The following is a 41,886-nucleotide window of genomic DNA, read 5'->3' on the forward strand; positions in this document are numbered from 1 at the left end:
CAAGCCGATTAAAGCGACGAGGTTCGACGCGATCGCCAAGGACGAGATTTGGGGCAAAGCGCTAAAAGCTTATTATGAGCAAAGCAAAGACCTGAATACGGTGCTTCGCGAAGCGGAGGAAGCGGTTAACAAAAAAATTGCGGAGCAGTTGCAAATGTAAGCCGGTCTCCCTATGATCCGCAAACGGGGCGTGAAGAAACGAGTGTTCGGAGTGCGGAATAAAAAGAGCAAACGGATGATAACTAAAGGTTGGGGGATCGCGCTTGCGGTTTTTCTGGCTGCAACGGCAGGAGTGGGTTGGATGGTAACCGAGTTTTTGTCCGGAAAGGACAGCGGTCTGTTTTATTTGGTGAAGGAAGGGCAGGCCCGGGCGGTCGTCGTTCAGCCTGTCGACGGTTATGTGCAGGAGGCGCTTAAGGAATTTCAATCCGCTGTGCTTCGGGCGACAGGGATATCCTTGCCGATTGTCGGCGAGGAGGAGCTCCGGAATGTGCCCGAAGAGGTTGTACGCGTACAGATCGGTCCCGGGCCGCTAACGGATAAAACCGGCAGGGAAGCGGAGATAACGGACCTGGAGACGTATCGGGTTATGGCGGAAGGGAATCGTTTATTGTTTACGGGCGGTTCCAATCATGCGATTTTGTGGGCGGTCACTTATTATCTCGACCGGTACATGGGCGTCCGTTGGCTGTGGCCGGGCGAAACGGGTACATATGTGCCCCGCGCAGCCACCATTGCAATCCCGGAGCTCGATATAACTGCCCGTCCGAGTCTGGAAATGCGCGAGCTGCGCGTCCGCAAGTCGGCCCCCGCGGAAGGCCGGCTTTGGCTCCGCATTCACGGGATGGGGAGCCGGACGACGTACAAGTTCGGCCATTCGTTTACGGAATGGTGGGACAAATACGGGAAGACGCATCCCGACTATTTCGCCGTTCCGCCCGAAGGGCAGCAGCAGGTCCGGCCTGACCGGATCAAGCTCGATATTTCCAACGAAGCGGTCGACGAAGCGATTATCCGGGAATGGATCGAAGCCGGCAAGCCAGCCAACTGGAATGTAGGGCCGAACGACGGAAGCGGCTTCTGCGTCAGCAAAGGCTGTCTGGCTATGGACGAACCGGCCGGCCAGCCGATCATGTCCATATGGAGAGCGGAAGGCAAACTGACGGCGCGTTACGTCAAGTTTTGGAACCGGCTGCTTGACAAAATGCGGAAGATCCGTCCCGACGTCACGTTGTCGACATACGCTTACAGCTCCTACAAAGAGCCCCCTCCTCCCGGCATCGCGCTTAAGGACGGCGTCATTTTGCAAATCGTCGGCTTCTACAACGACTTCGCACAATGGCAAGGCTGGTACGACGCGGGGGCGAAGCTGTTTTTGCGGCCCAATTGGTGGCATTCCGGGGCGATCGCTCCGAACTTGCCGCTGCGCGCGCAGGGCGAGTTTTTCAAATTTGCACAGCAAAACGGCATGATGGGATTCGATTTCGATACGTTGTTCGGCTATTGGGCTACGCAGGGTCCGAACTATTACTTGATCGCGCGTCTTTCGGCGCGTCCGGATTTGTCTGTGGAGGACGTGCTTGCAGAATATACGTCTGCCTTCGGCAAAGCGGCGCCGGCCATTCGCGACTACCTCGATTATTGGGAAAGGTTCGCCGAAGAAACGGGCTACAACATTCAGCTGTATCCGAACGGCCGTTACGAAGAACTTGCTTCCCGCTACGATCTGCCTCGCTCGACGCTGAACGGAGGCTGGTATATTTTGCCCTACCTGATGACGGACGAGGTGATCGGAGAAGCGGAATCGATCCTGGATCGGGCCGAACGGCTCTTGGGCAGCGACGAGGAGGAGGTTCGTGTACGTATCGAATTTTTGCGCGACGGGCTCCGTCATATCGTACTGACCCGGGAAGTGGTGAGGCTCGGCTATGAGAAAAGCAGGCCGCCCGGTACGACAAAGGAAGCGTATATAAGTCTGCGTGAACAGCTGGATGCGTTCCGGAAAGAGCTGTCCGCCCGTCATGTCATCTGGATCGGCACTTTAAACGAGATGGAGGAACTGCGAGGGATTCCGACCCATGAAAGCCGCACGACTGGCTGGGAAGCGGGCGGGGAGAAGGAATTGGGCGGCAAAGCGATGGACGAACAAGTGCTTGGCATGTAACGCACACACTCTGATTGCTAGTCGGCTCCAGATAAAAAAGAGATTGCAAGCCGGATTGCCCGGATGCAGTCTCTTTTTTGTTGCGCCAGGCAACATATGCAGCTTTTTCCCGGTCGATAACGTGACCTGTCGTCACTTACGGAGCATGGGACGCTAAGCTTTCAACGGCTTTACCGTATCCCCTTCGAAAAACGTCCCCTGCAGCATGATGTGTTCATACGGCAAATTTGGATTGGCCAAACGCCACAGCATTCGTTCCGCCCCGCGTACGCCGGTTTCCCGGATGGCCAGAGAGGGCCGCGAAAGCTGGGGCAAAAATTCGTCGCGCTCGTGCTGCAAGCTGATCAGGGAGTAATCCTCAGGAATCCGTTTGCCGAGCGTGCTGCACGCATGGTAAATCCAGGCGAGGTTGTTATGTACCCCGTTCAGGATCGCTGTGGCGCGAAGCGAGACCAGACAGTCCTGCACGCTGGCGACCCAAGCCTCTTTCTCGGAGATAGCCTTTGTAATATGAAGCTCCGGATTCGCGTCCAGTCCTGCCTCCTGCATCGAGTCCACGAAAGACTGCCAGCGCAGCCGGAACCCCCGTTGATTGTGGATATTGCCTATATACAAAATGCTGCGGTGCCCGTTCGCGATCAGATGACGCACCGATAGGCGGACGGCGGTGCCGACATCCCAGATGACGCTGTCCACTTCGGCCGCAGGCGGCGGGAAGTTAAACAGAATGCGTGGAAGGGGCAGCTTCAGGAGCAGCTCCTCCTTGATCGGATCGGTCATCGGAGGAATGAAGATGCCGTCGGAGTACATCAGACTGTTCTGGTCCGCCCAATTGTCGAACGATTCACCCTTGTCGAAGGAGGAGGGGATCATCAACATGTCGATCGTGTGGCCGTATTCGGCCAGCTTGTCCTGCAGCCCTTCCAGCAAGATTTGATTCAATCGCGAATAAACCGAGTTTCCCGTAAACATCAGCTTGAATCGGCGCTTGCGGTTTGGAAACAGCGGGATATGCTCGACGGCGAGACTGTGCTCCTGGTCTTTCGTCCGGTACCCGAGCCTTCTTGCGGCCGATAGCACTTCGTGGCGGGTTTCCTCGGACATGCCCGGCATTCCCCGCAGCGCCTTGGACACCGTATGGATGGACAGGCCGAGCTCTGAGGCGAGGGTTTGCAGCGTCACACTTTTTCTTCTGGGCATTGGCGCCTCCGGTTATTAAGGTGAAAGTTACAATTATCTTATTTTAGATGAAACAAAAATGCAACTAAATTTAAATTGAAAGTGGAAGTATACTGGAGTTGGTTGGAGCTGAAAGTTCACATCCAAATAAAGGAGATACGCATTTATGACCAAGTTTCATACTATAAGCTATTACAAACCGGCAGCGGTATCCGGCAACCCGCAAAACGTCCGGGCGGACGTATGCATCTACGGAGCGTCCTCCGCCGGAGTGGCGGCGGCGGTTCAAGCGTCCCGCATGGGCCTGAAGGCCGTTATCGTAGAATTCGGCTCGCACATCGGCGGCTTGACGACCGGCGGATTGGGAGCTACGGATATCGGCAACAAAGCGGCGATCGGCGGCATTTCACGCGAGTTTTACCGGGCAGTAGGCGATTATTACGGGTCGGACGAAAACGGCGGCACCCACTGGTTGTTCGAACCGGGCTTAGCGTCCCGCATCTATAAGGAGTGGCTGGAAAACGAGCAAATCGACGTTTATACCGAGCGGCATCTGCAGCGTGTCGAGAAAACCGGCGGGCGCATCACCCGGATCGTGATGGAGAATGGAGATACGTTCGAGGCCGGGATGTTCATCGACGCTACCTACGAAGGCGATCTGATGGCGATGGCGGGCGTATCGTATCATGTAGGCAGGGAGTCGAACTCCGTGTACAAGGAGACGCTGAACGGAATTCATTTCGGCCATCCGAACCATAACTTCAAAACCTGGGTCGATCCGTATGTCGTGCCGGGCAAACCGGACAGCGGACTGCTGAACGGAGTAACCGACACCGCCCCTGGGGCACAGGGCCAAGGCGACAGTTCCGTTCAGGCGTACAATTTCAGAATATGCCTGACGGACGATCCGGCGAACCGGCTGCCGTTCCCTAAGCCGCCGGCTTATAATCCGGACGACTATACGCTGCTGGCGCGGTACATCGAGTCCGGGATCTGGGATGCGCTGAAGCTGCACAAACGGATGAGTCCAACACGCAAAACCGATTTGAACAATTTCGGCGCCGTTTCCACCGATTTCATCGGCCGCAACTATGAATGGCCGGACGGCGATTACGCGACCCGCGAGCGGCTGTTCCAGGAGCATTACAACTATAACTTGGGATTGCTTTACTTCTTGTGCAACGACGAGAGGGTGCCGCTTTCCGTCCGTCAGGAAGCGGGGACTTGGGGGCTTCCGGCCGACGAATACGTCCATAGCGGACACTGGACTCCGCAGCTGTATATACGGGAAGCCCGGCGGATGGTAGCGGGTGTCGTCATGACAGAGAAACATTGCCGCGGTTACGAGGTTGTCCCGGACTCCGTCGGACTTGCCGCTTATACGATGGATTCCCATAACTGCCGCAGACTGGTCATAGACGGGCGATGCATTAACGAAGGCAATGTGGAAACGGCCCTGTCGACGCCGTATCCGATCTCTTACCGGTCCATCGTTCCTTTGGGCGAACAATGCACCAATCTGCTCGTGCCGGTCTGCTTGTCCTCCTCGCATATTGCGTTCGGGTCGATCCGGATGGAACCGGTGTTTATGATTTTGGGACAGTCCGCCGCCACGGCCGCCGCCTTGGCGCTTGAAGCGCAGTGTGCGGTACAGGATGTCGATTACGGGAAGCTGAGCAGCCGGCTGCAGCAGGACGGACAAATCTTAAGCTGGAATTGACACCGAAAACCGTGCCGGCGGCCGAAACCGAGGAGAGGAGAAAGCGAATGGAATCGTCGATGATGAAGGTGGACCGTATTATTGAAATCGGTACCATTGTTGCCTTCCATTACCGGGAGCTTCCGAAGCAGTTTTCCTGCAAGCGGCAGACGTATCCGTATTGGGAGATGGTGTATGTCGATAAGGGCGAGTATGCGGCCGTTTCGGATCGGGGTACGGTGCGGCTTACGCAGGGGGACCTTTTCTTTTATCCTCCCGGCGAACGGCAGGAAGGGACGGCGAACGTGCAAACCCCGCCCAATTTATTAATCGTCGGTTTCGATTGCGCCTCGGATGCGATGTGCGATTTGCAGCAGGGACCGTTTCGTCTCGGAGACTCCGAACGGCGATTGCTGACCGATATCGTTCGGGAAGGCGCTCTCTCCCTTGATCCGGTCGTACCGTTTCGGCGGGAGGAGCGGGCCGCCCGGAACAGCCTCTCGTCGATCGGACGGGAGCAGGTCGTCAAAAATCAGCTGGAGATTTTGTGCATTCAGCTGCTGCGCCAAATAACGTCGCTGAAAGAATGCGGCAAGCTTTCTTCTTTGCGGAAGGAGCATCAGGAAACCGGCATCGCTCAAAACATTATCGATTTCATCGAACGATCGGACATTTCCGAGCTGTGTCTGGACCGGATCTGCCGCAAGTTTGCGCTAAGCCGGACCCATCTGGGCGACATATTCAAACGTTCGACCGGCTGCAGCGTCATGGAGTACGTCCGCAAACTGAAAATCGCCAAGGCGAAAGCGCTTATTCGTGAAGAAGCGTACAATTATACGGAAATCGCCGAGCTGCTTGGCTACGGCAGCATCCATTACTTTTCGAAGGACTTCAAAAAATGGACCGGAACGGCGCCGTCGGAATACGCCAAATCGGTAAAGGCGCGTATTTGAGACCGCGTTCGTACAGCCGGATGCCGCAAACTTGACACGAGGGACGCCGTTTTCGTATGATGGGGGTAACTTGATCGACTTCCATTGAACGGATGAGTACGAAGTGGCGTCTATCGCAGAGAGCCGGGGCAGGTGGGAGCCGGCATAGACAGCTTCCGAACATGGTCCGGGAGGAATCGCAGTCGAGCCGGACGTACGCTCTGCCGGTAAGATTGTGACGCATGCCAGCGTTACGGGCAAGGTCCGGAAGAGGACCTGACTTAAGCCCCGCGTAAGAAGGCCAGCGGGGGAATTTGGGTGGTACCGCGTGAGCATCGGCTCTCGTCCCATGTGGACGGGAGTCTTTTTGTTGTAAATCCATAATTCCACGGAGGATGTTAACCCATGAGCAGAAAAACGTATTATTTAACGACGCCGATTTATTACCCGAGCGACAAGCTGCATATCGGACACGCCTATACGACGGTGGCCGGGGACGCGATGGCCCGCTACAAAAGGCTGCGGGGCTACGATGTGGTGTACTTGACGGGAACGGACGAGCACGGGCAAAAGATCGAACGCAAAGCCGAGGAGAAAGGGGTGTCCCCGCTAACGTTCGTCGACGGGATCGTCACGGGCATCAAGACGCTGTGGAACAAGCTGGACATCTCCTACGACGATTTCATCCGCACGACGGAGGACCGCCATAAGACGGTCGTCCAGAAGATTTTCCAGCAGCTGCTCGACCAGGGGGACATTTACCTCGGCGAATACGAAGGCTGGTATTGTACGCCGTGCGAGTCGTACGTGCTGGAGCGCCAACTGGTCGACGGCAACTGCCCGGACTGCGGACGCCCGGTCGAGAAGGTGAAGGAGCAAAACTACTTCTTGCGGTTAAGCAAATACGCGGACCGGCTCCTGGCCTATTATGAAGAGCATCCGGAATTTATCCAGCCGGAGACGCGCCGCAACGAAATGATCAATTTCGTGAAGATGGGGCTTGAAGATTTGGCCGTCTCGCGGAATACGTTCAAGTGGGGCATTCAAGTTCCGGGAACGCCGGAGCATGTCATCTACGTATGGATCGATGCGCTTTCCAACTATATTACCGCTCTTGGCTATAAATCGGATAACGGGAAATTCGAACGTTTCTGGCCGGCCGACGTGCATCTCGTAGGCAAAGATATCGTCCGTTTCCATACGATTTATTGGCCGATTATGCTGATGGCGCTTGATCTGCCGCTTCCGAAGCAAGTGTTTGCTCACGGCTGGTTTTTGACGAAAGAAGGCAAGATGTCCAAATCCAAAGGGAATGTCATCGATCCGGTCGTACTGATCGAGCGATACGGCCTCGATTCGCTGCGTTACTTCCTGCTTCGCGACGTGCCGTTCGGCCAGGACGGCGTATTCACTCCGGAAGGCTTTGTAGAACGGATCAATTTCGATCTCGCGAACGATCTGGGCAATCTGCTGAATCGTACGGTCGTGATGATCGATAAATACTTCGATGGAGAGATTCAGCCGCTGCTTGCGGATGCGACCGAGTTCGACGCGTCCCTGCAGGAGACAGTACGCCAGTCGGTGACGAAGACCGAGGAAGCGATGGAGAAGCTCGAGTTCTCGATCGCGCTCACAGCGATCTGGCAGCTGATCGGACGCACGAACAAATATATCGACGAGACGCAGCCGTGGGCGCTGGTCAAAGATGAAGCGGCCCGGCCGAAGCTGGGCTCGGTGCTTTACCATCTGGCGGAATCGCTGCGGATCGTCTCGGTGCTGCTGCAGCCGTTCATGACCCGCACTCCGCTCAAAATATGGGAGCAGCTCGGCATTGCCGGTGACGGCCAGTTGACCGGGTGGGACAGCGTCCATACGTTCGGGCTGTTGCCTGCCGGCACGAAGGTAAATAAAGGCGATACGTTGTTCCCGAGACTGGAAGTCGCACCGGAAATCGCTTATTTGATCGAATCGATGGGCGGAACGGTTCCGACCGCGGACGAGGCAAAAGCCGGTTCCGCCGAGAGCGCGAAGTCGAAACCGGAAGCAGCGGCAGCTCCAACGTCAGCGCCTGCGCCGTCCGAAGCGGAAGAGATCGGCATCGACGACTTCCTTAAAGTGGAGCTGCGCGTAGCGCAAGTGCTCAGCGCTGAGCCGGTCAAGGGCGCCGACAAGCTGCTCAAGCTGCAGCTGGACCTCGGCTACGAGAAACGCCAGGTCGTATCAGGGATTGCCAAACATTACACGCCCGACGCCCTGATCGGACGTAAGGTCATCGTCGTAGCGAACCTGAAGCCGGTTAAGCTGCGGGGCGAGCTGTCCCAAGGGATGATCCTCGCCGCCTCCGAAGGCGACAAGCTGACACTTGCCACCGTAGCGGAAGATATTCCGGTCGGAGCTTTGGTGAAATAACTCCATACGATGGAAAGCGAACGCCTCCGCGCCCTTTGACAAGGGAACGGAGGCGTTTTGTATGGATACGAAGCACAAGTGATGCTTAATCGGTAAAATTACGGTTGACACAGTCCGGGTCGGGAGCCTATAATCCTATTTGTAAATAGAAACATTTACGATTTACACCCAATCCATTTTTCCTGCAAGCGGAAGGAGCATGTATCGTATGAAAGTCCCTAAACGTATCCTCACAGCTCTAATAAGTATGCTTTTTGTGGCAGCCGTCATGACAGGCTGCGGCACATCGAATGTAACTTTATCCGAGGATAAAGTCAATGTAGTGACAACTTTTTATACGCTGTATGATTTTGCCGGCCGGATCGGCGGCGATAAGGTGAACGTGATTAACCTCGTGCCGGCTGGGGTCGAACCTCACGACTGGTCGCCGAAGAGCCGCGATTTGAACCATATGAGCAAGTCGCAGCTGTTTATTTATAACGGCGCCGGTTTTGAAGGATGGGTCGGCGATTTTCTCGGCAGTCTGAAGAAAGATTCCGGCCTGACCGTCATCGAGGCGAGCAAAGGAATCGAGCTGCTGCACGCCGGGCATGAAGACGATCATGGTCACGATGAAGGCAAGTCTAACGAAAAGGACGATCACGGTCATGAACACGATTCGGACGTCGATCCTCACGTATGGGTCAGCCCGAAGTCGGCGCTGAAGATGGCCGAGAACATTAAGGACGGCATCGTGCAGGCCGATCCGGCCAACAAAGCTTATTACGAATCCAACTACGAGACGCTGAAAAAGCAATTGACCGAACTGGATGACAAATTCTCACGCACGCTCTCCAAGACGGCGAAAAAGGAGATTGTCGTCTCTCACCAGGCTTTCGGGTATTTGGCCCGCGATTACGGGCTGACGCTGAAGCCGATCATGGGCCTCTCGCCCGGCGCGGAGCCTACGGCGCAAGATTTGAAGGAAATTAACAAGTTCGTCCGGGATCATCAGGTGAAGTACATTTTCTTCGAGGAGCTCGTATCCGATAAGCTGGCGAAGACGCTGGCCAAGGACGCGGGAATCGAGACGCTGGTGCTGAATCCGCTGGAGGGGCTTACCCAAGAGCAGGTTAATGCCGGTGAACATTATGTGTCGGTGATGGAGAACAATTTGCAAAATTTATTGAAAGCATTACAATGAGAGTAAACGGCCAGTTCGCGAATGGGGAGCCATACATGCAGCAATCGACCCGACCGGCGGGAGAACGTTGTCACCTGCCGGTCGTTTCTATGGAGAACGTCTCGTTCCAATACGAGCAGCGCAATGTAATCGAAGGGCTGAATTTTCAAATTTTGCAGCGAGATTTCGTCGGCCTCATCGGCTCGAACGGAGCCGGCAAAACGACGCTGCTGCGGATGATCGTCGGGCTCCTGAAGCCGGACCAGGGCGAGGTGCGCCTGTTCGGAACGCCGCTCGGTCAATTCCGCGACTGGGAGCGGATCGGCTATGTGCCGCAGAAAAATGCGTTTAATCCGCTGTTCCCCGCTACCGTAAGAGAGGTCGTGCTGTCCGGGCTGTACGGCCGCAAGAAGCTGTTCAAGCGGATGAGCCGCGACGACTACAAGAAGTGCGAAGACGCGATGCATGCGCTGCGCATCGAAGAGCTGGCCGACCGCCGCATCGGGCGTCTGTCCGGCGGACAGCAGCAGCGGGTTTTTCTGGCCCGGGCGCTCGTGAACAATCCGGAGCTGCTCATCCTGGACGAACCGACGGTGGGCATCGATTCGGAGTCGCAGGAAAATTTTTTTCATATGATCCGGCATATGCACCAGCGGCATAACATCACTTTTTTGATGGTATCTCACGATATCGAGATGATGCACGCTTACCTTGGGTATGAGCCGGCCCATACGAGCGGAAAGATCAAGTTTTTCGTCAAGCACACGCATGAGCTGGATAATTGTGCGGAAACGAATCTGGCCCACAGTCTCCGCGGCATTCGGCTGGCGGAAGAGTCGCTCGAAGCCGTGAATAGGGGAGAGTAACGCGTGGATATTTTTGCCGAATACTTTTTTCAACGGGCTTTGATCGGAGGCGTTCTGATCGGGCTGATGGCGCCTCTGCTCGGCGTTTTTCTCGTTCTAAGACGTCTGTCGATGATCGGGGATACGCTGGCTCACGTCTCGATTGCAGGTGTGGCGCTCGGGTTTCTGCTCGGGATATACCCGCTTGCCGTCGGACTCGTTTTTTCGATTCTTGCTTCTTTCGCCATCGAACGGCTGCGCAGAGCGTACAAAACGTATGCGGAGCTGTCCATCGCGATCATCATGTCGGGCGGGGTAGCGCTCGCGACTTTTCTGTTTACATTGGGCAAAGGCTTTAATATGGACGTAACGAGCTATTTGTTCGGAAGCATCTATACGCTCAGCTGGACCGATCTGTGGCTCGTGTTCGGCGTTACGCTTGTCGTGCTCGTCATGCTGTTCGTGTTCTTTAAAGAAATGTTTCTGATCATGTTCGATGAGGATGCGGCGGCCGTAAGCGGAATCCCGCTTCGCTTCCTGAATCTGCTGACCACGGTGCTGACGGCGCTCGTCATCGGAGTCGCGATCAAAATCGTCGGGGCGCTGCTCGTATCGGCTCTGCTGACGGTGCCGGTCGCTTGCAGTCTGGCCGTAGCCAAAAGTTTTCGTCATTCGGTCTGGATCGGCGTGCTTTATTCCGAAGTTGCGGTCGTAGGCGGCCTCGTCGCGGCCGGAGTATGGAACTGGGCGCCGGGAGCGACAGTTGTTCTAATGCTGATCACCCTGCTGATCGTCACCCTGCTTGCTCGGGGGCGCAGAGCGAGCGTATAGGCTTTGCCCCGGAAAGGAAGGTACCGCTTTGGATCAAGTAAATATTTGGATCGCGCTGTTCGCCGGCTTTGCTTCTTTTATTTCGCCGTGCTGCTTGCCCTTGTACCCTTCTTATTTGTCCTACATAACCGGTATTTCGGTGCAGCGACTGAAGGAGGAACGGTCGAAAAAAGAAATCCGGCTTGCCACAACGATGCATACGCTGTTTTTCATTCTAGGGTTTTCGATTATCTTTTATTCGCTAGGCTTCGGCGTCGGCTTGGTAGCCGATTGGTTTAACGAATACCGCAACCTGATCCGCCAATTGTCGGCCATCTTGATTTTCGTGATGGGACTGTTTCTGATCGGCGTGTTCCAGCCGCAGTGGCTGATGCGCGAGCGGAAGCTGCAGATCAATTCGAAGCCGGCCGGTTATTTGGGCTCGGTCGTGGTCGGGATGGGCTTCGCGGCCGGATGGTCGCCTTGCGTCGGACCGATTCTGTCTTCGATTTTGCTGCTGGCTGCAACGGAGCCGGGCACCTGGTTCCAGCTGACGACCGCTTATTCGGTCGGTTTCGCCGTTCCGTTTTTCATCCTCGCCTTTTTTATCGGCTCGACCAAGTGGATTGTCCGTTATTCCGGCATCCTGATGAAGGTGGGCGGCGGGTTGATGATCGTGATGGCGCTGCTGCTGTACTTCGACAAGATGATTCTGATTACGATCTGGCTGCAGGAGCGTACGCCCAGCTGGCTGATCTTCTAATCCCGGCGGTTGCCGGACGACCCAAAAAACCTCCATTGCCGCTAACGGTAATGGAGGTTTTCGTATGTTTGGAGCCGATTGTACGATTCGTTTATTCCACCCGCTTCGGACGATTAGCCAGAACAAACCGGTAGAACAGCCATAATGCCAATGCCGCAAAAGGAATAATGATCAGCAGCTTCACACCGTAAGCGTAAATCATCGAGCCGACGAACTGCGCCTGATCCCCGACAAACCCTCCGAGTGCAAAAAAAGCGAGCGTCCATACGAAGCCGATTGGGTAGGAGATGAGACTGTAACGCCAGAACGGCATCTTGTTCATCCCGACCAGATAAGGGACGACATGCCTGACGATCGGGAAGAAATAGCTGATCACCAGCGACATGCTGCCGTATTTGCTAATCAGTCTCTCGGAGACGCCGATATAATAATCCATCTTTTTTTTGCGGCGAAGCTTGCTTATTGCGGGAGTTCCTACGTATCGCCCGATTACGTATCCGAGCGACAGTCCCGAGATCACGCCCAGATAGGTCAGGATAAAGGCGGGGACCGTCTGGAGAATGCCGCTGGCTGCGACGGCCCCTCCGGTCATGACGATCACCTCGTCCGGAATCGGCATGCCGACGATCCCGAGCCAGAGGGCGAAGAATAAAGCGGCATAGCCGAAATGCTCGATCATGCCCATCAACGATTCGTAGTTCATCCCGCTCCGCCTTCCCCTTTACGGCATACATAGACGAATGCCGGCGGAATATTCAACGGCACGAAATCGATCCGTTCGATCACAAAGCGGCTCTCCAGCAACTTTTTCATTTGCAGCGAATATTGAAAGGCGATGAACAATCCGCCCGGCTTCAGCGTCTCGTAAGCCTGGTCGATAATCTCGTTCCTTAACGACTGCGGAAAGTTGGCGAACGGGAGACCGCTCAGAATGTAATCGAACTTCCGGCCGTCCCGGACCGCGTCGATCATATTCCGGGCTTCGGCGTAATAGGAAGCTTGCGACTCGTATTTTTGCTGAAGCGATTCCCGAAGAGAATCATCCTTTTCGAATACAAACAGTTCGGAGCTTTCGGGCATTTTTTTAAGAATATATTTCGTAATGGCCCCGGTCCCCGCACCCAGCTCGGCAATTTTCAAAGCCGGTCCGCCAGGTTCGGGGGAGAACATTTTTCGGGCGAGAAAAGAGGAGCTGGGCGCGATGCTGCCCACTTGCTGCGGAAATCGGATGAACTTGTTTATAAATACGAAGTGCTCGGCTATTGCTGAAAATAGTTTCATTTTCTCCACCCAAACGATTTATTTGAACTTACTCCGAGGACGCACCGAACGCTTTCCCTGGATTGCGGCTGCGGCTTCTGGCCCATGCCGGTACGAGGCCGATTACGAAATAAGTGATTTCGGCTACGGCAATTCCGCCTGCTATATCGAGCAGCACGTGCTGTTTGACGAATACGGTCGATAAGATGATCGACCAGGCCAACAGATGGATTGTCCATCGAAGTCCGGCATGCGGGAACGCTTGCTTGGACGACTTGATCATAAGATACGTGGTCAGCACATGAATGCTCGGGAAGCAGTTGTAAGGCGCGTCGTTATGGTAGACGAACTGGACGAGACTGTACAGGAAGCCATCCCCGAGCTGCGGCCGCGTAATGCCCGACTGATAAAAGTAAAAGAAAATATAGCTGATGATCAGGCCGAGACATAGCGCGAATAAAGTACGGTAATACGTCGCCCGGTTGCGGTAAAACAACGTTACCAAACATGCGGCGATAAAAGGATACCAGATCAAGTAGGGGATGACAAATATGGGCAGAAAGGGCAGCATCTCGTCAACCCGGGTCGACAAATCGTAGGTTTTCATCCCGGGACGATTCAAAATCCCGTAAAAAATATTCAAAATCGGTATTGCCAGCATCCATAGCAATGGATAATATTGCCGCAGCTTGCCTTGGCTCATGTCAGTATATAACCCCTTTCATCCGGGTACGTCGTATGCCAAAGCGCGAATCCGATTGCCGAGTTTCCGGCTTGGCCGATCGTAGGTAATATTAGTATTATATTCATGTTGAAGCTGGGCGCACCCTCCCAAAAGTGGCGATGTTCTGATCATAACAGAAAAGTCAAAAGATCAAAGTATCTAAATTCTAAAGTTTTTCTGAAGTTGCATCAATATTTTTTTTACAATTGACGTTATTTTGTATGTAAGGGCTTTACATAACCTTCACATCTGCTGTACACGAAGGACTGCTGAACCTAAACTGCATCGCGGTTAAGCCCATAGGCATATGTAACGATGATCGTCTGGAAGTCGGGTCCGGAATTGAATCCCCGAAATTGAATTCCAGAAATTGAGTTCTGTACAGCCCATTTGATTCCCGCTGTTGGCTCGCAAAAAAGGAGTATCGCACCGATTCCCGAAGATTAGATTACCCAACCCGGAAACGAGAACGGAGTACTCCTATGTGACATATTCGACAAGAGGAGCTGTTTTCCTTCGAGCCCACTACCTTAATTTGGAGGGGGGGGATACTTAGGGGTTATCTTTCTTGTCGTGAGAGCAAATGCCTCGAGCCGATCCATCCTCGTGGGTGGCCGTTGGACCCTCTGCCTGCTTCAAGGGGTGAAGCACCGCACCGAATACGAAGGAATACAAGCGGTTTGTACCCTTTACGAAAATCCGCTTGGAGGGTGAAATAGAAGCGGTTTGAAACTGCTAAAATCCGCGAAAAGTGCGCATCCTCCACCAGCGGGTCGAAATAAGGGGTACGTACAGGTTGCACGCAAAAGGAAACCGTCCAGACCATCACTGGACGGTTTCCTTAATAATGTCCCACCACACCTCATAAAACACATCTACACGATACTAAGTAAAATATTCGATCTTGGCCATTGGGAACCGGAGGAAGATCTGTTCAGTAATAAACTCCCGGAGCGCATTCGCCTGTTCGTCGGGGTATACGTATTTTCCTTGGCCCCAGCGCCCCCACTTGTATTTGCGCTTCGCTTCATCCATCTCCAGCTTCGTTTTCGGATACCGCTGCCCAATTACAGCTTTGGCCGTCTTCGTAAACCGGTGCTGGATCAGCTCGAACGTAAGATCCGCAGCGGCTTCCGCCGGCACCGTCTCGCCCAGCTTGCGAAGCAATTCGGCGTAGCCCTCCTCCCATCCGTCGTGCCAGATGATCGGAGCGATAATAAAGCCGAGCGGGTAGCCCGCCTTGGCAACCTTGCCGGCCGCTTCGATTCGTTCCGCAAACGTGGAGGTCGCCGGCTCGAAATTACGAATGACGTAATCTGCGTTCACGCTGAACCGGAAGCGGGTATGGCCGTTATGCTGCGCATCGAGCAGCGAATCGACGTGATGGAATTTGGTAACGAATCGAAGCCGTCCGAGCGGTTGTCTGCCCATAAATTCGATGACTTCCTTCAGGGAGCCGGTAATCGGCTCGAGGCCAACCGGATCGGACGTACAGGCCGCTTCAAAACGGGTAATGTCGGGAGCTCTCTCGGCGATATAACCGGAGGCTGCCTCCAGGATATCGTCCATATTGACATAGACGCGAATGTACGGCTTGGCGCCAAGCGTCGTCTGCAAGTAACAATAATGGCAGTGGCCCATACATCCGGTTGCGATCGGAAGCGCATATTCGGCGGACGGTTTCGAAGTATCGAACTTCAGCGTCTTGCGCACTCCGACGACAAGGGTGCGCTTGGCAATCTTGTACTTCTCCAGTTCAGTCTCCCCGGGAAACCCGGTTATCCGGTTATGCGAGCTCGTCATCCGGATCGGAAGCTGCTGCGATTCTGCCCATTCCATCAGACGCAGGCCTTTCGGATATTCCAGTGCGCCGGGTTCGAAATAGACGAGCTCCGGAACGAATTGCAGCGTATTTTTCCCTTTAGCTTGACGCTCTAGCGTCGTTGTCGCCACTTGTACATCGGCTCCTTTCCGTCAGCGCGTTCACCTAATATAGGTTCCCCGGATCGGGACCTTTTCAGCTTCGTTTGGAACCGACAGTTTTTGCCGTACCGAGGGGGCAAACTTGCTTTGTGTCCGCGTACGGTGTATCATTAGTTAGGTTTGGGAATAACGAGAGCAGGGAGGGGTCTTATGGCGGCGACACCAAGCATGGAGGACTATCTGGAGAAAATTTACAAGCTGATCGACGAGAAAGGCTATGCCAGAGTGTCTGATATCGCCGAAGGGCTAGAAGTGCATCCCTCGTCCGTGACGAAAATGATTCAGAAGCTGGACAAGGACAATTATTTGATCTATGAGCGTTACCGCGGCCTCGTTTTGACCTCCAAAGGCAAAAAGATGGGGAAACGGCTTGTTGAACGGCACCATCTGCTGGAGAGCTTCTTGAAGCTGATCGGCGTGCAGGAAGAAAACATTTATAAGGATGTCGAAGGAATCGAGCACCATTTGAGTTGGGATTCGATTACGTGCATCGAAGTGCTGGTCCAATTTTTCGAACGGCACCCGGAGCGCGTTACGGAATTAATGAACATCCGCGGCGAATTGGAATCGTAATGATCGATTGACCATAATAGACGCTTCGTAAGCCTTGCCGGAGGCTTACGGGGCGTTTTCGCTATTTTCAGGCTGCCTCCCGGCGTGCATACGTACAAACTGCCGTCGCATACGTATTAACGGATACAGATATGAGATCGAATACGGCCTATCGCCCGTAGTAGCGATAACGCGTGTCATTAGCCGCGGGAAGGTGTGACGGCAGCATGGAAGTGAACGGGGTATTTGAAGGAGGAGGAGTCAAAGCGATTGCGCTGGTAGGGGCGATCAAAGCCGCCGAGGAGCAAAATGTCCGGTTTCATCAAGTGGCCGGCACCTCCTCGGGAGCGATCGTAGCTTCGTTACTGGCAGCGGGGTATACCGCGGACGAGTTGAAGAAAATGATGCTGGAGACACCTTTTACCGACTTCCTGGTCAAATCGTGGCTTCATCAAATTCGTCTGGTCGGCCCCGCGATCCGTCTGTTCGTTAAAAAAGGGCTGTATTCCGGTCAAAAGCTGGAGCAATGGGTGTCGCAAAAGCTTGCCGCGAGAGGTATCAAAACGTTCGCGGACCTGCCGCGCGACAAACTGAGAATTATCGCTTCCGATATATCAAGGGGCAGACTGCTCGTGCTGCCGCATGATATCGGGCAGTATGGAATCGAGCCCAACCGGCTACCGGTCTCCTACGCGATCCGGATGAGCACGAGCATCCCGTATTTTTTCGATCCGGTTGTCATTCGCAAGTCGGCGAAAGTACGTCCCAAGAGCGAGACGTTTTCCGATCAATTCATTTATATCGTTGACGGTGGGCTGCTCAGCAATTTTCCGCTCTGGATCTACGACCAGCAGAACAGTAAAATTCCGGAAAACGAGCAAATTCCCACGGTGGGCTTCCATCTCGTCGGCCGGCAGGCGAACACGGCGCGTTCCATCATAGGGCCGCTATCGATGTTTCAGGCATTGTTCGCCACGATGATGGAAGCGCACGACGAGCGGTACATAGAGGAATGGAACCGGTTCAGGACGATCAAAATCCCGACACTGGGCGTGCGGGTAACGGACTTTGATATCAACCCGGACAAAAGCATGGAGCTGTATTATTCCGGCTATAGCGCCGCTAGCCAATATTTTCAGAAGTGGTCGCATGAGCATTATGTCACTTGCTTCAAGCAATTTATCCGAGACCGGACCGACAATGGGCTGCTCGCGTAAGCCGAAGAGGCAGCCATCGCCGGATTGGCCTGCGTACGTAAAATGTACCAAAAAGCCCCCGCCTATTCTGGCGTGGCCACTGAAAAAGTCCTGACCGAAGTTTTACTAAGAAGAAAAGACCGTTTTTAGCCTGTGAGGAGGCTTTAAACGGTCTTTTCGTTGTTTTTCCAACACTTCAATCAAAAAAATCAATGCTTTACAGAAAAAACGCAAGTTTTTCAGTGGCCTCTATTCTGGCAAGGGGCTTTCTTTTTTTGGCAGTTGTACCGTTAATGGTACGTATGCGGCTTGTCGGTATCGTCGTCATCCCGCTTATTGCCTTGAATAACGCGGAACGGGACATGTTTCCTTTTGGGTTTCGATTTCGAGCGGGAGGAGGGCGGCGCAGGTTTCCGGGATTGTGATTTTCTCCAGCGGGCCGGCGGAAATTTATAGAGAAGAAATACGCCTCCGAAGATGACTGCCGCCACCACCAAATTAAACGGATTGTCCTTCAACGAATAGATGATGCCGACGCCCATCAAGACGATTAGGACGATGAAGAGCGGATCTATGCGCCTTTTCAAGGAAACTCCCCCTTTTCGGATAATGCTGCCCTTATACCGCTTTGCCGGAATCGCGTCCCGCGCTTGCCAGCAAAGCCTGATCCAGTTCCAGCATACGGTTGAACGAAGCGATCGATACTTCGACCTGCGAATCGTCGGGTTCCTTGGTAGTCAGCTTCTGAAGCCACAACCCCGGATACCCGAGCACGCGCAGCACCGGTATATCCCGCATCGAATTCGTAATGCGAAGCACTTCATAAGACAGCCCAATGACGAGCGGCAGCAGAGCGATCCGCAGCCATAGCCGTTCCCATAAGCTATCGTATTCGAAAAACGAATAAACGATCACACCGACAATAACAGTAAATACGATAAAACTGCTGCCGCACCGGTAATGAAGCGTGTTGAACTTCTGAACGTTGGCTACAGTCAATTCCTTGCCGGATTCGTAAGCGCTGATTACTTTATGTTCGGCGCCGTGATACTGGAACAACCGTTTGATGAGCGGGGTAAGCGAAATGAAATAAATGTAGCCGATAAGCAACATAATTTTGATGACGCCTTCCAGCAAGTTGTGCAAAATCTGGTTCTCGAACAAGTTCTGAAACAGCAGCTGCTCGATAAAGGCCGGCACCAGCGTAAAGACGAATTTGCCGAATAAGAACGAAAGTACGCCCACAACAGCTACGCCAAGGATCAACGTAAGATTGCCCATACCGCCGGACTTCTTCTCTTCCGTCGCTTCTTCCCCTGTCTCATCTTCCGCGTATTTCTCGGCCGAGAAGTTCAGGTGCTGCGCTCCTTTGGCGCTGGACTCGATAATGCCGACGATGCCGCGCAGCAGCGGGATTTTTTTGAGTTTGTTGACCCATGCGATTTCTTGACGGGGCACCTCATAAAAATCGATTTGCTTGTCTTTTCTCCGGACGGCCGTAACGTTAACCGTTTTGCCGGCGAACATGACGCCTTCCATGACCGCTTGGCCGCCGTAGATAGCTCTCTGATTTTGTGACAATGAAGCCGCCCTCCTTTCTGGGAATACCTGATCGTTTCATAGGATCGCCAATCTGCCTGTTCGATGGAAGAATAGGACCGGCGGACCGGCCGCTTTTTCCCTGTGCGTTTGTTGTGAATCCTTTCTCTATATTGTAACGAATTCCGGCGTCGAACGCCACCCGGTTACTTTGCTTCCTCCTGTGCATAATAAGGATAGATTGTGCCGGAAAGGAACGGGATGACATGTCGCATCGTCCGCATATCGAGGAACAGACGAATGTATGGTCGTTCGCTTTGCAGATCGGCTTCTTCGCCGGACTGATCTGGGGCGGGGTTAAAGCTGTCGAATATTATTTCAAATTTACGAAAATACCTCCCTGGTTTCTGGCCAAGCCGTTTTTTGCCGCTTCCTTCATGAATACGACGGCGGGCTTCTGGATGGGATGGCTGACGTTCATCGTATTCTCCTTGCTGGCCTCGCTGTTGTATGCCGCGCTGCTGCGCAAAGTGAGAGGGCCGTGGGCGGGGATCGGCTACGGGGCCGCATGGTGGGCGCTTCTCTATTTATTGGTGGGACCTTCTACGGGGATGATGAGATGGATATACCGGTACGACTGGAATACGATCTTGACGGACATTAACCTGTTTCTGGTATGGGGGCTGTTCATCGGGTTTTCGATCGCCTTCGAATTTACGGACGAGAGGGAGAGAGAGCCGACGCTGCCGGGCAAATCAAGCGGCTGACAGGCGAATCGCGGCCAAAAAAAGGTTCTCAAAGCGGGGAAACTTATGGTAAAATGGCTTCGGTTCGATTCTTCCGATCGGGTGGTGAATAGCTTGTACAACATATTGGTTCTGCACGGCCCGAACTTGAATATGCTGGGCATACGCGAGCCGGGCGTATACGGGACGTCGACACTGGCCTCGATCGAGGAGAGATTGTCCAATCTGGCGCAGAAGCTCGGCATCCGGCTCGAATTCCTTCAGTCCAACCATGAAGGGGTGTTGATTGACCGGATCCACGAGGCGTTCGGGTCGAAGGACGGCATATTGATGAATCCGGGTGCCTTTACCCACTACAGCTATGCGCTGCGCGACGCCATTTCTTCGGTTCAACTGCCGGTCGTGGAAGTTCACTTATCGAATATTCATAAACGGGAGCCGTTTCGGCATACGTCGGTAATCGCGCCCGTCGCGGTTGGCCAGATCGCCGGATTCGGCGCACAGAGTTATGAGCTCGGGCTGCTGGCGCTTCATCGTTTTCTTGAGGAAAGGGGCGAATCTTGATGGATCGTCTGGCCCGTCTGCGAGCGTTGATGCAGGAGCGCAGGCTGGAAGCGCTGTTCGTGACCGGATCGCATAACCGTCACTATTTATCGGGATTTACCGGGTCGTCCGGTTATTTGCTTATTACGGCCGACAAAGCCTACTTGCTTACCGACTTCCGCTATATGACACAGGCGGCCGATCAGTCCAAAGGGTTTGAAATCGTCGAGCATGCGCCGAAGGTGGGAGAGACGGTCCGTCAACTGCTCGACAGCCTGCGCATTCAGGAGGTCGGGTTCGAGCAGCAGCATGTGACTTATGCTTCCTATACCGTGTATGCGACGGATCTCGGGCCGATCAAGCTGGTGCCCGCCGAGCCGCTCGTCGAACTGCTGCGGATGGTGAAGGATGAGTCGGAGCTGGCGGTGATGCAGGAAGCCGCCGAACTTGCGGACAAGACGTTCGAACACGTGCTGACGACTTTGAAGCCGGGCATTACGGAAAACGACGTTGCACGAACGATCGAGTTTTATATGCGCCAGCACGGTGCGGCATCCGTTTCGTTCGAGACGATTGTCGCTTCGGGCGAACGCTCCGCCCTGCCTCACGGCAAAGCAAGCGGCCGGGTTCTTCGTTCCGGCGAATTCGTGAAGCTGGACTTCGGCGCTTATTATAAAGGGTACTGCTCCGATATTACGCGTACCGTGATGCTTGGCAAACCGTCCGACAAGCACCGGGAGCTGTACGATATCGTGCTGGAAGCCCAATTGCATACGCTGGAGCACATCCGTCCCGGGATGACCGGGAAAGCGGCGGACGCTCTGGCACGCGACGTCATCCGTAGGTACGGGTACGGCGACCATTTCGGACACGGCACCGGGCATGGCCTCGGGATGGAAGTCCACGAAGCGCCCCGCCTGTCCATGCTGAGTGATACCGTACTTAGACCGGGAATGACCGTCACCGTCGAGCCCGGCATCTACTTGCCCGGATTCGGCGGAGTACGCATCGAGGATGACGTTGTCGTCACCGATAGCGGAGTGCGCAGATTGACACAGTCGACAAAAGACTTTATTATCATCGATTAGTGAACCTTTTTTTGCAGATGGACACGCAGAAGACACGACTATCCACATTTTAGGAGGAACCGATTTTGATTTCTGTTAACGATTTTCGCACAGGCTTGACGATCGAAGTAGACGGCGATATTTTTACCGTACTTGATTTCCAGCACGTTAAACCGGGTAAAGGCGCAGCCTTCGTTCGCTCGAAGCTGAAAAACTTGCGCAACGGCAACACGGTGGAGCGGACGTTCCGCGCCGGCGAAGACGTAGGCCGCGCGCACGTTGAAAACCGTGCGATGCAATATTTGTATGCGAGCGGTCAGGAACATACGTTCATGGATAACGAAACCTACGACCAGATTACGCTTCCTGCTTCGCAGCTCGAATGGGAGCTGAACTTCCTCAAAGAAAATATGACGATCAGCATCGTCAGCTACCACGGCGAGATTCTCGGCATTAACCTGCCGAACAGCGTCGAGCTGAAGGTGGTGGAGTCGGAGCCGGGAATCAAAGGCAACACCGCTCAAGGCGCCACCAAAAATGCGAAGATGGAAACTGGCCTGAACGTTCAAGTGCCGCTGTTTATTAACGAAGGCGACGTTCTTCTGATCGGCACGGGCGACGGCAAATATATTTCCCGTGCTTAGCAGCATACTCTCAACGTGTCCCAAAGCAGCATCCTGTCACGAATTATCGTGGGGATGCTTTTTTGGTTAGGAGAGCAAAAGAAAAAGAGGGGCTTGATGGCCCCTCCGGAATAAGTTCAATATCAGGAATTAAAAAATGCGCCGTGCAAAGCGACAATCGCCTTGTTCATATCGCTGTTCTGAATGCCGAACATAATGCTGCTTTCGGATGCGCCCTGGTTGATCATCTCCAGGTTTACCCGGGCGTCAGCCAGTGCTCCGGTAGCGCGCTTGGCCACGCCGATCTGCTTGCTCATCCCGTCGCCGACGATCATAATCAGCGCAATCCCGCGCTGGACGATCAGCTTGTCCGGCTGCAGCTCCGCACGAATTCTCTCCAGCACTTGCTGTTCGACTTCGCTCGTAAACGTAGATTCCTTAATAATGACCGAGATGTGATCGATGCCCGACGGCGTATGCTCGTAAGACAGGTCGGCATCCTCGATAATTTGCAGCAGGCGCCGGCCGAATCCTTTCTCGCGGTTCATCAAATATTTGCTTAAGAAGATGGAGCAGAAGTCCGACGATCCGGCTACGCCGACAACCGGCAGCTCGTGATTGTGACGCTCCAGCGAAATAAGCGTGCCGCGCGACTCGGGATTGTTCGTGTTCCGGATATGAACCGGTATTTTGGCGTTGAAGGCCGGCTGCAGCGCTTCGTCGTGAAGGACCGAGAACCCGGCGTAGGACAATTCCCGCATCTCCGCATACGTCATCTCGTGGATGGCCGCTGGATTGTCCACGATCCGCGGGTCTGCAGCAAAAACGTTGTCGACGTCGGTGAAGTTCTCATAAACATCCGCCTGAACGGCCGCTGCGAGAATCGCACCCGTAATGTCCGAGCCTCCGCGGGGGAAGGCGACGAGGTTGCCGTTCTTGGCGTATCCGTAAAAGCCGGGGAAAATGATGCGGTGCGCGTTGTCCCGCAGCGAACGAAGCAGCTCGTACGATTCCGGCAGCACTTGAGCGTTACCCGGCTCGTCGCTGAGTACAAGACCGGCTTCCCTCGGATCTACATATATAAAATCATGCCCCTCCTTACGCAGGAAAGCGGCAAGCAATCTGGCACTGAATTCTTCACCCAATGCTTTGATCGAATCGGTATAGCGCGCACGATGGCTGCGGTCGCCTTCACCTCTGGACTTCAGCAGACCGGCGATCTGCTCGAACTCTTCCCGGGGCAGCTCCAATCCTTCGATAATGCCGGCGAACCGGTCGAGAATCGTCTGCTCAACCTGTTCCGCTCCCTTACCGCTCAGCTTGGCTTCGGCATAAGCGATCAGCAAATCGGTCACCTTCGTGTCCGGTTTGTCTCTCTTTCCGGGTGCGGATACTACTACAATTTTTCTGTCAGCGTCGGCCAGCGCAATAGCGGCCACTTTGCGGAACTGATCGGCGGAAGCTAGCGATGTGCCGCCGAACTTGCACACTTTTAAAGCCATGACGTCTCCTCCTATACGGACTCTTCTGATACACTACCACAAAGAGTGCAGTGGATTCAACGGCAATTCACGCCGGTTTACTGAATTTTTCCGAACAGAAAGCTGGCAATTTTAAGCAGCAGAGCAGTAATTCCTGCGGCCATCAGAGGCCCGACCGGTATCCCTCTCATAAAGATGATCCCGAAGATCGAACCGATGACAAGCCCGACGATCAACTGCGGGTCCATCTTAAGCAGATCGAGTCCTTTGCCGTTCATATAAGTGGCGATGGCGCCGCCGAGAAGGGCGATTACACCCGGCCAGGACGTGAAGACGGCCATAATGTCCTTGGTCGAGATCCGCTCGCTGGCAAACGGCACCAGCACCCCCATGGTCAAAAACAAGAGGCCCAATTCCAGGCCTCTTCGTTCGATCGACGGCAGAAAACGTTCCAGGTGAATCAGCTTCACGATAAGGAGGATGCAGGCAGCGGTCGTAATGATCGGCGAACGGCCGATCATCCCTACGATAATTAACAACAATAGCAGCAGTTCGCCGTTCATAGAATGGCCCCTTGTCCTTCTGGATTCTCGTACTAGTGTATGAGAGGAAGGGGGGATTAGAACACAATCATTCTTTGATCCTGGAATACGGGGACCAGATCGAACCGGTTCATTTGGGCGCAATACAGCACATCGTCCTTTTGCCCGAGCTTGATCAGCTTTTTGCCGCTGGCGCAGGCAAGCAGAATCTGCTCGATCTGCCCGCTTGCCGATTCGAAAGCCAGCTTCATCGCCAGGCCCAGATCGTTCATCCCGGTGCGCTCGCCGAACCGCTCCAGATGATGAAGGAGCAGGCCGGCGCACAAGCCGTCCTCCAGACAGAAGTCGTCCTGCGTTCCGGCGCAAAGAATCGCGATATCGCGGTTTAGAGCGAATGCGGTTTTGGCGCAGGCTTCGGCGTTCAGCATACTTCCCGCCAGCACCCGGCTTGCTTTCTGTGATTTCTGGATCGCCCTGGTGCCGTTCGTCGTCGTCAGGATGACGCGTCTCCCCGTACATTCGGAGCCCGTATATTCAAATGGAGAATTGCCGTAATCGAAGCCTGCGATTTTTTTGCAGTACCGTTCGCCGCCGAGCAGATCGCCGGGCTCCTGCAACTGCTTCGCCTGATGGACCGTCTCGACGGGAACGACGGCGGAACAGCCATGGGCCAGCGCGGTTACGATCGTGCTGGTTGCCCGCAGCACGTCGACGACGATAACCGTCTTATGAATGAAGTCATCCGAACGGGCTTCGTTCACACTCGCGATGACGTCCACAAACATGTTCGATCCCTCGCTTCTTCCATTAATCTTATCTTTCCGGCTGTGGATGCAGAAACGTATCGGAACGCAGCCCTCTGCGCAGCGATTCCAGCGAATAGACGTCTTGCGGCGCGATATTGCCGAGATTGACCGAGCATCCCGCGATTTTCAGCAGGTGAATCTGCTGCTGCTTCTGCGGAGCTTCCCATAATATCCGTCCGGGGTCCGGCAACTGCCCCAGGATGCTTCGCAATTCCTCGTCCCGGCACTCTCCGTCCGCGTCGAAGATGCCGACCCCCTCGCCGGATTCCCTTGCTTCAATCGTAACGAGCTCCGCTCCGTGCTGAAGGTCGAACAGAACGGTTTCCAGCAGCTGTTCGGTGTTGATGACGGAGCCCCACAGCTTTTTTCCGTACTCCGTATATACAGTAAGCCCCGCCTCGCGGGCGCGCCGAATAAGCGAGTTGCGGACCGAACGATCCATCTCGATGGTGCCGTCGGACACTTCCACGGCGGTAAAGCCGAGGCGGCCGATCGTATCGAAAAAGTCGGTTAATGTATGTTGGGCGACGGCTACTTCGAGGAACGTGCCTCCGGGCATCGTGGCAACCTGATATTCTCGGGCAAGCTCGATTTTCCGCTTCAACAGGCCGACCGGATATAGAGGCGTCGTGCCGAACCCGATTTTCAGCAGGTCGATGTAAGACGCCGACGTTTCGAGCAAATCTTCGAAAGCATGGAGGCCAAGACCTTTGTCGATGACCATCGTTATGCCGCAAGACCGCGGCTTGAACGTTCGACATCCGGTCGGGTCCCGCAATTGCGGATGCCACTCCAGCTGTGAAGTTACGTCCATAAAACAAGTCTCCTCGCTGTAAAGGATTGGTTAATTGTCTGCAAGCAATATATGCAGCCGCCCGGAGCGTGGTGCCCGGTATGCCTAAACTGGGACGCGCCTGCATAGGATGGGGAGAGGGGCGTCTCGGACGAGTTGGCACAGCACAATCGGAGTGCGGCGGAAATGAACGGCATCCGCATCGGAGCTTCCGCGGGGCGTACGGCATCGCCAAGGAAGGAGGGAGAAGGATGATCAATAAAATCGTCATGAGTATGGCCGGTCTAAGGCTGTTTTCCGGCAGTCTGGAAATAGTGGCCGCGCTGATCATGCTCCGGCTGAACCAGGTGGACAAGGCGCTGCTGGTCAATTCAGGGCTGGCGATCGTCGGACCGCTGACTCTTCTAGCGACCACCACGATCGGATTGGTAGGATTGGCCGATAAGCTGTCGTTTACGAAGATGCTGTGGGTCGGCGTCGGCGTTACTTTCATTTTCATAGGCATTTTAAAAAAATAGGGAATAAACGCCTTGTCCGGGCATATAGATGAGAGTAAACGACTGGACAACCCGGGGAGGAACCGCGATGCAACCGATTCTACTGTTTTTGCCGGCAACGATCCGCAAAATGATAGAGAAGCTGCCTGCGATAATGCGAGACAACCTCGAGGAGATCCGAATCCGCGAAGCAAGGCCGCTGGAGCTCGTCGTGGACGGCGAATCCCGGTTTGTGGCGCCGGACGGAAGCTGGGCCGACGGGCCGGAGCAAAGCTATAAGCCTACGAAAGAAGACGGGCTGAAGCTGCTCGATCTGCTGACCAATCATTCGCTGTATACGTTCGAAGAAGAGCTGCGGCGGGGATATATCACGATAGCGGGAGGGCACCGGGTCGGCCTGGCCGGAAAGACGGTGCTCGAACGCGGCGAGGTCAAACATATCCGCGATGTGGGAAGCTTCAACATCCGGATAGCCAAGGCGATCCCCGGCATAGCCCGCACCCTGCTGGCCGCGATCTGGGACGATTCGGCGCGCACCGTGCACCAGACGCTCATCATCTCCCCTCCGCGCCAAGGCAAGACGACGCTAATCCGGGATTTGGCAAGAATGGTTAGCAGCGGCGAAGGCTTCGGCGACCCCCGCCCGCAGGCAGGACTTCGGGTAGGCATTGTCGACGAGCGTTCGGAGATTGCGGCCTGCGTCAAAGGGGTGCCGGCTTTCGACGTCGGCCCGCGTACGGACGTGCTGGATGGATGTCCGAAAGCGGAAGGCATGATGATGATGATCCGGTCGATGTCGCCCGAGGTGCTGATCGTCGATGAGATCGGACGTTCCGAAGATGCGGCGGCTCTGCAGGAAGCGCTGCATGCCGGGGTGCGGGTCATCGCCACGGCGCACGGACGCCACGCCGCAGATGTCCGCGACCGGCCGGTCATGAAGCGGATGCTGGAGGACCGGATGTTCACCCGTCTGGTCGAGCTGTCGAGGTGCCGCCGTACGGGAGCGAGGTTCACCGTCTGGGACGCCGCCGGCCGCAAGTTGGCCGAGCTGTCCGCCGGCCGCGCGGAAGCCGCCGGAGGCAGGCCATGCTGAAGCTGCTGGGCGCGGTGATGATTTTGGCGGCGGCTACGCTGTACGGCTTCGCCAAAGCTTCGGTGTACGCGCGCCGGCCGCGGCAGATCCGTCAGCTGATCCACGCGCTGCAGCGGCTTGAGACGGAGATGACGTACGGCTTCACGCCGCTGCCGGAGGCGCTGCTGCGAATCGCCGACCAGCTCGAGCCGCAGATTGCCGCCCTGTTCCGGTCGGCTGCCGAGCCGCTCTCTACCCAATCCGGTATAACCGCCGGAGAAAGCTTCCGCGATGCGCTGAACACCTGCTGGAAGCAAACGGCCCTGTCATCGAATGAACGGGAAATCTTGAGCCAGATGAGCTATACACTTGGCATCAGCGACCGCAGCGATCAGGCGAAACATTTGCGGCTGGCCGTAACCCTGCTGCAGGCCGAAGAGCAGAACGCCTGGGACGAACAGCGGCGCTACGAGAAGATGTGGAAAAGCCTCGGAGTGCTGGCCGGAGCATTTGTCGTCATTTTGATGTACTAGAAGGGGTGCCGCAAATGAACGTGGATGTAAATGCGATCTTCCAAATCGCCGGCATCGGCATCATCATCGCGATGATCCATACCGTCCTGAAACAGATGGGCAAGGAAGATATGGCGCATTGGGTAACGGTTATCGGCTTCGTCGTCGTCCTGTTCATGGTGGTGAGCCTGCTGGACGATTTGTTCAAAGAAATCAAAACGATCTTTTTGTTCCAGTAGGTGGGCCTGTGGAGATTATCCAAATTGTCGGACTCGGGTTTATCGTAGCGATACTCACGCTTGTGCTGAAGGAACAAAAGCCGCTGTTCGCCTTTTTGCTGGCCGCGATTACGGGAATCTACATTTTCCTGTTTCTGCTCGGCAAGATCTCGTCAGTCATCCGGGTGCTGGAGGATTTGGCGGCGCAAACGAACATCAACATCATGTTTCTGAAAACGATTCTGAAAATTATCGGCATCGCGTATATCGCCGAATTCGGCGCTCAGATCGTGCGGGATTCCGGGCTCGAGTCGGTCGCCTCCAAAATCGAGCTTGCGGGCAAAGTGCTCATTATGGTGATGGCGATCCCGATCATCAGCGTCATTATCGAAACGGTGGTCAAATTGCTGCCCGCCTGACCGGAAGCGAATTGCCCGACGGGGGAGGAAGCCATTGATCAAGCTAAGCGTTTACCGGACGGCCGCCGTCTTGCTCCTGGTCTTGATGATGTTCGCAGGAGAGAGCGCCCATGCATCCACCCCGGCCGAGACGATTGTGAAGGAACAGGCGGAGCGTCTGCCGACGGATAAGGTGGAGAGCTACTGGAACCGGCTGATCAGCGAGTATGGCGGCTATTTTCCGGACAACCGGGCTCCGAGCTTTATGGAGCTGCTGACGGGCGGGGATGAGAAGTTCAGTCTGAAGGCGATCTTCGCCGCCATCGGAAAGTACATGCTTCACGAAGTGCTGGTTAACGGCAAGCTGCTCGCCTCGATCGTCATCTTGACCGTATTCAGCATGATTCTGGAGTCACTGCAGAGCGCATTCGAGAAAAACAACGTCAGCAAGGTCGCTTACGCGATCTCTTACATGGTTCTGCTCCTGATCGCGATCAACAGCTTCAGCGTGGCGATCCAGTATGCGAAGTCGGCGATTACGAGCATGATTCAGTTCATGATAGCAGTAATCCCGCTCATGCTTACGCTGCTCGGTTCGATGGGCAACGTAGCATCGGTGACGGTGCTTCATCCGATTATCGTTTTTATGATTCACGCGGTCGGCACACTCATCTATACGATTGTGTTTCCGCTCATGTTTTTCTCCGCCGTGCTGCACATTGTCAGCTCGATCAGCGACAAATACAAGGTAACCCAGCTTGCCAATCTGCTTCGCAACATCAGCGTCGCCGCGCTCGGCATTACGGTTACCGTATTTCTGGGCGTCATCTCCGTCAAGGGAGGAACCGGCGCTATAACGGACGGCGTCACGATCCGGACGGCCAAATATATAACCGGCAACTTCGTTCCGGTCGTCGGCCGGTTGTTCACGGACGCTTCGGACACCGTGATCGGCGCCTCGCTGCTCGTGAAAAACGCAGTCGGTCTCGCGGGTGTTATCATCATCGTATTTCTCTGCGCCTTCCCGGCGATCAAGATTATGGCGCTCGCCCTGATCTACAATGTATCGGCGGCGGTCATGCAGCCGCTCGGCTCGAATCCGATCATCAGTTGCCTGCAGACGATCGGCAAAAGCCTGATCTACGTATTCGCGGCGCTTGCCGCAGTCGGACTGATGTTTTTCCTGGCGATCACGATCATTATTACGGCAGGAAACGTATCCGTGATGATGAGATAACGTCCGCATCATAGCGATTCAGGAGGGTATGGCGCCATGATAGCCTGGCTGCACGGCTGGTTGAAAGAGATCATTCTAATCGTTCTGCTCGCCGCATTTGTCGACCTGCTGCTGCCGAACAACGCGTTTCAGCGGTATGTGAAAACCGTGCTTGGCCTGTTCATCCTCTTGACGCTGCTGTCTCCGCTGCTGGCCTTGTTCCGGGAAAACTGGGATTCGCAAAAGCTGCTCGCTTCCATCGAGCAGATCGGAACGGAGAAAACCGGAGCCGGCACGTTCGATACGATGAAATCGCTGCAGGCGATTATGGACGACGCGGAGCGCTGGCGTCAGGACGACCGGGCGGAGGCGCAGCGGCTGATGGAGAGGCAGCTGGCAGCCGAGCTTCAGCAAAGCGTGGCCCTTCCGGCGCAGGTGGCGGTCAAGCAGGTGCAGCTTCAGATGAATTACGACAATAACGGAACGCCGAGCATCAAACATATGCAGGTGGTCCTTGATCTTATAGATGAAGTTCCGGCTGCGGGAAATCCGCCGGGCGAAACCGGAGACCGCAAGCCGATCGGCGCCGTCCGGCCCGTTTATATCGAAGTTCAAATCGGCAAGACGGAGCCGAAACGGACGGACGCCGGGCTGACCCCGGAGCAGTTGAACGCGAAGAAAATCATCTATGAGCAGTTGAACAGGCAATGGCGATTGAACCGGGATGAAGTGACGCTGCTGTTCGAAACGGAACTTGGGAAAGAGAGGTGAGCTCATGGCCAAATGGCTGCAATGGCTGGAAAACCGGGTCGGCGGGGGTCCGGGAGGACCGAAGCGGATTCATACGTTCCGGTGGCTTTTACTGCTCGGTCTGCTGGGCTTCGCCCTGATGATCCTGAGCTCGTTTCTGAACATCAAGCCGCTCGGACAACCGGAGGAACAGGGAGGAAACCCGGCCGATCCGGAAACCCGCCAGACATTTATCGGGAAGGAAGCGAACGACAAAGCCGGTTTTCGGGACTACGAAGAATCTTATCAAGCCGCAATCCGGGACGTTTTGCAAAAAGTGGTGGGCGTCGGGGAAGTAGAGGTGCTCGTCACGATCGAATCGACCGAGGAGACCATGGTTCATTCCAATACGAAGGAAACGCAGCAAATTACGAACGAAAAAGACGTGAACGGATCGACCCGTCACATAACCGAAATAACACGAAGCGGAGAAGTCGTCTTATACGAAGCATCCGGCAGTGAGACTCCGATCGTGATTAAAAAAATAAAGCCGCGTATAAGGGGGGTCGTCGTCGTTGCCAAAGGCGCTGAAAATTTGACGATTAAACAAATGATCGCAGAAGCGGTCGGCCGGGGGCTGGACGTGCCCGCGCACCGAATCTCCGTCCTGCCCCGCAAGCAGTAAGAGGGTTGCCGGCAGGCAAACATCCATTTTCGATCGATCGATAAGGAGGAAACGAAACGATGAATACGAAAAGACAAACGGTATGGCTCGTCTCGATGCTCAGCTTGATGGTGGTATTGTCCGCTTATTACCTGTTCACCGAAGATGTGAATGAGCTGGATCTGACGGCCCAGCAGGCGGCAGGCAGCGAAATTAAAGTGGACGCGGTCACGACGGGCACGGCTCCGAAGACGGACACCGTAGACGGCAAGGCGGCAGCCGACAAAGCAGCTGCGGATCAAGCAAATGCTTCCGCAACCCCTCCTGCCGATAAAGCGACAACCGCTCCGGTAGCGGCCGGCGCCAAGAAAACGGATGAAGAAGTGATCAAGCAGGTGTCGACTGTCACGACTTCGGGCAACGATTATTTCGCGGGACTTCATATGAAACGTACGGAGGAGTTCTCCAAGCAGATGGAAAAGTGGCTGACGATTCAAACCGACTCGAAGAAAACGAACGACGAAGTGACGCTGGCGATGAATGAAATTCAAAAGCTCCAGGATATTGACGAGAAAGTGACGAGCATTGAGGACTACCTCGCGAAAGACTTCAAAAATGCGATCGTTCTCCAAGAAAGCGGCAAATGGAAGGTCGTCGTGCAAACGGCTAAGCTGGAGAAAAGCCAAGGTGTGAGCATCGTCGATTACGTAATGAACGAACTGGACGTCACTCCGGACAAAGTAACGATTCAATATGTGCAGTAACTGGACGCTTCTGCCGGGATGCCCGGCGGACGCGGACGGGAAGGCGGCTGCCGGGTGAACCCCGGGGCCGCTTTTCCTGTCCGCAGGCAGCGGAAAAGGAGCTCCCGCGATAAACTTGTTTATGTGCGAATGACGGTTGTGATATAATACTAACGTTGCTCGTCCAAGCAAGCGCTTCACAACCGTTGAAGGAGTGGAAACGATGTTTAAATTAAGCGAAATCAAAGAGTTGATCAAGCTGGTTGACTCGACTACCGTGCAGGAGCTGGAAATCGAAAACGAAGGCTCGCGCCTTTTAATCCGTAAACCGAATAAAACCGAATCCGTCGTAGTTGCGCATCCTGCCCCGCCTACATATAATCCTTATGTCCAGCAGGTCGCCCCTCCGGCAGTCGTTCCCGCCGCGCCGGGCGCTGCGGCAGCAGAGCCGGAACAGCCGAAGGCCGAGCCGGAAGCCAACTTGCACAAGATTACGTCTCCGATGGTCGGGACGTTCTACAGCGCATCCTCGCCGGGGGCCGCTCCGTATGTCAATATCGGCGACAGGGTTAACGAGAAGACGACGGTTTGCATTTTGGAAGCGATGAAGCTGATGAATCCGATCGAAGCCGAAGTGAAAGGCGAGATCGTCGAGATTCTCGTGGAGAACGGTCAGCTGGTCGAATACGGACAAACCTTGTTCCTCGTTAAACCGGAATAACGAGCCGATTTCATAGCATGGATGAAATGGACTCGAATTGGAGGAAAATGCCGACATGAAGTTTCATAAAGTACTGGTGGCCAACCGCGGCGAGATCGCGGTACGTATTATCCGCGCCTGCCGGGAGCTGGGCATCTATACGGTGGCCGTCTATTCGGAGGCGGACCGGGACTCGCTTCACGTCCGGCTCGCCGACGAAGCCTACTGCATAGGGCCTACCCTGTCAAAGGACAGCTACTTGAATTTCACCAACCTGATGAGTGTGGCGACGTTGACCGAATCGGACGCCATCCATCCGGGTTACGGATTTTTGGCGGAGAATGCCGACTTCGCCGAGCTGTGCGAGCAGTGCAACATTACGTTTATCGGCCCGTCTCCGCTCGCCATCAGCAAGATGGGCGACAAGGCGGTCGCGAAGCAAACGATGAAGGATGCAAACGTGCCGGTCATCCCCGGTTCGGACGGCCTGATCGAAGATCTCGGGGAAGCGGTACGGATCGCCCGGGAGATCGGCTATCCGGTTATTATCAAAGCGACGGCCGGCGGCGGCGGCAAAGGAATCCGCATCGCCGACGACGAAGAAATGCTCATCCAGCAAATTACGACCGCCCAGCAGGAAGCCCAGAAAGCTTTCGGCAACTCGGGCGTATACCTCGAAAAATATTTGACGGGCATGAAGCACGTCGAAATTCAAATATTGGCCGACAAACACGGCAACGCCGTCCATCTGGGCGAGCGCGATTGTTCGGTACAGCGGCGCAGGCAGAAGCTGGTTGAAGAGGCCCCTTGTCCGGTGCTCACGCCGGAAGTTCGGGAAGCGATGGGCCAGGCTGCGGTTCGGGCCGCGCTCGCGGTTAACTACTCGGGCGCCGGGACGCTGGAGTTTCTGCTTGGTCCGGACGGACAATTTTATTTCATGGAAATGAATACGCGGATTCAGGTCGAGCATCCGGTAACCGAGATGATTACGAATATCGATATCATCAAGGAAATGATTCAGGTTGCGCAGGGCGATCCGCTGTCGTTTCAGCAGGAAGACGTGCAAATCAACGGTTGGTCGATCGAATGCCGGATTAATGCGGAAGATCCGGAGCGCAATTTTATGCCTTCGCCGGGACAAATTCATTTTTATCTCCCTCCGGGCGGCCCTGGAGTCCGCGTAGACAGCGGAGCGTATCCGGGGTACACGATCTCGCCGCACTACGACTCGATGATCGCCAAGCTGATCGTCTGGGCCCCTACCCGCGACGAAGCGATTGCCCGCATGCGCAGGGCGCTGGGCGAATTCGCCGTAGAAGGCATTCATACGACGATCGGTTTCCACCTCAAGCTGATGGATCACAAAATGTTCCAGGCCGGGACGTTCGACATCAAGTTTCTCGAGGAACATGATGTAAACGATCCGAACTCTTGACGGCTTTGCCGCATCCGTATCGTTTGTCATAAAAATGGCAAAATGGTATAGTAATAGTATAGACAAGTCGTCTGGGAGGTGTTACCCATTAGCACTCTAACTACGGAATTTGAGAAAACGGATATCGGAACAATTCAGATTGCTCCGGAAGTGATCGAAGTGATTGCGGGACTGGCCACTGTGGAAGTTCCCGGCGTTGCCGGAATGAGCGGCGGATTTGCCGGAGGCATCGCTGAACTGCTCGGACGCAAAAATTTATCCAAAGGCGTGAAGGTCGAGGTCGGACAACGTGAGGCGGCGATCGACGTATCGATCGTCATCGAGTTCGGTCATCGAATTCCCGAGGTGGCGGGCGCCATCCAACGGAACGTGAAGCAGACGATCGAATCGATGACCGGTCTGACGGTCGTTGAAGTGAACGTACACATTCACGACGTCCAGTTCAAGCCGGCTGACAGAAACCCGCAAGAAGAGGAAGAAACGACGGCGCACCGCGTTAAGTAACGGGCGTGCCCGTCGACCGGGGAAGAAGGTTGCCGGGATAAACGAAACGGGCAACCTTCCGAACCTTGCCAATCGCGGAAGGGGACGGACCAGCGTGATCAAAGTAATGGACCGGTTGCTGCTATTCCTGTATACGCTGATTATTGGAATCAGCGTCATCTTTTTTTTGGTCGTTTCGTTCGGCTGGGTGCCGTTCGCCACGTCGGAAAACTTTTTGAACAACCTGTATTATGAAGGGACGGTCGCTTATCCGGCCATCGCGGTCGGGGTATTCGTGCTGTTGGTCACTTTCCGGTTTTTCTACGTATCCGTCCGCCGCGGGCGCGGACAAGTTCCTTCGATCGATCAACGTACCGATTTCGGAGATATCCGCATCTCGCTGGAGACCGTCGAAAATTTATCGTTGAAGTCGGCAGGGCGCGTACGGGGAGTTAAAGATTTGCGGGCCCGGGTATCGGTAACCGATGCGGGGCTGGATGTGGTCATCCGCGCCGTCGTAGACGGGGAGAACTCGATTCCCGATTTGTCGGAGGAGATCCAGCGTTCCGTCAAGACGCATATCGAGGACGTTACCGGCATTCCAGTTGCGAAAGTGTCCGTCTTTATAGCCAATGTCGTGCAGTCCCAGACATTTAAAAGCAGAGTCGAATAGAGGTGGCTGGCGCCATGTGGAACGAGCTGTGGGAACGGCATAAAGGCCGCCTGATCGGCGTCGCCTCAGGATTGTTTTTGGGAATCATCTATTTAATAAGCGGATTTTGGGATATGCTCATCGTCGCTTTTCTCATAGCGGTGTGTACATATGCCGGCAACAGGTACGATGCGGGAAAGCTGAAGCTGAACCCGGATGAATGGACGGATAGGCTGAGCAGGCTTGCGGATCGTTGGAAATGGTTTCGGTAACGACGGAAGGCGGTTCCCCCTTGGAAACGGCCTTCTTCTGTTTTGTTTGCAGGTTTTTGTGGTATATTGAACGCATGGACGTTTGGACATCAGGCAGGAGGATGATTCGCGGGTGAAGCGAAGACTGGCCAGGGAAATCGCAATGCAAAGCTTGTATCAAATCGATATGAACGAGGTGACTCCTCAGGCGGCTATCGAGATAGCGCTGGAGGAAGCGCGGAGCGACAATGAAGCGGAACTAGCAATCGGGGAAGACGTTATTGCCAATACCCCGTATTTGACCGATCTGGTGGAAGGGACTATCCGGCAAAAGCAGCGGATCGACGAGACGCTGGCGGTATATTTGACCGGCTGGAAAGTGGACCGGCTGTCCAAAGTGGACCGGCAAATACTGCGTCTTGCCGCTTATGAGATGCTGCACGGAAGCGACGCTCCGCCGAAAGTCGTCGTCAACGAGGCGATCGAGCTGGCGAAGCGGTTCGGCTCGGACGAATCCGGCAAGTTCGTCAACGGCGTGCTTGGCAAAATGATCAAGGAGCTTGACGCGATCAAGAGCAACTATGAAGCTACAAGCGGTAACCAGTAAAACGGTCAACCGGAAGGGGAGGACGAACCATGTCGGAGAACGTAATTAACGGTAAACAAATTGTCGCCGATATTCGCGGCAAACTGAAAGAAGAAATCGGCTTGCTGGCGCCCGAAGGATTCCGTCCGGGGCTTGCTGTCGTACTTGTAGGGGAAGATCCGGCGTCAGCGGTTTATGTCCGGAACAAAGCGAAGGCGTGCGAGCAGGTAGGAATCTACTCGGAAGTTCATCGGCTGCCGGCGGAAACGTCTCAGGTCGAGCTGCTTGAGTTGGTGGACAGGCTGAACCGGGATACCAAGATTCACGGCATTCTCGTACAGCTTCCGCTCCCTAAGCATATATCGGAAGATGCGGTGATCGATGCGATCGCGGTTGAGAAAGACGTGGACGGGTTCCATCCGATCAATGTGGGCAATCTGTCGATCGGCAAGCCGAGTCTGCTTCCATGTACGCCGGCAGGCGTTATAGAGATTATTAAGCGTACCGGTATAACGATATCCGGCAAGCGGGCGGTCGTCATCGGCCGCAGCAATATCGTCGGCAAGCCGGTATCGATGCTGCTGCTGCGCGAGAACGCAACCGTAACGGTATGTCATTCGCGTACTGAGAATATGAAAGAGCTGTGCCGCGAGGCCGACATTCTCGTCGTGGCGATCGGCAAGCCGAAGTTCGTCACGAAGGAGTTCGTCAAACCTGGCGCGGTCGTCATCGATGTGGGCATCAACCGGCTGGAGGACGGAACGCTTGCCGGTGACGTCGATTTTGGCGATGTCGTGGATACGGCGGGACCGATCACCCCGGTGCCGGGCGTCGTAGGTCCGATGACGATCACGATGCTGCTGCACAATACGCTGCAAGCGGCTAAGGCGCTGCGCGCGTAAGCGCGCGAGTGCGGTGATACCGATGCATAACCGGGATAAAGTGCTGTCCGTCAAAGATTTGACGCGATATATCAAGATGAAGCTCGAAGGCGACTCCGTGCTCAAAGACGTCTGGGTAAGAGGGGAATTATCCAACTTCACCCACCATTCGAGCGGACATATGTATTTTACGCTAAAGGATGCGGACAGCCGGATCAAAAGCATTATGTTCGCATCGAACAATCAGCGGCTCGGCTTTATTCCGCGGGACGGCGCGAAAGTAATTGCCCGCGGCAATATTTCCGTGTTCGAGCGGGACGGGCAATACCAGATGTACGTCACGCATATGCAGCCGGACGGGATCGGAAGTTTGCATCTAGCGTTCGAGCAGCTCAAAAAGAAGCTTGGCGACGAAGGTTTGTTCGCCGCTACTCGCAAAAGACCGATACCGAAGTTTCCGCGTACGGTCGGCGTTATTACGTCGCCTACGGGAGCGGCGGTGCGCGATATCATGACTACGCTTCAGCGGCGTTATCCGGCGGCGCAAATATTGTTGTATCCGGTTCTCGTGCAGGGCGCCCAGGCGGCCCCTTCGATCGTTCGCGCGATTGAGGTGATGAACCGGCACGGAGAAGCGGATGTGCTCATCATCGGACGGGGAGGCGGATCGCTGGAGGAGCTGTGGGCTTTTAATGAAGAGATCTTAGCCCGCAGCATATACGCCTCGGCGATTCCGGTCATATCGGCCGTAGGACACGAGACCGACTTTACGATCGCCGACTTTGTGGCCGATCTTCGTGCTGCCACGCCAACGGCGGCGGCCGAGCTGGCGGTTCCGCATATGATGGAGCTGAAGCAGCATATCGCCCATTTGTCGCAGCGGCTGGTGAAAGGAGTATCTTCGCAGTTGTCGGTTAGACGCGAACGGTTACATCGTCTGCAAAAGTCTCCGGCCCTTACCCAACCGCAAAGGATGCTTCAGGAGCCGGCTCAGCGGCTCGACCGGATGAAGGAGCAGCTCGTATTCCGGCTGCGGCAGCGTCTGTCTGCGGCGAGGGAAAGCTCGATGCGGCTCGATCGGAAGCTGGCATCGCACAATCCGAAGCAGCAGCTCGGATATGCCAGGAAGCGCGTCGAAGTAACCCGCCATCAGCTGCTTCAATCGATGCAGGCCGTCTTCAAGGAAACGCGTCACCGGTACGTCTCACAGCTTCGCCAATTGGATGCGCTGAGCCCGCTGAAGGTGATGCAGCGCGGTTACAGTCTCGTCTACGACGATCAGGAGAAGCGGATTATCAAATCAGTCAGCCAAATTCAGCCGGGAGATATGGTGAAGATCCGGTTAACCGACGGCAAGCTGAATTGCCACGTATGGGGAATGGAGGAGAACCTGGATGAGCAGCGTGAAGGATGAACCGGTCAGCTTCGAGCAGGCGATGGACAAGCTGGAGCAGATCGTAGCCAAGCTGGAAAGCGGGGACGTTCCGCTTGAGAAAGCGATTGAGCTTTTTCAGGAAGGCATGTCACTGTCCCACTTGTGCGGACAAAAGCTGGAGCAGGTGGAACGCAAGATCGAAACACTGCTGGAGGATAACGGGAACTTCGTTAAGAAGCCGTTCCAGCCGGTGTCCGATGAAAGGGAGAACTGATTCATGTCTCATCCGTCCATAACGGACTACATCAAAGAACGCGCATCATTAATCGAACGTGAGCTGGCCGCTTACGCACCTGAGGAATGGCACATTCCTGCGGTTCTCAAGGACGCCATGACCTATTCGCTGATGGCCGGCGGCAAGCGGCTCCGGCCGGTAATGGTGCTCGCCGCCGCCGAAGCGTGCGGCGGCTCTGTCGAAGCGGCGCTGCCCGTTGCGGCCGCCGTCGAGATGGTACATACGTACTCGCTCGTCCATGACGATTTGCCCGCGCTGGATAACGACGATTATCGCCGGGGACGGCTGACGAACCATAAAGTGTACGGCGAGGCGATTGCGATCCTCGCCGGCGACGCGCTGCTTACCCATGCTTTTTATTCGGCATCCCGCGCATCCCGGCTGTACGGCGTTCCGGCGGAACGCGTGCTCGACATCATCGAGGAGCTGGCGGTTCTGGCCGGTCCGCGCGGCATGGTCGGAGGACAGGTCGCCGATATGCAGGGCGAACAGGGACTAACCCAGCTTGCGGAGCTGGAATATATTCATCTGCACAAAACGAGCGACTTGATCGTATTCTCGCTCAAAGCGGGCGGCCGGATCGGGGGAGCGACCGAGCGGCAGCTGAATGCGCTGGAGACGTACGGAAGGAATATCGGTCTGGCTTTTCAGATCCAGGACGATATTCTCGATGTGGTCGGCGACGAGCAGAAGCTCGGCAAGGCGGTTCGCAGCGACGAGAAAATGCAAAAGGTGACGTATCCGTATTTTATCGGGCTGGAAGCTTCCCGGCGTAAGGTGACGGAACTGACCGATCTCGGCAAGCAAGCGGTACGGGATGCGGGGTTCCAGGCGCCGGAGCGGCTGCTGGAGCTGGCCGATTTCCTGACGGAGCGGGATCATTAACGAATCGAATGGACGGGTTGTTTCCTAGGCTGCCCGTCTTTTTCGCGTTCGCGCAGCGTTATTAGGCAATCATTGAGTGAGATTTCGCGAATATGGTATAATGGTGTCGGATGCAGGCTGTGATTCGTTAAAATACGGGCAATACTACTCCTATACAATGGTTAAGTCGAACGGAAAGCGAGGGCATAACGTGCTCCTTAATCAAATTGACAGCCCGGCCGACCTCAAAAAGCTGAGCGTTTTCCAACTGGAGACGCTGGCTGAGGAAATCCGCGGCTTTCTGATCGAAAAGTTATCTAAAACCGGCGGACATCTGGCTCCTAATCTGGGTGTTGTCGAGTTGACGATCGCGCTTCATTATTTGTTCGACAGTCCGAACGATAAATTTATTTTCGATGTCGGCCATCAGTCGTATGTGCACAAAATTTTAACCGGACGTAAAGACCGCTTCGATACGCTGCGCAAGTACAAAGGCTTGTGCGGATTCGTCAAAATGTCCGAAAGCGAGCACGACGTCTGGGAAGCCGGTCATAGCAGCACGTCGTTGTCCGCCGCGATGGGGATGGCGATCGCCCGTGATCTGAAGGGCGAGCAGAACAAGATTGTCGCCGTAATCGGAGATGGCGCTTTAACCGGCGGTATGGCGCTTGAGGCGATGAACCACATCGGCCACGAACGCAAAAACTTGATGGTCGTCCTGAACGACAATGAGATGTCCATAGCGCCGAATGTCGGTGCGCTGCACAATTACTTAAGCAAGATTCGTACCGACAAGCATTATGCGAAAGCGAAAGAAGAAGTCGAGCATCTGCTCAAAAAAATTCCCGCGATCGGCGGGACGCTTGCGAAGACGGCGGAACGTCTCAAGGACAGCCTGAAATATCTGGTCGTCTCTGGCGTATGGTTCGAGGAGCTGGGCTTTAAATATTTCGGTCCGGTCGACGGGCACAATCTGCAACAGCTGTTCGAGACGTTCAAGCAAGCGGAGAAAGTGAACGGTCCTGTCCTCATCCACGTTATTACCGTAAAAGGTAAAGGCTACTCTCCGGCCGAGGAAGATTCGCATACGTGGCATGGCGGAGGGCCTTACAAAATCGAATCCGGCCAATTTATTAAAGCGGTCGGGCCTCCGATGTACACGGAAGTGTTCAGCAATTCCCTGATCGAGCTGGCGGAGCAGGATGAGCGGATCGTTGCGGTTACGCCGGCGATGCCCGGCGGATCGGGACTTCTGAAATTCGCCGAGCTGTATCCGGACCGGATGATCGATGTCGGGATCGCCGAGCAGCATGCCGCTACGTTGTGCGCAGCGCTTGCCCTGGAAGGAATGAAGCCGGTGTATGCCGTCTATTCAACCTTTATGCAGCGGGCGTACGATCAGATCGTTCACGATATTTGCCGGCAGAATACGAACGTTATTTTTGCCATCGACCGGGCAGGGTTTGTCGGCGCTGACGGTGAGACGCATCAGGGTGTGTATGACATTGCCTTTATGCGCAGCATTCCGAATATGGTCATGATGATGCCCAAGGACGAAAACGAGCTGCGGCATATGATGAAGACAGCCGTCGATTACAATGAAGGGCCGATTGCGGTCCGTTACCCGCGGATGAACGGCGTAGGCGTGAAGATGGACGAGGAAGTCAAGCCGATTCCGATCGGATCGTGGGAAACGGTGCGCGACGGTGAAGGTTTCGCCATTTTGGCCGCGGGGCCGCAAATGCTGGAGCTTGCGTTCGGTGCAGCCGAGCTGCTCAAGAGCGAGGGCATCCAGCCGCGGATCGTGAACGCGAGATTTTTGAAGCCGCTTGACGAGCAGATGCTGATGAATCTGTACGAGGACGGCTACAATATATTAACTCTCGAGGAAGGGACCGTGAAGGGCGGCTTCGGCAGCGCAGTTCTGGAGTTTTATGCGGAGCGGGATATTTACGGCGTTCGCGTGAAGCCGGTCGGCATTCCCGACTATTTCGTCGAGCATGGCAGTCCGAAGGAACAGCGTCAGGAAGTCGGGCTGACGCCGGAGAGAATCGTCACGGAACTGAAAACGATGCTGCCCAGGAAAAGGCAGCGCGCTTAAAAGTCCGGTTTTCAGCACCGAGAAGATGGGATGAAGCTAGGAAATGAGGAGCGGAGCGTAGTGAAAGCTACGTGAGCACCGGAAGTTCCGGCTGAATTCCATATTCGATGTCGAGTAGACTTCCTGATCTGCTTCGTGATCAAAAGTGGACTTTTTGAACAACCTCTTATAATGCGAGTTGAAAAAGTCCGATTTTCAGCACCGAGAAGATGGGATGAAGCTAGGAAATGAGGAGCGGAGCGTAGTGAAAGCTACGTGAGCACCGGAAGTTCCGGCTGAATTCCATATTCGATGTCGAGCAGACTTCCTGATCGGCTTCGTGATCAAAAGTGGACTTTTTGAACAACCTCTTATAATGCGAGTTGAAAAAGTCCGATTTTCAGCACCGAGAAGATG

The 41,886-nt window shown here is 54.9% G+C and carries 46 protein-coding genes (1 of these 46 only partly in view); 35 read left to right on the forward strand and 11 right to left on the reverse strand.

From position 1 onward, the window contains the following. Window positions 1-160: the 3' portion of an ABC transporter substrate-binding protein gene (locus PV433_RS29720; RefSeq protein WP_332075619.1), read on the forward strand. 1,121 nt of this gene lie to the left of the window's left edge; only the last 160 of its 1,281 coding nucleotides appear in the window; its start codon lies beyond the left edge, outside the window; the stop codon is at window positions 158-160. A 75-nt stretch (window positions 161-235) separates the two neighbouring features. Then, entirely contained in the window at window positions 236-2,164 is a 1,929-nt protein-coding gene (locus PV433_RS29725; RefSeq protein ID WP_332075620.1) for a DUF4838 domain-containing protein, read from the forward strand. A 153-nt stretch (window positions 2,165-2,317) separates the two neighbouring features. On the opposite strand, the gene PV433_RS29730 is transcribed toward PV433_RS29725, so the two are convergent. Next, complete coding sequence (locus PV433_RS29730; protein WP_332075621.1) at window positions 2,318-3,364, reverse strand: LacI family DNA-binding transcriptional regulator; 1,047 nt, start codon at window positions 3,362-3,364, stop codon at window positions 2,318-2,320. Between the two features lie 145 nt (window positions 3,365-3,509). Between PV433_RS29730 and PV433_RS29735 the strand changes: the two genes are divergently transcribed. From PV433_RS29735 to PV433_RS29765, 7 genes are all read left to right on the forward strand, one after another. Next, the gene (locus PV433_RS29735; protein ID WP_332075622.1) at window positions 3,510-5,063 is read left to right on the forward strand and encodes an FAD-dependent oxidoreductase; all 1,554 of its coding nucleotides are present in this window, start codon (window positions 3,510-3,512) and stop codon (window positions 5,061-5,063) included. 47 nt (window positions 5,064-5,110) lie between these two features. Continuing rightward, entirely contained in the window at window positions 5,111-5,995 is an 885-nt protein-coding gene (locus PV433_RS29740; RefSeq protein WP_332075623.1) for an AraC family transcriptional regulator, read from the forward strand. Between the two features lie 384 nt (window positions 5,996-6,379). Next, on the forward strand, window positions 6,380-8,383 hold the full coding sequence (gene metG, locus PV433_RS29745) for a methionine--tRNA ligase (RefSeq protein WP_332075624.1): 2,004 nt from the start codon (window positions 6,380-6,382) through the stop codon (window positions 8,381-8,383). Window positions 8,384-8,591: 208 nt separating this feature from the next. Next, entirely contained in the window at window positions 8,592-9,566 is a 975-nt protein-coding gene (locus PV433_RS29750; protein ID WP_332075625.1) for a metal ABC transporter substrate-binding protein, read from the forward strand. A 35-nt stretch (window positions 9,567-9,601) separates the two neighbouring features. After that, on the forward strand, window positions 9,602-10,411 hold the full coding sequence (locus tag PV433_RS29755) for a metal ABC transporter ATP-binding protein (RefSeq protein ID WP_332075626.1): 810 nt from the start codon (window positions 9,602-9,604) through the stop codon (window positions 10,409-10,411). Window positions 10,412-10,414: 3 nt separating this feature from the next. Then, the gene (locus PV433_RS29760; RefSeq protein ID WP_190930069.1) at window positions 10,415-11,221 is read left to right on the forward strand and encodes a metal ABC transporter permease; all 807 of its coding nucleotides are present in this window, start codon (window positions 10,415-10,417) and stop codon (window positions 11,219-11,221) included. A gap of 28 nt (window positions 11,222-11,249) precedes the next feature. Beyond that, a complete protein-coding gene (locus tag PV433_RS29765; RefSeq protein ID WP_332075627.1) occupies window positions 11,250-11,963 on the forward strand; it encodes a cytochrome c biogenesis CcdA family protein in 714 nt (237 codons plus the stop codon). A gap of 91 nt (window positions 11,964-12,054) precedes the next feature. Here the strand turns inward: PV433_RS29765 and PV433_RS29770 are convergent, their stop codons facing one another. From PV433_RS29770 to splB, 4 genes are all read right to left on the reverse strand, one after another. Further along, window positions 12,055-12,666: a DedA family protein gene (locus PV433_RS29770; RefSeq protein ID WP_332075628.1), complete on the reverse strand. Its 612-nt coding sequence runs from the start codon at window positions 12,664-12,666 to the stop codon at window positions 12,055-12,057. Beyond that, window positions 12,663-13,244, reverse strand: coding sequence for a class I SAM-dependent methyltransferase (locus PV433_RS29775; RefSeq protein WP_332075629.1), 582 nt, complete (start codon window positions 13,242-13,244; stop codon window positions 12,663-12,665). The genes PV433_RS29770 and PV433_RS29775 overlap by 4 nt, the downstream gene beginning before the upstream one ends. 28 nt (window positions 13,245-13,272) lie before the next feature. After that, window positions 13,273-13,926, reverse strand: a complete 654-nt coding sequence (locus tag PV433_RS29780) for a phosphatase PAP2 family protein (RefSeq protein ID WP_332075630.1) — start codon at window positions 13,924-13,926, stop codon at window positions 13,273-13,275. A gap of 906 nt (window positions 13,927-14,832) precedes the next feature. After that, window positions 14,833-15,900, reverse strand: coding sequence for a spore photoproduct lyase (splB, locus tag PV433_RS29785; protein WP_332075631.1), 1,068 nt, complete (start codon window positions 15,898-15,900; stop codon window positions 14,833-14,835). Between the two features lie 180 nt (window positions 15,901-16,080). On the opposite strand from splB, the gene mntR reads away from it, so the two are divergent. Continuing rightward, window positions 16,081-16,503 (forward strand): transcriptional regulator MntR, encoded by a 423-nt coding sequence (mntR, locus tag PV433_RS29790; protein WP_190930074.1) that lies wholly within the window; start codon window positions 16,081-16,083, stop codon window positions 16,501-16,503. A 206-nt stretch (window positions 16,504-16,709) separates the two neighbouring features. Then, window positions 16,710-17,699 (forward strand): patatin-like phospholipase family protein, encoded by a 990-nt coding sequence (locus tag PV433_RS29795; protein WP_332075632.1) that lies wholly within the window; start codon window positions 16,710-16,712, stop codon window positions 17,697-17,699. Window positions 17,700-17,968: 269 nt separating this feature from the next. Here PV433_RS29795 and PV433_RS29800 read toward each other — a convergent pair whose 3' ends face one another. Beyond that, entirely contained in the window at window positions 17,969-18,265 is a 297-nt protein-coding gene (locus tag PV433_RS29800) for a hypothetical protein (protein WP_332075633.1), read from the reverse strand. A 31-nt stretch (window positions 18,266-18,296) separates the two neighbouring features. Further along, entirely contained in the window at window positions 18,297-19,259 is a 963-nt protein-coding gene (locus tag PV433_RS29805) for a DUF1385 domain-containing protein (protein WP_332075634.1), read from the reverse strand. Between the two features lie 224 nt (window positions 19,260-19,483). Between PV433_RS29805 and PV433_RS29810 the strand changes: the two genes are divergently transcribed. The 4 genes from PV433_RS29810 (at window position 19,484) to efp (ending at window position 22,217) form a co-directional block, all read left to right on the forward strand. After that, window positions 19,484-19,984, forward strand: a complete 501-nt coding sequence (locus PV433_RS29810; RefSeq protein ID WP_332075635.1) for a YqhR family membrane protein — start codon at window positions 19,484-19,486, stop codon at window positions 19,982-19,984. 93 nt (window positions 19,985-20,077) lie between these two features. Continuing rightward, window positions 20,078-20,527 carry a type II 3-dehydroquinate dehydratase gene (aroQ, locus tag PV433_RS29815; RefSeq protein ID WP_332075655.1) on the forward strand — a complete coding sequence of 150 codons (450 nt, stop codon included), beginning with the start codon at window positions 20,078-20,080 and terminating at the stop codon, window positions 20,525-20,527. Continuing rightward, entirely contained in the window at window positions 20,521-21,594 is a 1,074-nt protein-coding gene (locus PV433_RS29820) for a M24 family metallopeptidase (protein WP_332075656.1), read from the forward strand. Before aroQ ends, PV433_RS29820 begins: the two co-directional genes overlap by 7 nt. A gap of 65 nt (window positions 21,595-21,659) precedes the next feature. Continuing rightward, window positions 21,660-22,217, forward strand: coding sequence for an elongation factor P (gene efp / locus PV433_RS29825; protein ID WP_190930080.1), 558 nt, complete (start codon window positions 21,660-21,662; stop codon window positions 22,215-22,217). A 122-nt stretch (window positions 22,218-22,339) separates the two neighbouring features. On the opposite strand, the gene PV433_RS29830 is transcribed toward efp, so the two are convergent. The 4 genes from PV433_RS29830 to PV433_RS29845 all read right to left on the reverse strand — a co-directional run bounded on the left by PV433_RS29830 (window position 22,340) and on the right by PV433_RS29845 (window position 25,839). Next, a complete protein-coding gene (locus PV433_RS29830) occupies window positions 22,340-23,698 on the reverse strand; it encodes an aspartate kinase (RefSeq protein ID WP_332075636.1) in 1,359 nt (452 codons plus the stop codon). Between the two features lie 77 nt (window positions 23,699-23,775). Beyond that, window positions 23,776-24,240 (reverse strand): DUF441 domain-containing protein, encoded by a 465-nt coding sequence (locus PV433_RS29835; RefSeq protein WP_332075637.1) that lies wholly within the window; start codon window positions 24,238-24,240, stop codon window positions 23,776-23,778. A gap of 56 nt (window positions 24,241-24,296) precedes the next feature. Beyond that, complete coding sequence (locus PV433_RS29840; protein ID WP_332075638.1) at window positions 24,297-25,004, reverse strand: 2-phosphosulfolactate phosphatase; 708 nt, start codon at window positions 25,002-25,004, stop codon at window positions 24,297-24,299. A gap of 28 nt (window positions 25,005-25,032) precedes the next feature. Further along, a complete protein-coding gene (locus PV433_RS29845; RefSeq protein ID WP_332075639.1) occupies window positions 25,033-25,839 on the reverse strand; it encodes a phosphosulfolactate synthase in 807 nt (268 codons plus the stop codon). Between the two features lie 230 nt (window positions 25,840-26,069). Here PV433_RS29845 and PV433_RS29850 point away from each other — a divergent pair, with 230 nt between their 5' ends. From PV433_RS29850 to dxs, 20 genes are all read left to right on the forward strand, one after another. Further along, a complete protein-coding gene (locus PV433_RS29850; protein WP_190930085.1) occupies window positions 26,070-26,336 on the forward strand; it encodes a YqhV family protein in 267 nt (88 codons plus the stop codon). A 67-nt stretch (window positions 26,337-26,403) separates the two neighbouring features. Further along, on the forward strand, window positions 26,404-27,408 hold the full coding sequence (spoIIIAA, locus tag PV433_RS29855; protein WP_332075640.1) for a stage III sporulation protein AA: 1,005 nt from the start codon (window positions 26,404-26,406) through the stop codon (window positions 27,406-27,408). Next, window positions 27,402-27,920 (forward strand): stage III sporulation protein SpoIIIAB, encoded by a 519-nt coding sequence (gene spoIIIAB, locus PV433_RS29860; RefSeq protein ID WP_332075641.1) that lies wholly within the window; start codon window positions 27,402-27,404, stop codon window positions 27,918-27,920. Before spoIIIAA ends, spoIIIAB begins: the two co-directional genes overlap by 7 nt. A 14-nt stretch (window positions 27,921-27,934) precedes the next feature. Then, window positions 27,935-28,138: a stage III sporulation protein AC gene (gene spoIIIAC / locus PV433_RS29865; RefSeq protein WP_110840056.1), complete on the forward strand. Its 204-nt coding sequence runs from the start codon at window positions 27,935-27,937 to the stop codon at window positions 28,136-28,138. Window positions 28,139-28,146: 8 nt separating this feature from the next. Continuing rightward, a complete protein-coding gene (spoIIIAD, locus tag PV433_RS29870; RefSeq protein ID WP_190930088.1) occupies window positions 28,147-28,536 on the forward strand; it encodes a stage III sporulation protein AD in 390 nt (129 codons plus the stop codon). Between the two features lie 34 nt (window positions 28,537-28,570). Next, window positions 28,571-29,752, forward strand: coding sequence for a stage III sporulation protein AE (gene spoIIIAE / locus PV433_RS29875; protein ID WP_332075642.1), 1,182 nt, complete (start codon window positions 28,571-28,573; stop codon window positions 29,750-29,752). A gap of 36 nt (window positions 29,753-29,788) precedes the next feature. Beyond that, on the forward strand, window positions 29,789-30,502 hold the full coding sequence (spoIIIAF, locus tag PV433_RS29880; RefSeq protein ID WP_332075643.1) for a stage III sporulation protein AF: 714 nt from the start codon (window positions 29,789-29,791) through the stop codon (window positions 30,500-30,502). A 4-nt stretch (window positions 30,503-30,506) separates the two neighbouring features. Next, window positions 30,507-31,145: a stage III sporulation protein AG gene (spoIIIAG, locus tag PV433_RS29885; RefSeq protein ID WP_332075644.1), complete on the forward strand. Its 639-nt coding sequence runs from the start codon at window positions 30,507-30,509 to the stop codon at window positions 31,143-31,145. Window positions 31,146-31,204: 59 nt separating this feature from the next. Then, on the forward strand, window positions 31,205-31,888 hold the full coding sequence (locus PV433_RS29890) for a SpoIIIAH-like family protein (protein ID WP_190930091.1): 684 nt from the start codon (window positions 31,205-31,207) through the stop codon (window positions 31,886-31,888). A 202-nt stretch (window positions 31,889-32,090) separates the two neighbouring features. Next, window positions 32,091-32,588, forward strand: coding sequence for an acetyl-CoA carboxylase biotin carboxyl carrier protein (accB, locus tag PV433_RS29895; protein WP_332075645.1), 498 nt, complete (start codon window positions 32,091-32,093; stop codon window positions 32,586-32,588). A gap of 55 nt (window positions 32,589-32,643) precedes the next feature. After that, complete coding sequence (gene accC, locus PV433_RS29900) at window positions 32,644-34,002, forward strand: acetyl-CoA carboxylase biotin carboxylase subunit (protein ID WP_190930093.1); 1,359 nt, start codon at window positions 32,644-32,646, stop codon at window positions 34,000-34,002. Window positions 34,003-34,089: 87 nt separating this feature from the next. Further along, window positions 34,090-34,506, forward strand: a complete 417-nt coding sequence (locus PV433_RS29905) for an Asp23/Gls24 family envelope stress response protein (protein ID WP_332075657.1) — start codon at window positions 34,090-34,092, stop codon at window positions 34,504-34,506. Between the two features lie 94 nt (window positions 34,507-34,600). Further along, complete coding sequence (gene amaP / locus PV433_RS29910; RefSeq protein WP_332075646.1) at window positions 34,601-35,158, forward strand: alkaline shock response membrane anchor protein AmaP; 558 nt, start codon at window positions 34,601-34,603, stop codon at window positions 35,156-35,158. Between the two features lie 14 nt (window positions 35,159-35,172). Then, window positions 35,173-35,409 (forward strand): DUF2273 domain-containing protein, encoded by a 237-nt coding sequence (locus tag PV433_RS29915; protein ID WP_332075647.1) that lies wholly within the window; start codon window positions 35,173-35,175, stop codon window positions 35,407-35,409. A gap of 112 nt (window positions 35,410-35,521) precedes the next feature. Further along, the gene (nusB, locus tag PV433_RS29920) at window positions 35,522-35,995 is read left to right on the forward strand and encodes a transcription antitermination factor NusB (RefSeq protein WP_190930096.1); all 474 of its coding nucleotides are present in this window, start codon (window positions 35,522-35,524) and stop codon (window positions 35,993-35,995) included. A 29-nt stretch (window positions 35,996-36,024) separates the two neighbouring features. Continuing rightward, window positions 36,025-36,876: a bifunctional methylenetetrahydrofolate dehydrogenase/methenyltetrahydrofolate cyclohydrolase FolD gene (gene folD / locus PV433_RS29925; RefSeq protein ID WP_332075648.1), complete on the forward strand. Its 852-nt coding sequence runs from the start codon at window positions 36,025-36,027 to the stop codon at window positions 36,874-36,876. Between the two features lie 22 nt (window positions 36,877-36,898). Further along, entirely contained in the window at window positions 36,899-38,269 is a 1,371-nt protein-coding gene (xseA, locus tag PV433_RS29930; RefSeq protein WP_332075658.1) for an exodeoxyribonuclease VII large subunit, read from the forward strand. Then, window positions 38,250-38,504: an exodeoxyribonuclease VII small subunit gene (xseB, locus tag PV433_RS29935; RefSeq protein WP_332075649.1), complete on the forward strand. Its 255-nt coding sequence runs from the start codon at window positions 38,250-38,252 to the stop codon at window positions 38,502-38,504. Before xseA ends, xseB begins: the two co-directional genes overlap by 20 nt. A gap of 3 nt (window positions 38,505-38,507) precedes the next feature. Further along, on the forward strand, window positions 38,508-39,410 hold the full coding sequence (locus PV433_RS29940; RefSeq protein WP_332075650.1) for a polyprenyl synthetase family protein: 903 nt from the start codon (window positions 38,508-38,510) through the stop codon (window positions 39,408-39,410). Between the two features lie 157 nt (window positions 39,411-39,567). Then, window positions 39,568-41,490 (forward strand): 1-deoxy-D-xylulose-5-phosphate synthase, encoded by a 1,923-nt coding sequence (gene dxs, locus PV433_RS29945; RefSeq protein ID WP_442951587.1) that lies wholly within the window; start codon window positions 39,568-39,570, stop codon window positions 41,488-41,490. The last annotated feature ends 396 nt before the right edge of the window (window positions 41,491-41,886 follow it).

Source organism: Paenibacillus sp. GYB004, assembly GCF_036577605.1.
Taxonomy (GTDB): domain Bacteria; phylum Bacillota; class Bacilli; order Paenibacillales; family NBRC-103111; genus Paenibacillus_AB; species Paenibacillus_AB oceani.

Excerpts from the sequence above, each read along its gene's own strand:
- spoIIIAB (WP_332075641.1), top strand. The coding sequence starts at position 27,402 with ATGCTGAAGCTGCTGGGCGCGGTGATGATTTTGGCGGCGGCTACGCTG.
- spoIIIAG (WP_332075644.1), top strand. The coding sequence starts at position 30,507 with ATGGCCAAATGGCTGCAATGGCTGGAAAACCGGGTCGGCGGGGGTCCG.
- xseB (WP_332075649.1), top strand. The coding sequence starts at position 38,250 with ATGAGCAGCGTGAAGGATGAACCGGTCAGCTTCGAGCAGGCGATGGAC.
- folD (WP_332075648.1), top strand. The coding sequence starts at position 36,025 with ATGTCGGAGAACGTAATTAACGGTAAACAAATTGTCGCCGATATTCGC.
- accC (WP_190930093.1), top strand. The coding sequence starts at position 32,644 with ATGAAGTTTCATAAAGTACTGGTGGCCAACCGCGGCGAGATCGCGGTA.
- spoIIIAC (WP_110840056.1), top strand. The coding sequence starts at position 27,935 with ATGAACGTGGATGTAAATGCGATCTTCCAAATCGCCGGCATCGGCATC.
- PV433_RS29725 (WP_332075620.1), top strand. The coding sequence starts at position 236 with ATGATAACTAAAGGTTGGGGGATCGCGCTTGCGGTTTTTCTGGCTGCA.
- PV433_RS29835 (WP_332075637.1), bottom strand. The coding sequence starts at position 24,240 with ATGAACGGCGAACTGCTGCTATTGTTGTTAATTATCGTAGGGATGATC.
- PV433_RS29850 (WP_190930085.1), top strand. The coding sequence starts at position 26,070 with ATGATCAATAAAATCGTCATGAGTATGGCCGGTCTAAGGCTGTTTTCC.
- PV433_RS29830 (WP_332075636.1), bottom strand. The coding sequence starts at position 23,698 with ATGGCTTTAAAAGTGTGCAAGTTCGGCGGCACATCGCTAGCTTCCGCC.
- PV433_RS29795 (WP_332075632.1), top strand. The coding sequence starts at position 16,710 with ATGGAAGTGAACGGGGTATTTGAAGGAGGAGGAGTCAAAGCGATTGCG.
- PV433_RS29735 (WP_332075622.1), top strand. The coding sequence starts at position 3,510 with ATGACCAAGTTTCATACTATAAGCTATTACAAACCGGCAGCGGTATCC.
- PV433_RS29915 (WP_332075647.1), top strand. The coding sequence starts at position 35,173 with ATGTGGAACGAGCTGTGGGAACGGCATAAAGGCCGCCTGATCGGCGTC.
- PV433_RS29890 (WP_190930091.1), top strand. The coding sequence starts at position 31,205 with ATGAATACGAAAAGACAAACGGTATGGCTCGTCTCGATGCTCAGCTTG.
- PV433_RS29780 (WP_332075630.1), bottom strand. The coding sequence starts at position 13,926 with ATGAGCCAAGGCAAGCTGCGGCAATATTATCCATTGCTATGGATGCTG.
- PV433_RS29810 (WP_332075635.1), top strand. The coding sequence starts at position 19,484 with ATGTCGCATCGTCCGCATATCGAGGAACAGACGAATGTATGGTCGTTC.
- spoIIIAF (WP_332075643.1), top strand. The coding sequence starts at position 29,789 with ATGATAGCCTGGCTGCACGGCTGGTTGAAAGAGATCATTCTAATCGTT.
- PV433_RS29770 (WP_332075628.1), bottom strand. The coding sequence starts at position 12,666 with ATGAACTACGAATCGTTGATGGGCATGATCGAGCATTTCGGCTATGCC.
- metG (WP_332075624.1), top strand. The coding sequence starts at position 6,380 with ATGAGCAGAAAAACGTATTATTTAACGACGCCGATTTATTACCCGAGC.
- PV433_RS29845 (WP_332075639.1), bottom strand. The coding sequence starts at position 25,839 with ATGGACGTAACTTCACAGCTGGAGTGGCATCCGCAATTGCGGGACCCG.
- PV433_RS29755 (WP_332075626.1), top strand. The coding sequence starts at position 9,602 with ATGCAGCAATCGACCCGACCGGCGGGAGAACGTTGTCACCTGCCGGTC.
- dxs (WP_442951587.1), top strand. The coding sequence starts at position 39,568 with ATGGTTAAGTCGAACGGAAAGCGAGGGCATAACGTGCTCCTTAATCAA.
- spoIIIAA (WP_332075640.1), top strand. The coding sequence starts at position 26,404 with ATGCAACCGATTCTACTGTTTTTGCCGGCAACGATCCGCAAAATGATA.
- PV433_RS29940 (WP_332075650.1), top strand. The coding sequence starts at position 38,508 with ATGTCTCATCCGTCCATAACGGACTACATCAAAGAACGCGCATCATTA.
- PV433_RS29740 (WP_332075623.1), top strand. The coding sequence starts at position 5,111 with ATGGAATCGTCGATGATGAAGGTGGACCGTATTATTGAAATCGGTACC.
- mntR (WP_190930074.1), top strand. The coding sequence starts at position 16,081 with ATGGCGGCGACACCAAGCATGGAGGACTATCTGGAGAAAATTTACAAG.
- accB (WP_332075645.1), top strand. The coding sequence starts at position 32,091 with ATGTTTAAATTAAGCGAAATCAAAGAGTTGATCAAGCTGGTTGACTCG.
- xseA (WP_332075658.1), top strand. The coding sequence starts at position 36,899 with ATGCATAACCGGGATAAAGTGCTGTCCGTCAAAGATTTGACGCGATAT.
- PV433_RS29750 (WP_332075625.1), top strand. The coding sequence starts at position 8,592 with ATGAAAGTCCCTAAACGTATCCTCACAGCTCTAATAAGTATGCTTTTT.
- PV433_RS29730 (WP_332075621.1), bottom strand. The coding sequence starts at position 3,364 with ATGCCCAGAAGAAAAAGTGTGACGCTGCAAACCCTCGCCTCAGAGCTC.
- PV433_RS29840 (WP_332075638.1), bottom strand. The coding sequence starts at position 25,004 with ATGTTTGTGGACGTCATCGCGAGTGTGAACGAAGCCCGTTCGGATGAC.
- PV433_RS29775 (WP_332075629.1), bottom strand. The coding sequence starts at position 13,244 with ATGAAACTATTTTCAGCAATAGCCGAGCACTTCGTATTTATAAACAAG.